Origin of the sequence: Pleurocapsa sp. PCC 7319, from assembly GCF_000332195.1 — a bacterium.
In the GTDB taxonomy this organism is placed as follows: domain Bacteria; phylum Cyanobacteriota; class Cyanobacteriia; order Cyanobacteriales; family Xenococcaceae; genus Waterburya.
This window is the reverse complement of record NZ_KB235922.1, coordinates 1579602-1637272: the sequence shown is the minus strand read 5'-3', so window position 1 is coordinate 1637272 and position 57671 is coordinate 1579602. Positions and strand designations below refer to the sequence as shown.

Annotated in this window: 49 protein-coding genes and 1 pseudogene (2 of these 50 cut by a window edge); 26 read left to right on the top strand and 24 right to left on the bottom strand. The window is 37.7% G+C overall.

From position 1 onward, the window contains the following. From PLEUR7319_RS0111370 to PLEUR7319_RS0111340, 7 genes are all read left to right on the top strand, one after another. Positions 1-347 carry the 3' portion of a response regulator gene (locus PLEUR7319_RS0111370; RefSeq protein WP_019505348.1) on the top strand. It extends 19 nt beyond the left edge of the window, so only the last 347 of its 366 coding nucleotides appear in the window; its start codon lies off the left edge, out of view; the stop codon is at positions 345-347. A gap of 18 nt (positions 348-365) precedes the next feature. Beyond that, positions 366-947 (top strand): chemotaxis protein CheW, encoded by a 582-nt coding sequence (locus PLEUR7319_RS0111365; protein ID WP_019505347.1) that lies wholly within the window; start codon positions 366-368, stop codon positions 945-947. A 79-nt stretch (positions 948-1026) separates the two neighbouring features. Next, the gene (locus tag PLEUR7319_RS34975; protein WP_019505346.1) at positions 1027-5361 is read left to right on the top strand and encodes a GAF domain-containing protein; all 4335 of its coding nucleotides are present in this window, start codon (positions 1027-1029) and stop codon (positions 5359-5361) included. Positions 5362-5466: 105 nt separating this feature from the next. Continuing rightward, positions 5467-8709, top strand: coding sequence for a response regulator (locus PLEUR7319_RS0111355; protein ID WP_019505345.1), 3243 nt, complete (start codon positions 5467-5469; stop codon positions 8707-8709). A 377-nt stretch (positions 8710-9086) separates the two neighbouring features. Beyond that, the gene (locus PLEUR7319_RS34970) at positions 9087-9326 is read left to right on the top strand and encodes a DUF2811 domain-containing protein (RefSeq protein ID WP_019505344.1); all 240 of its coding nucleotides are present in this window, start codon (positions 9087-9089) and stop codon (positions 9324-9326) included. Between the two features lie 843 nt (positions 9327-10169). Next, positions 10170-12041 (top strand): right-handed parallel beta-helix repeat-containing protein, encoded by a 1872-nt coding sequence (locus PLEUR7319_RS0111345; RefSeq protein ID WP_019505343.1) that lies wholly within the window; start codon positions 10170-10172, stop codon positions 12039-12041. A 116-nt stretch (positions 12042-12157) separates the two neighbouring features. Beyond that, complete coding sequence (locus tag PLEUR7319_RS0111340) at positions 12158-13900, top strand: diflavin flavoprotein (RefSeq protein ID WP_019505342.1); 1743 nt, start codon at positions 12158-12160, stop codon at positions 13898-13900. A 36-nt stretch (positions 13901-13936) separates the two neighbouring features. Here the strand turns inward: PLEUR7319_RS0111340 and PLEUR7319_RS0111335 are convergent, their stop codons facing one another. Continuing rightward, complete coding sequence (locus PLEUR7319_RS0111335) at positions 13937-14872, bottom strand: lysylphosphatidylglycerol synthase domain-containing protein (protein ID WP_019505341.1); 936 nt, start codon at positions 14870-14872, stop codon at positions 13937-13939. Positions 14873-14896: 24 nt separating this feature from the next. Further along, complete coding sequence (locus PLEUR7319_RS0111330; protein ID WP_019505340.1) at positions 14897-17470, bottom strand: tetratricopeptide repeat protein; 2574 nt, start codon at positions 17468-17470, stop codon at positions 14897-14899. A gap of 331 nt (positions 17471-17801) precedes the next feature. Between PLEUR7319_RS0111330 and PLEUR7319_RS42610 the strand changes: the two genes are divergently transcribed. The 3 genes from PLEUR7319_RS42610 (at position 17802) to PLEUR7319_RS40650 (ending at position 18690) form a co-directional block, all read left to right on the top strand. Further along, positions 17802-17975: a hypothetical protein gene (locus PLEUR7319_RS42610; RefSeq protein ID WP_237743559.1), complete on the top strand. Its 174-nt coding sequence runs from the start codon at positions 17802-17804 to the stop codon at positions 17973-17975. A 162-nt stretch (positions 17976-18137) separates the two neighbouring features. Beyond that, on the top strand, positions 18138-18518 hold the full coding sequence (locus PLEUR7319_RS0111320; protein ID WP_019505338.1) for a hypothetical protein: 381 nt from the start codon (positions 18138-18140) through the stop codon (positions 18516-18518). Between the two features lie 10 nt (positions 18519-18528). Continuing rightward, positions 18529-18690 carry a tetratricopeptide repeat protein gene (locus PLEUR7319_RS40650; protein WP_019505337.1) on the top strand — a complete coding sequence of 54 codons (162 nt, stop codon included), beginning with the start codon at positions 18529-18531 and terminating at the stop codon, positions 18688-18690. A gap of 55 nt (positions 18691-18745) precedes the next feature. Here PLEUR7319_RS40650 and PLEUR7319_RS0111310 read toward each other — a convergent pair whose 3' ends face one another. Then, the gene (locus tag PLEUR7319_RS0111310; RefSeq protein ID WP_019505336.1) at positions 18746-19435 is read right to left on the bottom strand and encodes a DUF4230 domain-containing protein; all 690 of its coding nucleotides are present in this window, start codon (positions 19433-19435) and stop codon (positions 18746-18748) included. A gap of 355 nt (positions 19436-19790) precedes the next feature. Between PLEUR7319_RS0111310 and PLEUR7319_RS0111305 the strand changes: the two genes are divergently transcribed. Next, a complete protein-coding gene (locus PLEUR7319_RS0111305) occupies positions 19791-20627 on the top strand; it encodes a class I SAM-dependent methyltransferase (protein WP_019505335.1) in 837 nt (278 codons plus the stop codon). 174 nt (positions 20628-20801) lie between these two features. Here the strand turns inward: PLEUR7319_RS0111305 and PLEUR7319_RS34965 are convergent, their stop codons facing one another. After that, positions 20802-22373 (bottom strand): cytochrome P450, encoded by a 1572-nt coding sequence (locus PLEUR7319_RS34965; RefSeq protein WP_019505334.1) that lies wholly within the window; start codon positions 22371-22373, stop codon positions 20802-20804. 73 nt (positions 22374-22446) lie between these two features. Next, entirely contained in the window at positions 22447-24453 is a 2007-nt protein-coding gene (thiO, locus tag PLEUR7319_RS43285; RefSeq protein ID WP_019505333.1) for a glycine oxidase ThiO, read from the bottom strand. Between the two features lie 290 nt (positions 24454-24743). Between thiO and PLEUR7319_RS0111290 the strand changes: the two genes are divergently transcribed. The 3 genes from PLEUR7319_RS0111290 (at position 24744) to PLEUR7319_RS0111280 (ending at position 27163) form a co-directional block, all read left to right on the top strand. Continuing rightward, positions 24744-24998, top strand: a complete 255-nt coding sequence (locus tag PLEUR7319_RS0111290; RefSeq protein ID WP_019505332.1) for a type II toxin-antitoxin system Phd/YefM family antitoxin — start codon at positions 24744-24746, stop codon at positions 24996-24998. Then, positions 24991-25329, top strand: a complete 339-nt coding sequence (locus tag PLEUR7319_RS0111285; protein WP_019505331.1) for a Txe/YoeB family addiction module toxin — start codon at positions 24991-24993, stop codon at positions 25327-25329. The genes PLEUR7319_RS0111290 and PLEUR7319_RS0111285 overlap by 8 nt, the downstream gene beginning before the upstream one ends. A 91-nt stretch (positions 25330-25420) precedes the next feature. Continuing rightward, positions 25421-27163 (top strand): hypothetical protein, encoded by a 1743-nt coding sequence (locus tag PLEUR7319_RS0111280; RefSeq protein ID WP_019505330.1) that lies wholly within the window; start codon positions 25421-25423, stop codon positions 27161-27163. 15 nt (positions 27164-27178) lie between these two features. Here PLEUR7319_RS0111280 and PLEUR7319_RS0111275 read toward each other — a convergent pair whose 3' ends face one another. Next, positions 27179-28015 (bottom strand): carbohydrate ABC transporter permease, encoded by an 837-nt coding sequence (locus tag PLEUR7319_RS0111275; RefSeq protein WP_026102452.1) that lies wholly within the window; start codon positions 28013-28015, stop codon positions 27179-27181. A 45-nt stretch (positions 28016-28060) separates the two neighbouring features. After that, entirely contained in the window at positions 28061-28312 is a 252-nt protein-coding gene (locus tag PLEUR7319_RS0111270; protein ID WP_019505328.1) for a TIGR03643 family protein, read from the bottom strand. A 123-nt stretch (positions 28313-28435) separates the two neighbouring features. Here PLEUR7319_RS0111270 and PLEUR7319_RS0111265 point away from each other — a divergent pair, with 123 nt between their 5' ends. Beyond that, positions 28436-29926 carry a DASS family sodium-coupled anion symporter gene (locus tag PLEUR7319_RS0111265; RefSeq protein ID WP_019505327.1) on the top strand — a complete coding sequence of 497 codons (1491 nt, stop codon included), beginning with the start codon at positions 28436-28438 and terminating at the stop codon, positions 29924-29926. Positions 29927-30121: 195 nt separating this feature from the next. Here PLEUR7319_RS0111265 and PLEUR7319_RS42595 read toward each other — a convergent pair whose 3' ends face one another. Continuing rightward, positions 30122-30271, bottom strand: coding sequence for a hypothetical protein (locus PLEUR7319_RS42595; RefSeq protein ID WP_237743558.1), 150 nt, complete (start codon positions 30269-30271; stop codon positions 30122-30124). A 162-nt stretch (positions 30272-30433) separates the two neighbouring features. Here PLEUR7319_RS42595 and PLEUR7319_RS0111255 point away from each other — a divergent pair, with 162 nt between their 5' ends. Further along, entirely contained in the window at positions 30434-31396 is a 963-nt protein-coding gene (locus PLEUR7319_RS0111255; protein ID WP_019505326.1) for a sodium:calcium antiporter, read from the top strand. Positions 31397-31477: 81 nt separating this feature from the next. Here the strand turns inward: PLEUR7319_RS0111255 and PLEUR7319_RS0111250 are convergent, their stop codons facing one another. Continuing rightward, entirely contained in the window at positions 31478-32119 is a 642-nt protein-coding gene (locus PLEUR7319_RS0111250; RefSeq protein WP_237743557.1) for a hypothetical protein, read from the bottom strand. A gap of 885 nt (positions 32120-33004) precedes the next feature. Between PLEUR7319_RS0111250 and PLEUR7319_RS43100 the strand changes: the two genes are divergently transcribed. From PLEUR7319_RS43100 to PLEUR7319_RS0111230, 4 genes are all read left to right on the top strand, one after another. Continuing rightward, positions 33005-33133, top strand: coding sequence for a hypothetical protein (locus PLEUR7319_RS43100; RefSeq protein ID WP_019505324.1), 129 nt, complete (start codon positions 33005-33007; stop codon positions 33131-33133). 164 nt (positions 33134-33297) lie between these two features. After that, entirely contained in the window at positions 33298-34950 is a 1653-nt protein-coding gene (locus PLEUR7319_RS0111240; RefSeq protein ID WP_019505323.1) for an ABC transporter substrate-binding protein, read from the top strand. Between the two features lie 99 nt (positions 34951-35049). Next, the gene (locus PLEUR7319_RS0111235) at positions 35050-36036 is read left to right on the top strand and encodes a glycosyltransferase family 2 protein (protein WP_019505322.1); all 987 of its coding nucleotides are present in this window, start codon (positions 35050-35052) and stop codon (positions 36034-36036) included. Positions 36037-36172: 136 nt separating this feature from the next. Continuing rightward, positions 36173-37255 (top strand): TAXI family TRAP transporter solute-binding subunit, encoded by a 1083-nt coding sequence (locus PLEUR7319_RS0111230; RefSeq protein ID WP_019505321.1) that lies wholly within the window; start codon positions 36173-36175, stop codon positions 37253-37255. Positions 37256-37469: 214 nt separating this feature from the next. Here the strand turns inward: PLEUR7319_RS0111230 and PLEUR7319_RS0111225 are convergent, their stop codons facing one another. From PLEUR7319_RS0111225 to PLEUR7319_RS0111205, 5 genes are all read right to left on the bottom strand, one after another. Next, positions 37470-38174: a DevA family ABC transporter ATP-binding protein gene (locus PLEUR7319_RS0111225; protein ID WP_019505320.1), complete on the bottom strand. Its 705-nt coding sequence runs from the start codon at positions 38172-38174 to the stop codon at positions 37470-37472. 64 nt (positions 38175-38238) lie between these two features. Next, entirely contained in the window at positions 38239-38970 is a 732-nt protein-coding gene (locus tag PLEUR7319_RS34960) for a GGDEF domain-containing protein (RefSeq protein WP_019505319.1), read from the bottom strand. Between the two features lie 281 nt (positions 38971-39251). Continuing rightward, the gene (gene devC, locus PLEUR7319_RS0111215) at positions 39252-40400 is read right to left on the bottom strand and encodes an ABC transporter permease DevC (protein ID WP_019505318.1); all 1149 of its coding nucleotides are present in this window, start codon (positions 40398-40400) and stop codon (positions 39252-39254) included. Positions 40401-40695: 295 nt separating this feature from the next. After that, on the bottom strand, positions 40696-41979 hold the full coding sequence (locus PLEUR7319_RS0111210; protein WP_019505317.1) for an ABC exporter membrane fusion protein: 1284 nt from the start codon (positions 41977-41979) through the stop codon (positions 40696-40698). A 14-nt stretch (positions 41980-41993) separates the two neighbouring features. Then, entirely contained in the window at positions 41994-42554 is a 561-nt protein-coding gene (locus PLEUR7319_RS0111205; protein WP_026102451.1) for a TetR/AcrR family transcriptional regulator, read from the bottom strand. A 242-nt stretch (positions 42555-42796) separates the two neighbouring features. On the opposite strand from PLEUR7319_RS0111205, the gene PLEUR7319_RS0111200 reads away from it, so the two are divergent. Continuing rightward, complete coding sequence (locus tag PLEUR7319_RS0111200) at positions 42797-43081, top strand: hypothetical protein (protein ID WP_019505315.1); 285 nt, start codon at positions 42797-42799, stop codon at positions 43079-43081. Between the two features lie 468 nt (positions 43082-43549). Here the strand turns inward: PLEUR7319_RS0111200 and PLEUR7319_RS0111190 are convergent, their stop codons facing one another. The 3 genes from PLEUR7319_RS0111190 to PLEUR7319_RS0111180 all read right to left on the bottom strand — a co-directional run bounded on the left by PLEUR7319_RS0111190 (position 43550) and on the right by PLEUR7319_RS0111180 (position 47688). After that, the gene (locus tag PLEUR7319_RS0111190; RefSeq protein WP_144054288.1) at positions 43550-44386 is read right to left on the bottom strand and encodes a sulfotransferase domain-containing protein; all 837 of its coding nucleotides are present in this window, start codon (positions 44384-44386) and stop codon (positions 43550-43552) included. A 450-nt stretch (positions 44387-44836) separates the two neighbouring features. Next, on the bottom strand, positions 44837-46276 hold the full coding sequence (locus PLEUR7319_RS0111185) for a VanZ family protein (protein ID WP_019505312.1): 1440 nt from the start codon (positions 46274-46276) through the stop codon (positions 44837-44839). Continuing rightward, positions 46273-47688, bottom strand: coding sequence for a VanZ family protein (locus PLEUR7319_RS0111180; protein WP_019505311.1), 1416 nt, complete (start codon positions 47686-47688; stop codon positions 46273-46275). The genes PLEUR7319_RS0111185 and PLEUR7319_RS0111180 overlap by 4 nt, the downstream gene beginning before the upstream one ends. Before the next feature lie 323 nt (positions 47689-48011). Here PLEUR7319_RS0111180 and PLEUR7319_RS34955 point away from each other — a divergent pair. Then, positions 48012-49342, top strand: a pseudogene (locus PLEUR7319_RS34955) (IS701 family transposase). A gap of 276 nt (positions 49343-49618) precedes the next feature. Here the strand turns inward: PLEUR7319_RS34955 and PLEUR7319_RS0111170 are convergent. The 4 genes from PLEUR7319_RS0111170 to PLEUR7319_RS0111155 form a co-directional block, all read right to left on the bottom strand. Continuing rightward, on the bottom strand, positions 49619-50494 hold the full coding sequence (locus tag PLEUR7319_RS0111170) for an amino acid ABC transporter substrate-binding protein (RefSeq protein WP_019505310.1): 876 nt from the start codon (positions 50492-50494) through the stop codon (positions 49619-49621). 103 nt (positions 50495-50597) lie between these two features. Next, entirely contained in the window at positions 50598-51656 is a 1059-nt protein-coding gene (gene argC / locus PLEUR7319_RS0111165) for an N-acetyl-gamma-glutamyl-phosphate reductase (RefSeq protein ID WP_019505309.1), read from the bottom strand. Between the two features lie 193 nt (positions 51657-51849). Then, positions 51850-52470 (bottom strand): TetR/AcrR family transcriptional regulator, encoded by a 621-nt coding sequence (locus PLEUR7319_RS0111160; RefSeq protein WP_019505308.1) that lies wholly within the window; start codon positions 52468-52470, stop codon positions 51850-51852. A gap of 11 nt (positions 52471-52481) precedes the next feature. Then, positions 52482-53204 (bottom strand): tyrosine-protein phosphatase, encoded by a 723-nt coding sequence (locus PLEUR7319_RS0111155; protein ID WP_019505307.1) that lies wholly within the window; start codon positions 53202-53204, stop codon positions 52482-52484. Between the two features lie 90 nt (positions 53205-53294). Here PLEUR7319_RS0111155 and PLEUR7319_RS0111150 point away from each other — a divergent pair, with 90 nt between their 5' ends. From PLEUR7319_RS0111150 to PLEUR7319_RS43480, 3 genes are all read left to right on the top strand, one after another. Then, on the top strand, positions 53295-54485 hold the full coding sequence (locus PLEUR7319_RS0111150; RefSeq protein WP_019505306.1) for an ABC exporter membrane fusion protein: 1191 nt from the start codon (positions 53295-53297) through the stop codon (positions 54483-54485). Between the two features lie 216 nt (positions 54486-54701). Beyond that, complete coding sequence (gene devC / locus PLEUR7319_RS0111145) at positions 54702-55868, top strand: ABC transporter permease DevC (RefSeq protein ID WP_019505305.1); 1167 nt, start codon at positions 54702-54704, stop codon at positions 55866-55868. Positions 55869-55916: 48 nt separating this feature from the next. Beyond that, positions 55917-56006 carry a DUF6653 family protein gene (locus tag PLEUR7319_RS43480; protein WP_371265371.1) on the top strand — a complete coding sequence of 30 codons (90 nt, stop codon included), beginning with the start codon at positions 55917-55919 and terminating at the stop codon, positions 56004-56006. 18 nt (positions 56007-56024) lie between these two features. Here the strand turns inward: PLEUR7319_RS43480 and PLEUR7319_RS0111140 are convergent, their stop codons facing one another. Beyond that, positions 56025-56639, bottom strand: coding sequence for a hypothetical protein (locus tag PLEUR7319_RS0111140; RefSeq protein WP_019505304.1), 615 nt, complete (start codon positions 56637-56639; stop codon positions 56025-56027). Between the two features lie 74 nt (positions 56640-56713). Between PLEUR7319_RS0111140 and PLEUR7319_RS34950 the strand changes: the two genes are divergently transcribed. Further along, the gene (locus PLEUR7319_RS34950) at positions 56714-56917 is read left to right on the top strand and encodes a hypothetical protein (RefSeq protein WP_019505303.1); all 204 of its coding nucleotides are present in this window, start codon (positions 56714-56716) and stop codon (positions 56915-56917) included. A 98-nt stretch (positions 56918-57015) separates the two neighbouring features. Here PLEUR7319_RS34950 and PLEUR7319_RS0111130 read toward each other — a convergent pair whose 3' ends face one another. Continuing rightward, positions 57016-57582, bottom strand: a complete 567-nt coding sequence (locus PLEUR7319_RS0111130; protein WP_019505302.1) for a GNAT family N-acetyltransferase — start codon at positions 57580-57582, stop codon at positions 57016-57018. Further along, a protein-coding gene (locus PLEUR7319_RS0111125; protein WP_019505301.1) for a GNAT family N-acetyltransferase crosses the window boundary here: on the bottom strand, positions 57510-57671 show its final stretch. 447 nt of this gene lie beyond the right edge of the window; 162 of the gene's 609 nt are visible here — the last part of the coding sequence; its start codon lies beyond the right edge, outside the window; its stop codon occupies positions 57510-57512. Before PLEUR7319_RS0111125 ends, PLEUR7319_RS0111130 begins: the two co-directional genes overlap by 73 nt.

Genomic DNA, 57671 nt, shown 5'->3' with positions numbered 1-57671 from the left:
TCGATGATAGTCTAACTGACCGTCGAGTCACGACTACCTATCTTGAGCAAGCTGGCTTAAGTGTTCTAGATGTTGAAAGTGCCGAGGAAGCTCTAGAAAAATTATCACAGTATCAACCTAATCTAATTGTTTTAGATGTGGTCATGGGAGGGAAAAGTGGTTTTGAGCTATGTCGTACCTTAAAAGCAGATTTAGAGACGAAAAAAATTCCTGTTATCTTGTGTTCTTCTAAGTCTACCGAAGCGGACAAAATGTGGGGAGATGTGGTGGGTGCTGACGCTTATCTGGCTAAACCAGTAGATCGCGATGAATTAATTAATAAAGTGCAGCAACTTATTGCCAGTTAAAATTACCTACTAAATATAATGTTAAGCACATCTGCTAATTCTTTATCTCTGAATATTGCTACTAATTCTGATATTCAGTCTCACGCCAAACAAGTCCGCAAGTTTTTACAATTTCAGTTAGGGAGAAGTGAAAAAACACATAAGTCTGCGTTACAAGGTGATATCGCACTATTAGATGCAGAAATTGTCACAGAAGTAATTACGATTTCTGCTCGAGATATTTTACCTGTTCCTCAGATGTTTTATTGTGTCTTAGGAATTTATAGTTGGCGGAGTGAAATGCTCTGGATTGTAGACTTAGAAAATCTACTGGGATATCCACCTCCTATGTCCCATGGCGATACCAATCAAGATGTATTGGTGATGGTTATCCAAGTTCAAGGACAATCAATTGGATTAGTTGTTTCTAGTATTGACAATTTAATTGAACTTGATTTGGCTAAATTTAAACCTTCTTCTTCTGAAATATTTTCAGAGGATGTTTTGCCTTTTCTACATGGATATTTTACCAGTTCAGATAATGACATTATTATGCTCATTGATGCCGAAGAAATTTTTAACTTTTTCTCAATTAAGACCGAGTTTAATTATTCTCAGTAATACGTAATTTTATAGTCAAATTCAATAGTCCTCGTGACCAATTATTAGTACCAATAATTAGAAAATCAAGTAAAATATTATGGATTCAGCAAGTACTTATCAAGAACCACAGTTAACCAGTGCAACAGATGGCACAAATGGCTCAAAACCAGATATAGTTCAAAAAATCAAAAAAAGCTTATATAAGCAGGAACGCGATCGCCTGTGGAAAGTTATCAAACAGATTCGTCAATCCACAGAACAACAGGACTTTTTTAATAATGTTGTTAAAGTCGTTCAACAGGAGCTCAAAGCGGATCGTGTTTTAATCTATTCTTTTGCAGGAGAAAATACAGGTGAAATTGTTGCGGAGGCTTTAGTATCAGGTTGGACTCCTGCATTTGGGGAAACTATCGCTTGCAATTGTTTTGGAGCAGATCGAGCAGACGATTTTCTAACTCCAGGCTTTATTGCTATTGAAAATATTAACCAAGCAGAACTTACTCCTTATCAAAAACAGCTCTTGGAGAAATTCCAGGTACAAGCTTCATTGGCGTTCCCAATTGTGCTTGATTCTGTGTCCCCAAGGAGTAGAGGCTATGAACTCAATAAAGTGTGGGGACTGTTAATAGTTCAACAGTGTGACCAACCACGTCAATGGCAAGAAGATGAAATCAATTTGCTTTATCAATTGACACTAGAAATGACTCGTGTGTTGCAATCTCCCGTGCTTAGTTTCAAATCAAATAGAACCAAAGATTTGGTAACTTCAATGGGGCAGGAAATGCACCAGCAGATACAGTCAATGCTGCCAGGAATTCGTCATCATCTTAAAGCAGATCGAGCCTGGGTTTATGGATTTAACCCCGATGGTAGCGGAACCGTGATCGCTGAGTCCGTAGATTCTCAGTGGTCAGCAGCGAGTTCGGCTTTTGATTATGACGGTTTTTTGACCGCAGAAAATTGTCAATCTCAATACGTAGTCAACGATATTTACGCTCAGGATTTTCCTCGTTGTTTAATCGCCGCTTTAGAAGCCATTGAAGCAAAAGCATATATTGCTATTCCCATTAAATCTGGGGAGCGATTATTAGGGATTTTAGCAGTGTTTCAAAACTCTGATAGACGTAACTGGCAAAAGTCTGAAGTTGAGTTGATGCACAAATATAGTGCTCTATTTAACTTGCCCATGCAGCAAATAAGTTTAATCCGTCACTCTCAGTTTCAAAATAGGCAGATTAAGCACTTTGCCCAGGGAGATCTAGTAAATATTTTTTGTTCCCAAGCAGAACAATCAATGGAACAAAAACTAGAACAAATACGCCAGTTTGTGAAAGCCGATCGGACTTTAGTATATGGTTTTAATCCTGATGGTAGTGGAGAAATTTTAGCTGAGTCCGCGGATTCTAAATGGGGGAAAGCGTCTACTTCTTTTGATAGTGACTGTTTTATCACCGCAGAAAACTGTCAACCCAAGTATGTTGTCAATGATATTTATAATCAGGGCTTTGCACCCTGTTTAATTGAGCAAATTGAAGGGCTAGAAGCCAAGGCGTATATTGTAGTTCCCATTAAAATGGGCGATCGCCTGTTAGGAATGTTAGGAGTTTATCAAAATTCTGGCTCTCGTAACTGGCAAGAATCAGAAGTTCAGCTAGTAGTCGAGTATGCACCTAAATTTAACCAACCTTTAGAGCAAACACGCTCCATACGTGAGCTAAAATTCCAAGCCCAGCAAGCAGAACAAATCTCTAACCAGGATTTTCTGACTTCTATCCGCCAGAATGCTCAAGAAACGATGCAAAGCTGGCTAGATAAAATTTGTCAGTCTATGAAACTAGATCGGGCAGCAGTGTTTGCCTTTAATCCAGACTGGAGTGGCAAAATTGTAGCTGAATCTATGAGGGGTAATTGGCAACCCGCAGGGTCGGTATTAGACTATGACTTTCATTTCAAGGGTGGAGAATTTGAGCCTTGTTATATTGCCAATGATGTCCAGTCTAAAGGATTAGCCCAGGCAGTACTGGAAAAATTCGAGGCAATGCAGGCTAGGGCTTATGTTGTTGTACCAATTCATTTCAATAATCAGCTTTTGGGAGTTTTAGGAGTTTACCAAAACACTGGACCCCGTAACTGGCAAGAGTCAGAAGTCGAACAGGTCAAAGAATTTGCCTCTCGTTTTATCATGCCTCTGCAACAAACTGCTTATATGCGTAACTCAGAATTCCAGAGTAAGCAGATGGAGCAGGCATTCAAAAGAGAGAAAAGTCTCTCGAAAATTCTGGAAAAAGTTCGTTTATCCAAAGATGAGCAAGCTGTCTGGCAAATTGCTACTGATGAAGGTCGTCGCATCTTAAATGTTGACCGTGTAGCTATCTATCGCTTTAATCCTGACTGGAGTGGGAATTTTATTGCCGAGTCTGCTGCCCCAGGGTGGTCAGATCTGACTAAAATAATTCCCTTTATTGAAGATACTTTTCTGCAAAATACCAAAGGTGGTCGTTACAAAAACGGTGAAACCTTTGCTGTAGAAGATATCTATTTACAGGGTCACAAGGAATGTCATATTGAACTGTTAGAACAAATGGAAGCTAGAGCCTATGCTCTCGCGCCCATCTTTATTGCGGACAGTGATATGTTTGGCAGCAAAAAGCTTTGGGGTTTAATAGGCTGCTATCAAAATACTGCTGCATATCGTTGGCAAGATTATGAAGTTGATACCTTAAGGCAAATTGGTTTGCAAGTTGGAGTTGCTATGCAGCAGATCAATTATATGACCAGGCTGGAAAAACAATCTGAATTAGAAAAAACCAGCAATAAAATTAGTGAGCAGATTCGTACCGCCAAAAATATTGATGAAGTTTTCAAGGTAACAACTCAAGAAGTTCGTCAAGCTCTAAAAGCTGATCGTACTGTAGTCTATCAGTTTAATCCTGATTGGAGTGGTCAAGTAGTAGCTGAATCAGTAGCTGGTGATTGGGTTTCACTGTTAATAGAACAAACTGAAGATGAAGTTCTTAGTGGCGATCGCACTCAAAGTAATCGCTGTATTCTCCGTAAATGGTCTACTGGGGATATTACTGAAACCGACACCTATTTGGAACGAACTCAAGGTGGCAAATATACCACTGAAGGTAAAAAATATACCGCTATAAATGATATTTACACTCAAAATTTCCCTCCTTGCTATATCAAGTCATTAGAGAAATATCAAGCCAGAGCTTATATCATCGCTCCTATTTTTAGAGAAGACCAATTGTGGGGATTATTAGGAGTCTATCAAAATTCTGGTCCTCGTATGTGGGAAACAATAGAAGCGGATCAAATGGCACAGTTAGCCAATCAATTAGGAATCGCGATTCAGCAGCTTGACTATTATGAGCAATTACGGATTCAGTCAGAAAATCTGAGCCAAACTCTAGACCGAGAAAGAGCAGCTAAAGAAGATCTCCAAAAGCAAGCGGTTGAGATGCTCAGAACTGTTAGACCGGCATTTAGCGGAGACCTGACTGTTAGAGCTAATGTTACCGAAAACGAAATTGGGACAATTGCTGGAGCTTATAATACCACTCTCGATTCTTTAAAAGGAATTGTGGAGCAGGTACAGACAGCCGCTTTACAAGTAACTGAAACTACGGGTTCTAGTAGCAATGCCATCCAAGGTTTGTCTTTACAGTCTGAGAGACAGTTGCAGGAACTTCAGGAAGCATTAGACAGAGTCCAAGCGATGATCGATGCTTCCACCGTAACTACCGAAAACGCCCAAAAAGTGGAAGTTGCTATTGAACAGGCTAATCAAACAGTACAAGCCGGCGATAAGGCAATGAACAATACTGTAGATAGTATCGCTAGTATTCGGGAAACTGTTGCTGATGCCGGGAAACGAGTTAAACGTTTGAGTGATTCTTCCCAGAAAATTTCCAAGGTAGTCAGCCTAATCAGTAGTTTTGCTACTCAAACTAACCTTTTGGCATTAAATGCTGCTCTGGAGGCAACTCGTGCAGGAGAATACGGTAAAGGATTTGCGGTAGTAGCTGATGAAGTTCGCAATCTATCCTTGCAATCTACGGAAGCGACTACGGAGATTGAAAAACTCGTTAGGGAAATTCAAGAAGAAACACAAGAAGTAGCTGCTGCGATGGAAGCTGGTGTCGAGCAAGTTGCTGAAGGAACGAATCTGGTTAATGAAACCCGTGAAAGCTTAAACGAAATTGTTGCTGCCACGGCAGAAATCAAGGACTTGGTTCAAGGTATTACCAGTGCTGCCAATGTACAAACTCAAGAAGCGGCATCCGTAACTCTAGTGATGGGTCAAGTAGCGGAAATTGCTAATGAAACTTCTCAAGATTCGGGCAAAATTTCTGTTTCCTTCCAAGAGCTAGAGAAACTGGCACAAAATCTTCAAGCAAGCGTATCTCAGTTCAAAGTCAAGTAAGAGTCAGAAGTTCTAACCATTGAATTCTGAAGTAGAAATTATCTATTTCAGAATTCAGATTTTTTATTTTTAAACAGCAATTATATTTAAGAGAATTATTCGACGATGATTACCGACCCCAGTATTCGCGACCAAGCCTATCAATACTTTTTGGAAGAAGCTCCCGAATTATTAGAAACTATAGAACAAGAATTATTTGCCATCAATGATGGTGAGATTGAACTAAGCGATCGCCCTCTAAGAGTGAACAAGCTGATGCGAGCGACCCATACTCTTAAGGGAGGAGCAGCTAACGTGGGGTTGGAAACGATCAAAACCGTCGCTCATTCTATGGAGGATGTATTTAAGGCTCTCTATAATCCTGAGTTAGAAATTGATATTCAAACCAAAAAACTTCTCTATGCTAGTTACGATTGTCTCAGGATTCCCCTAACTGCTGAATTTAGTAAAGCTCCGATTGATCGAGAAGAAATTCTTAATCGGGCTGCTGGTATATTTGCCGAATTGACGGAAATCTTTGGCGACTATCTCAGCGATCAAGATGCTTTCCCTACTTCTGAAGAATTAGGCTTAGATGTAGTTGAATCTTTCTTTGAATCTGTAGTTCCCGAAAGAATTGAGGAATTATCAACAGCTTTAGCCGAAGGTGATAATGCCAATATGGCTGAGGTGTTACAGTCTCAAGCCGAAATATTTTTGGGTCTATCACAATCTCTTAATTTATCTGGTTTAGGAGAAATCGCCCAAACCATTTTAACTGCCTTAGAAGTCAATCCCGATCTGGTTAAGGAAATTACCCAAGCAGCGATCGCCAATTTTCAGCAGGCACAACAGCAGGTCATGGCAGGCGATCGTGATCGAGGAGGAGAACCTTCTGTGGAATTGCAGCAATTTACTGGAGCTTTAGGCGTTGGTAATCCTCTAGAGGTCGTAGCAGAAAATAATCAACTGGATTCAGAAGAATCAGCAGCAGTTCTAGATTCTGATTTAGCGGCAGAAGATTCAATATTTTCTATGCCCATGGAAGTCATTGAGGATGCAGAAGAACAAGAAGAAGCTGCTGATATTTTTGCTTCTGAGTCTTTAGCAGAGGAATTTACAGATGCTCCCGAATCTGAGTCTATGGAGTTTGATAATAATCAAGATTCGGGAGAATTAATGACCCAAATTTGGGGCGAAGAACCGGTAGAGTCTCTTGCTGAACAGGAAGTCGAATCAACTCCAGAAACTGATGAACCATCAGAGGTTTCTCTTGTTCCCACAATTCCCTCACAAGCAATCAAACCTAAGGTTACACTTCCCCAAGAGATATCTACTAGAGATGTCAGAAAGTCACGATTTAGCTCCCCATCGAAACAAAGCAACAGTAAAAAAACTGCTCAAACTAACGTTAATCAGACAGTAAGAGTTAATTTAGAATCTCTGGAAAAATTAAACGATTTAGTAGGAGAATTATTAATTAATCAAAATAAAAATATTTTAAAAGATGAGCAAATTGGCGGGTTTGTGCAACAATTACTAGACAAAATTAGCTACAGTGAGCAAATAGTTAATGAACTGATTGAAGTTGTGGATGAAGTTTGTCTTTCGCCTCAACAACAGCAACTATTACAAGATTTACCAGCCAAACTGCAAAATATCACCCAAACTCAACCTAAAATTTACAAATCTGTCTTACCTTCTTCAGCTTTACAAAGTCCCGAAGCCAGACTAAATCAGCTTTTGGAGTTAGCCTCTACTAGTAATTCTGAACTGGTAAACATTGCCGATAGAATTAAAAATCAAAATAAACAGGCACAACGAGATACACAAAAACAACAGCGAATGTTGTTAAACATGAGGGATGAACTGATTGACACCAGAATGTCTCCAATTGGCAGACTGTTCAATCGTTTTCCTCGTTTACTTAAACAGCTTTCTGTAACTCACGATAAAAAAGCTGAACTCAATATTACTGGTAGTCATATTCTGATTGATAAAACGATTGAAGAGAAACTATACGATCCCTTATTGCATTTAGTACGAAATTCCTTTGACCACGGTTTAGAAAAGCCTGAAGAAAGACTTCAGACGGGTAAACCAGAAACAGGAACAGTTTTTCTGCGGGCGTATTATCAGGGCAGCCAAACTGTAATTGAAGTGGGAGATGATGGTAAAGGAATTAATATTGAAAAAATTAAACAAAGTGGGATTGAAAAAAAATTAATTACACCTCAACAAGCAGAGCGTATTCCCCCATCCCAACTGCTAGAACTTTTATTTGAACCAGGATTTTCTACTGCTGATAAAATCAGCGACTTGTCTGGTAGAGGAGTGGGAATGGACGTAGTGCGATCGCAAATCGAAGAAATGAATGGCACAATTTCGATTGAATCTACTCCAGGCAAAGGGACAACTTTTGCTCTGCAAATTCCTCTTACTTTGACCATTGCTAAGCTAATGCTCACCAAAGCGGCAGGAATGACTTACGCCATTTTAATTGATGCGATCGAAAGAATAATCATGCCAACTTCTAAAGAGGTGCAAATTTTTGAGGGGCAAAAGGTTTTACATTGGCAAACTCAAGATGATGTGGACATGATTCCTGTCAGACAGCTATCTAGCATGATTGAATACCCTCGCACTATACCTCAATTAAAGACCTCAGAATCTAGCCTGAACAATCCCATTTTGCTGTTGCGTCGTCAAGACAGTTTTGTAGGTTTAGAGGTAGATCAAGTTTTGGGAGAGCAAGAACTAGTTATTAGACCTCTTGGAAGCGCAATTATCCCCCCGAGATATGTTTATGGTAGTAGCGTTCTTAAAGATAGTAGTCTGACTTTGGTCATCGATGGCGCAGTCTTACTTAAAGATGCTCAATATCGTAGCAATACTATGAGTCAACGTGCCTTTTTAGGCGGTACTAGCCTCCAAGCTTTACCTAGCTCTGATACTTTAGATTTACAACAATTACCTCCTGCAACATCTCTAATCCCTCAAACTCTGCTAGTGGTTGATGATTCCAATAGTCTGAGAAGAACGATTGCCATGTCGTTAGAAAAAGTTAGTCAAAACGTACTTCAAGCCGACAATGGAATTAATGCTCTGACTGAACTTAAAAAATCTGGAACAGTTGAATTAGTAGTTTGTGATCTGGAAATGCCATTAATGAATGGTTTTCAGTTTTTAAAAGCAGTAAAAAATGATCCTGAATATAGTAATTTGCCGATTCTTATTCTGACCTCTCGTGATAGTGATAAACATCGTAAATTAGCCCTAGAACTTGGTGCAGCTGCCTACCTAGTAAAACCTTGTCCCGAACAAGAACTAATTAGCACTATCAATCAAGTTATGAATTCTATGAGATAAACCGGAGTTCGATCAAGCTAAAAACATAGTTAGAGGAAGAAATCATAACTCCGAATTCCGAATTCCAAATTCTGAACTCATGTAGATAACTACGTCTCCAAAGAGTTTAATCAGAAATATATAAAATTTACTTATGTATCTTTTTGAACAGTATTCCCAAGCTTTTCCACAATTTAGAGTTAGTTTTCCCCAGAAATATATTATTTATTTATAATTGCCCATTGAAATCTCGTTTTACCTGCGTAATACTACGGAGTTCAAAATAACTATCAAAAAAAAATTATCCACAGTGAGAACCGATTGGAAAATCAAAACTTCATTTAGAAAAAACCTTGGTACAGTTAATTATTAAGTTAACAAATTATTCTTAATTTAATATGGAATCTGAGAAAAAGAGAGTTGTACTGAGCGTTGAAGTAAATGAAAAAATTTATAGCTGTATGCAGCACTTCTTGAATTCTAATCCTCAATGGAATAGAAAAATGTTAATTGATGCCAGTATGTCCTTGTTTCTAATGCAAAACCATAAAGAAATTAAACCAACTGATTACCAAGCTTGTTCTCAGAATTATCTACATTCGGTATGTGCTATTCCTGTTAAATATTCTCAAAATTAGCTTTAATCATATTGAGTAAACTAGGTAAATTTTAAAAGGACAAGAAGAGAAGTTATCTATCTTGATCTCTAAAAAACATTCTCTTGATGCAAGATAAAATTTAAGATCAATTAATCTTGTGTTTGAATAAAGAACTGCTATTAGTTATAAGAATAAACCTTCGGAAACAAATATCTTCTCAAGGTTTATTTTTGGTTCTTGCTTTTCTTATATTCGCTCGATTTTCAGCAAAACAATTCAAATATTTGACATACGATATATAGCCGTACAAAGTTGTATTAGGACAAGTTCATTTGATTGCTCGTAAGTAATGAGTAACGAGTAACGAGTAATGAGTGTCCTAATAAAAGTTCGTATTGCTATATATGAAATGCTACTAGATAAAAGATAAATAGAAGATACATTGATGTAGTTATACTCTACCACTCTAAAGGAATCGTAAAATTGGCACTCTTCTCAAGGCGATCGCTACACAAATTAAGGATTTTACACCTAAATAGCCAAATATATTTTATTTATGAATCAGATTTTGTGACCATTGACCACCTTCACCAATGGCTTATAAATGTCTAATTCTAAATATTGATTCTATTTATTCCTTAAATTTCTTGCTTTCTTTACAGGCAACTATTCTATTGAATTTCAGATTAATAGCAATAGTTGTCTTTGTGATTATGGTCACAACTTTATAACGACTTAACTCACAGATGCATTTATGAAGCAGAGATAAAGTAGATTTCTTGGAAGATAAAGAATATGTAAAGCAATTCAAATTTTTAGATATTTATTTTTCTCCAAATAAACTACTTAATTTTTCAACTAGTAAGAATATCTACAAACAATATGTTAGTTAACTCAGATACATTTAATCTTGAGCCAGTTATTACTGATGATTGGGGTGGTAGTCATCGATTTTTACTAAATGTAGAAGCACTTTCTGATATTTCCAATTGGAGTTTAGAAGTCTCAGTTCCTAATGATTACATATTAGACCAAATTTATGGAGCTGAATCGTTTCAAGAAAATGGTAAAACTTTTATTTCAGGAGTTGAATGGAATCAAGATTTAAATCAAGGAGAACAAACTGAAATTGTTTTTATTGTTGATGAAGGCGACAGTAGCAATCTGGAGCCAATTCCACTCCAATTTAATTTTGCTGATTCAGTTAATAATTCTGTTAGTCCAGAAGTAGACAACGACGATCTTACTCCTACTCCACAGCAATCTGATTCTAATGATTCAGATAATAATTCTAATAGTCTAGAAGTAGGAGATGAAGCTAACTCCGAGACCCTTAGTCTGACATCGATAATTACTGATGATTGGGGCGGTAGCCACCGAGTTGCCTTAACTGTAGAAGCACTTTCTGATGTTTCCAATTGGAGTGTTGAAGTCTCAGTTCCTGATGATTATGTACTAGACCAAATTTATCGAGCCGAATTATTTCAAGAAAATGGTAAAACTTTTATCTCTGGAGAGGATTGGAATCAGGATTTAGATCAAGGAGAACAAACCGAAATTATTTTTATTGTTCTTGAAGGCGACAGCAGTGATTTAGCTCCTATCCCGCTAGAGTTTAATTTACCTGGTAATATGAGTGAGTCTGATAGTCCAGGAACTGACAGCAATGATTTGGCTCCTACACCTCCAGTTAGTTCTCCTGAAGTAGTTAATAATTCTGGTAGTCAAGATGTCAACAACGATAATAACGGTTATGTTGCCCAGCCTGATAGTGATGATAATAGAATTATCAATGTAGACAGTGACTATGGTGGTGATTTAGAAAGTGCGATCGCCGCCGCCGCCAGTGGTGATGTAATTTTATTGGGTGCAAATATATACTTTACTGATGGAATTACAATCAGTGAAGATATTACCATTGATGGTCAAGAAGGTTCTGTAATCAACGGAAACGGAACTTCTGAATCAATTATATATTTGAATTCAGGAGCATCAGGAACAACGATCCAAGATGTAGAAATAACCAATGGTAATAACGGCATCTATGGTAGTAGGGCAGCTAATTTAACTTTACGTAATTTATTCGTTAATAATATTGGAATTACGGAAACAATTAGAGACGGAATCAACAACTCTGGAATAGCCTTAGATCATGCAGATGGACTGCAATTATCTGATTCGGTGATTCGTAATGTGGGCAGAAAGGGTGTAGGTGTTGGAGATACAGACGGCGCAGTAATTGATAATGTTGAAATTCAAAATGTAAATCTGGCAGCAGAACATTCCCTAATCCATGATGCTGCTGGCATTAAATTTTTTAACACTAACGATATCGTGCTAAAAAATAGCTACTTCTCTGATATCAATGCCATCAATATCTGGCCCGATACTGCTAATGCCACCACAATTGATAATAATGTTCTTGTGGGTGTAGGAGAAGACTTTTTACTACCTGATTTTAATCAAAGTTCCAATAGATCGGGAATCTATAATGAAAAAAGCTCTAACTCCTTAGTTCAGAACAATACAGCTAATACAGCTAATGATGATTTTGTAGCGTTTAGATCGACAGAATTTAGTACTGAAACTTTGACTCTTGGTGAAAACGACTTCTCCAGTATCGAATTAGGTACTACAGATTATTGGGTAGATGAATCAGCAGAGAAGCTGATTGCACTGACTGAAGATCCAGATGAAGCAAACTTTGATCTAATTGCTGATGCATATTTAGCTCAAGCTAATATTGGTGTTTAGTATTTAATATCTAAGCAACTGGGAGTAACTATTAATCTATATGACTGCGTTTGTTATCTTGAGACGACTAGGAAGTAAACTAAAATTAAGAATAGTAAAGTTACTCAACAAAAACTATGTCTCCTACAAACAAAGCTAAGGATGTTCAAGTATTCCCCGTTGCTGCTGACACTCGTGTATTGCGATCGCGTACTTGGGATAGACTAAAGTTTGAAATTGAATATGCTCTGCAAAAAGGAACTACCGCTAATTCTTATTTAATTGAAGGAGATAAGACCGCTCTACTAGATCCACCTGGAGAATCTTTTACCACTATTTTTCTCGATGCTCTTCAAGAACGCATCGAACCCAACAAAATAGATTACATAATTTTGGGTCATATTAACCCTAATCGAGCCAGTACCCTCAAAGCTTTGTTAGCAATAGCACCTCAAATTACCATAGTTTGTTCTAATCCTGGAGCAATATCTCTGCGTAAAATTTTGTCGGAAACAGACTTGGAAATTAAGATTAAGGTGATTAAGAGCGAAGAAACCTTGGATTTAGGTCAAGGTCATATTTTAGAATTTATCCCCACCCAAAATCCTCGCTACCCCGATCATCTTTGCACCTATGATCGCCAGACAGAGGTTCTCTTTACTGATAAGCTATTCGGTTCTCATGTATGTGGCGATCGCGTTTTTGATGAGGGTTGGACAACTGATATTGAAGATCGTCGCTACTATTTTGATTGTTTGATGGCTCCCCATGCCCGTCAAATAATCGCTAGCTTAGATAAATTCGCAAATAAGCCGGTCAAAATCTACGCTACAGGACATGGTTCACTGGTAAAATACAGCATTCGAGAATTAACTGCTGATTATCGTACCTGGGCTCAAAACCAAAGCGATCGCGATTTGAGTGTAGCTTTAATATATGCGTCTGCATATGGTAACACTGCTACTGTTGCCCAGGCGATCGCTAGGGGAATTACCAAATCTGGAGTAGCCGTAGAGTCAATTAATGCTGAGTCGGCGAAATCTGAAGATATTAAATCTGCCGTCACAAAATCTGCAGGCTTTATTATGGGCTCACCGACCCTAGGAGGACATGCTCCCACTCAAATTCAAGCAGCTTTGGGTACTGTGTTAGCTAATGCTGAAAAAACTCAGTTAGCAGGAGCATTTGGTTCTTATGGCTGGAGTGGAGAAGCAGTTGACTTACTGGAAAACAAATTCCGCAACGCGGGCTATAAATTTGGCTTTGACCCTATTAGAGTTAAATTTACTCCTACCGACGCAGTGCTAAAAACCTGTGAGGAAGCAGGAACAGATTTTGCTCAAGCATTGAAAAAAGCTAAGCGTCAGCGCAAAAAAGTCAGACAAGCTCAAGGAATTGCTTCTGACCTTGATCGCACAGAACAGGCTGTAGGTAGACTTGTAGGCTCATTATGTATAGTTACCACCAAAAAAGACGAATTATCAGGAGCAATGTTAGCTTCTTGGGTATCTCAAGCGACCTTCAACCCTCCTGGTTTAACTGTAGCTGTAGCTAAAGAAAGAGCGATCGAATCTTTACTCTATACAGGAAATAGCTTTGTTCTCAATGTTCTTCCAGAAGGCAAACATATCCCTTTAATGAAGCATTTTCTCAAACCCTTTGCCCCAGGAGAAGATCGCTTTGAAGGAGTCGCTACAGAAGAGGCAACCAATGGCTGTCCAATTCTTACAGATGCTTTAGCCTATGTAGAATGTACCGTTAATAATCGCATGGAATGTGGCGATCACTGGTTACTATATGCAGTTGCTGAACAAGGACAAGTCTTCCAGTCTGAGGGGGTTACTGCAATTCATCACCGTAAGTCGGGAACACATTATTAGAAGGCAGAATTTTAAAAGTGTATTTTAGATAATGTTCTAGCTTTTATCTTTCATTCTTCCTCTCTGAAAACATATTCCTGCTGCGATCGCTTCAGCTAAAACACTAATCAACCGATAACAACCTACAGCGACGATCTGGGCAGGAAATTGAGCATTATCCAACAGACTATAAGCTGTAACTTCAAACACGCCTAGACCTCCAGGTGCGCCAGGTACAACCAAACCAAACAGCCAAGCAAAACTAAAAGCACTGATTAACTGAGGTATTTGTGACCAAGTCACTGATTGTAATGCCATGAAAGTGAAGATAAAACCCATACCTCGGAAGAACACAAATCCGATTTCACCCAGAAAAGGAAAAATTGGATATTTTTGTAACTCAATGGCTTGAGCCGCAGTACTATCAGCTTTGTTCTTGCTAAGGCTCAAACGGTGTAGTAAGGGATTAAGGATGCGGGGCTGTATGCCAAATAAAACTATAGTTAAGCTGATGATCTGCAACAAGACAATTCGATAATCAAAATCAGTTTCTAACCAACCTAATCCACTACTAACCAAGGCAATGAGTAATGCTGCTGCTGCCATTAATAATGGTTCTAATAAAACACTGAGTGTGGCTGCTCCCCTCGACCCTCCTTTGCGAGCTACCGCCGCTATTCTGCCATAAAAATGCCAGATATTGCCTGGAGAATACTTGGCGATGTTAGTTACTAAATATACTCTGATACCTTCTTTTACTCCCAAGGGTTGCTTAAAAATTGCTACAATCCATGTCCATACCCAGCCAGACCAGACATGAGCGGCAATTGTGACTATTAATGCCACTAATAGAAGTAAGCAACCTTGAGCATTGACTCTAATTGCTGCTACCTCTGCAAAGCGGTCCTTGATCGTTTTAATTAGAAAGAATAACGTTCCTCCCAAGATAAACCATCGTAGATAAGGTTTAATCTGAGCCAGAATTTGTTTCATTCAACCTAATACGTATTACTTAAATTAAATACCTAATTTGCGATCTACTCTCTCTAATGCCTTAATCACAGCTTCCCAATCTGGTTTTAGTTCAAAAGCTTTTTGATAATACTCTTTAGCTGTTGGATATTGCCTTAAATATTCAGCAACAGAGCCTTTTCCATACCAAGCATCATGATAATTCGGATTGATGGCCAAAGCACGATCATAAGATTCTTCAGCCTGAGAATATAATTGAATAGCTTTTTGGGCGTTACCTAACCCAATCAGTGCCGGAAGATAATCTTTTTTTACAGCTAATGCTTGCTCATAAGCTTCAATCGACTTTTGATATTCTTTCTGCTCATAATGAAGCTTACCAAGATTGTTCCAAGGAACAAAACTTCTACTAGAATCGAGCTCAATTGCTTTTTGAAAATCGACTTCTGCTAGCTCTGTTTTTCCGAGGCGGTTATAAGCTTCTCCGCGATTGTTCCATACCCATAGGTATTCAGGAGCAATCTCGATCGCTTGATCGTAAGCGGCGATCGCGGGTTCATATCTCTTCAAACTATATAATGTTAACGCCTTACAATTCCATAATTGATAACTCTGATAAAATCGTAAAGCAGTGGTACAGGTATCTAAAGCTGCTGCATAATTCCCCAATTGTCTTTGAGCTTTAGCTTTTTTCAACCAAACCTGTTCAAAATTTCTAACTTGTCCCTTAGTATTGGGTAATTTACTGAGTCCATTATTGTAATAATCAATTGCTTGTTGATATTGATTAGCCTCTAATTTAAGATCTCCTTTATAAAATTCCAAGATAGCAACTCTCTGCGCCCATTGAGTGAATCCAATCACAACACCACCAATCAAAATAGGTGGAATAATGAGATATTTATACCAGCCCCTAAATCGAGACTTATGTTTAGTTTTTTTGAGGTCTTTGATTACTTTATTAAGAGACTGATATCTCTGACTTTGATCCAAACAGATCATTTTATCTAAGATTTTGGCAAAGCCAGGACTAATCCTTGCTTTACGATGCCAGATAACTTCCCCTGTGCGAGTATTCTTTTCGAGATTTTGTGGCGAAGTACCAGTTAATACGTGAATTGCCGTCATTCCCAGAGCGTAAATATCGCTGGCATAAGTAGCTCTGCCCGCAATCTGTTCTGGGGGAATATAACCGATTTTGCTATCAACATGAAAGTTAATCGCTTCATTAATCAAACCAAAATTAATTAAGGTGATTTTGTGATCGCGACAACGTCTGACTAAACTAGATGGTTGAATATTTTTATGAATAATTTTCTGTTTATGAATTGGGTTTAAAGCTTCAGCAGTATCTATCAAAAGATCAATCACTTCTGCTTCAGACAGAATAAATTGGTCTTCAATGATCTGTAATAAATTTTTACCTGAAATATACTCTTGGACAATGTAGATCTTGGATTCATCAATAAAATATTCAATAACATCAGGAATTCTCTGACCATTATCAATCATTAATAGCCTGTTTAATCCTGTCATTATGTCATTGGCAGCGTCAGATAAAGATAAGGATTCTTCGCTTTGAGGTTCTAATATTTCTAAATAATACTTTTGTTTACTTTCTCCTTCGAGACTATTAATAACATAAGAAATAATTTCCTTGGTACCACCTAGATACTGCACTATATGATATTTATCAGCAATAGTTTTGCCAATCATCTCTAAAGGTCTTAAATCGCAAAGTACATCTTCCGCACTTCGATATCGTTCTGCTGTGTTCTTAGCAGTCATGCGATTAATAATATTCAGGAAAGCTTCACTGATTGCGATTTTTTTATTCCAAGCAATCATTTCACCAGATTCACTTTCTTCCCATTCCATTGGCGACCTGTTAGTCATGCCAAAAATAACAGTTTTTCCCAGAGCATAAATATCGCTGCTATAGACTGGTTTACCATTGTTTTGCTCAGGAGCCATATATCCTGGAGTACCAATGATTTGGGTTCGAACCTGTTGCTTACTGGCATCAAAAGCCATAGTGCCAATTTCTTTAACAGCACCAAAATCAATCAAAATCATTTTGCCGTCTTTCTGACGTCGAATTAAGTTAGACGGTTTAATGTCGCGGTGAATAATGCCCTGGGAATGAACTGATTTGAGCAATTCTAAAATATCAAATAGAAAATCAATTGCCTGGGCTTCATTTAAGACTTGTTGATGAACTTCTTGCTCAAATTCTTCTCCTTCAACAAATTCTAGAACCAAGTAAAACTGTTGATTCTCTTCAAAATGACCAATGAAGTTGGGAATTTGATCGTGTTTTCCCAACCATTGAAGTACCATGGCTTCTGTTGCCAAGCGTTCTTTGGCGCTGGCCCAAACTGACGAGCTGTTAAATCTTGGCTGAAGTTGCTTTACTGCGTACTTATCTTGGCTAATTGATTGCTGATCCAAGGCTAAATAAGTAGTGGCAAATCCTCCACTACCCAATTCTTTAACAATATAATATCTGTGATTAAGTATGTCTCCTGGTTTAAGAGCTTTGTAGCCATACTCAGTAGTACTTTCAGAGCAAGAATTTTCGGATTGAGAAATGGGAATGGTAAAGTCTGAGTCTGACATAACATATCTGGACACAAGATTTTTAAATTGTAGCGAACATTGATAAGGTATCGAGGTGACATTTAAAGTTACTTATATCGAGCTAGCATTTAAAGTTACTTAATATAGATGCTCTTAACCCGTAGATTGTAAACCTTATCTAGTCAGCACTCTAGTTATTTCGCCCCTATTGCATCTAACCCCGTAATAGTAGTATTGTTTGTTAATCAGACCAAGCAAAGCTTTGGGCTTAAAATAGGTTCCTAATTTATAATTTGAACTTTGCTTGTTTTTTACTTTAATCACAGTATTAATATTTTATTTAATAATATTGTTTAAATTTTGATAAATTATGAACTTTTTTCGCCAGTATATAGCTCCGCTGCTCGTAGTCACAATTTTTCTACTAGCTTTGTTAGCAGTAAGCGCACGTATCTTCTTGCCTTCAGATATGGCAGCTCCTGCTCCAGTCTCTCTTGATGATTTGGGTACAATCATACCTCAGATCACTACATTTATAACTTAGAAAATAGGGTGAATATAGTATTTTCGCTTCTTTGAGCTTATTTTTTCGTTTCTTGATAATTGAGCTAAGTGCATAAATTAGACATCATTAACATACTAGGTTAGTGAAGAGTTAAATATTTTCTGTAAAAATCTAGTTGATTATAAATGAGGTCTAAAAACTATGTTTAATCTTAAGCCAATTATCTGCCCCCTAAGTCTTGTTTCTGTAGTTGCTGTATTACCATTTTCACCAGGACTAACTTATTCAGCAAATGCCTGTGCAATTGTTGATGCTACAACTCAAGTGGCTCTTCATCAATCACCAACACCTGCCGATCAGCAAAATACTGTGAATACAGCTAGTGATGACAATTGTTTGGGTAATGCAGTGGTTGGTACAACTACTCAAGTGGGAGTTGGCCATGAATCTCAACAACAAATTAATCAAGGCGATTATTTTGTTGGCGGAGGAGATATTAATCAGTATGGTGTTACCAGCCCTTTGATTGAGGTTACTCCTGAAACTCAGATTGACATGCAAATTCCTGGCTATCAATATTAATAGAAATTTGATGATGGTTACTTGGTACAACCGTGGTCTTGCCCTGGGTAACTTAGGCAAACACGAAGAAGCGATCGCCTCCTACGATAAAGAATATCAAGAAATGGCAATAACTGACTCTGATTTCGATAATATTAGGAAAGATTCAAGATTTCAGGCTTTAATCGAGTAGATATGGTGCTTTGACAATTAAAAAGCGTATCCAGTTTATGATGGCTACTTATTTTCTAATTAACTACTACACAAGCTTCTGGGGTAGTTGTGTTTATTTTTACTTGTTGAAAGCTAGTACTAGTTAAAAGTTGGGTAATAGCATTTTCAGCCTTGGTGTTAGCAGCATTTAAAATACCTTCATTACAGGCAGTCTTAACAATTTCCGTTAGAGTTTTCCTTTGTGCCAAAGTTTGTAGCTGGGGGGCAACATCGGGACCAAGATTTAAAAAACCACGATCATAATCGTAGACGCGGGAACGATTTACATCTATTTTGCTATCGAGTATTTTGGCCGGGGGTAAATTGATTTCAATCTTATTATTACTAACTTTTATATCTTTAGCTTCTAGCTCGCTAAGATCGACTCCTGCTCTAATTTCTCCTCTAGCAATGTAGAGTAATCGGGTGGTAGCTAAAGAAATATCTCCTAATTTGCGATCGGCAGAGGTAGGAACAATAGTTTCCATCGTTTGGACAGTAGTAGTCAACTCCTGCATACTTTTAATACGCTGCACAATTAGAGTTTGATTCTCAATTTGGGGATTAATCGGCTGGGATTTAAATAAATTTTCTACAAAATCTATAGCGCGATCGCTTGTCCGCCAGATACCCAAAAAGATTAAGAGGATAATGATGCTAATACTTCCCGTACCCCAAAGAATAATTTGTTGCCAGATTGGCAGTAATGATTTTGATGTTTTCACGGCATAATTTAATTGTGAAAAGGCAAATAATTAATAAGAATAAAGAGAACACTTTTCTCTTTTCGTAGCATTCTTTAATCATATCGGCAATATTGTAGATATTCTCCATAAAAACCATCCGATTATTTATGGGACAGGGCATATTCCGTCGTTCAAGTTCACCTGACAAACCACATAAGGCTCATTATTACTCCAGTGGTAGCTCTTCATTCTACTGTCTCTTTTTAATGCCTTGCAAGAAATATAAGTATATTAAGTATTCAGGACTTAATTCAGATTATCTTAGAAAGAAGCAATATCGGATGATATCGAGAACATTGTTAGATATCACCTTAATTAATAGAGATTAATCTACATGAATGAACCGAACAGTGATGCAAGATATACGATGGGACGCAGTCAAGAGGAGACGGAGCGTTTGATTCAGCAGTCGCATCTATATGGAGACCTGACGCAGCGTTTTCTCAAGGAGGCTGGCATTATTAAAGGGATGAGGATCCTCGATGTTGGTAGTGGTGCTGGAGACGTAGCGCTAGCTGCGGCCGAATTAGTCGGTTCAGAAGGAGAAGTCGTAGGAGTGGATGTAAACGAAGAGATTTTCAATACTGGTCGAGAACGGGCAAAGCAATCTGGGTTTGAAAACATCACTTTCATTGAGGGGGACGCTCGAACTCTTGCCTTGGAGGGACAATTCGATGCTGTAGTTGGTCGACTTGTGCTTATGTATATGTCAGATCCTGCAGAAGCCCTCAGACAGCTCTCAACTCATCTACGCCCAGGAGGGATAGTGGCATTCCAGGAGCTAGACTTTACAGCATTGGCTCAGAATGTTCATCCGAATACGCCACTGATAAACACCCTGAACAAATGGTGTATCGATGTGTTTCAGCGTTCAGGAGCCCATATAGGAATGGGTCTCGATCTCTACAGTACTTTTGGGGATGCTGGTTTACCTGAGCCTTCCATATACCTGTCGGCACCAGCTGGCGGTCCCGAAATGTGGCTGGGTTATGAGTATATTACCAATAGTTTCCGAAGCATGCTACCTCTCATAGAAGATTATGGGATCGCCACGCCTGAAGAAGTTGATATTGAAACATTGACAGAACGACTTCGCAGAGAAGTGATTTTGTCAAAACGTCCGATAGTATTGCCACTACATGTAACAGCCTGGGCACAGCTTACAAACTAAGGACAGGCAATAGTCGAGGACAAGAGAATCCGACTACCAGCTAAAGGATGCAAGCTTACATACGATTAAACAAAGGACATCATATTTGAGTTCTAGAAGCTGCTCTTTTAGTAGCTAGAGAGATTAGATGGGTTAGATTGAGTCGATGCTCATAAGTTTGATCCTGCTTCTTCTTCAACTCTCTTGCGATATAGGATGTAAGGTGTTATCTCCCAGCTCCCGAACTTTGAATCTAACAGGCATCCGATCTTGGGGAAAAACTGTGAGATTCTGCCCTAGCTGTTCGAGTGACCTGCGCCCGTTGACAATTTCCCAATCAAAATAGCGAAGCAATAGTGCTAACATCACCGTTGCTTCTAGCATAGCTAGAGACTCTCCCAGGCAACGATGAGTCCCCGAACCAAAAACCAACATTGTTAAAGGTTGAGCATCTCTTTGCTGCTTTTTGAACCAGCGTTCTGGCAAAAAATCATCGGGCTGAGGATATTCTTGAGGATCTCGCCCCGCAGCTAATATTGACCAGTTAATAGATGTACCTTTAGGAATATTCACTCCTGCGATAACTGTATCTCGCGTAGTAATACATCCAGTTGAACCATTAGTTACTGGATAAAGGCGCATTGATTCTTTAATAATTCCTTGAAGATAAGTTAACTTCTTCAAGCTTTTAGAATTGATGCCGTCATCAAGTTGCCAAACTCGATCAACTTCCTGCTGCGCTAGTTGAAAAACTCTAGAATTAAGTCCTAATGCTCCTACCGTAAATGAAAGAGTATGGGCTGTGGTGTCAGTTCCAGCAAAAATCATCCCGATTGTTTCTGCGCACAACATCTGGTGATTATATTTCGGTTGCTTAGCCAATTGTACTAGAATTGATTTTTCAAACAGAGGGTTAACCTCTACTGAACTAAGCTGTTTGCGTCCAGTTATCTGTAAGGCTAAATCTACTCGTGGAGATACAAATTCTTGAAGAAAACGTTTTGCAGCCCAGTAACTTTGCTTAGACTTAGTTGGTATGTACTTTAACCATTTGTTTTCACCTGCTGCTTCAGCAGTAAACTGTCTGGTCAAAACAGACAAAGCCTCATATAATTTCTGTGGTTCAAGAGGGGGACCTTCATGAGTTAGACTCTTTTTATCTAGAGGAATACCCAGCATTAAACGGCAAATGAGCCTCATAGTAAGCTCAGCAAACAAAGGATCTACTTGGATTACTTTCTGCTCCTGAGTTGCACCTTGAAGTATCTCTATTACTTGCATACAGCTTTGGTAAACAAGCTCAAAGTAAGCAGAAAGATGACTAGAAGTAAAACTTTGGTTAAATGTTTGCCGTCTCCATTGCCACTCAGAACCTTCTTGTTGAATCAGTATAGGACCCCCAAATAGACTTCCCCAAAGTTCTCGTAGTTCAGGATCCCTAGCAAAGGCACCATCTTTCTGCCCATGAACAATAAGTTCCTCAATAATTCTGGGTTTGTTTAAGATCACAATGGGCTTGTTAAAAGCCCAGATAACATAGGTTGAGCCTAATTGCTTTGCCCAATTAAATAGCAATAAGAAATATTTGCTTGTCTTCGCTGCATCCATTAATTGTAGTGCATTACCTAATAACCAATGTCTCGGAGGAGAAGGAAGCACTCGCAAAGAGCTATATTTTTTCTGTTGCCACCATTGCCAACTAAATAATCCTATTACTGCTGCACTAGAAGTAATTATTGTTAAAGGTGTATCGCTAAAAATTGGCATAAAATCAAATCGGCTAGTTAAAAAAGTTTTTCAAAGATACTTTGATAATAAATGACTTTATGTCGAATTTTCTTTAACTAATGGTGCCAGTGAGAGGAGAACTAGCACTAGCATATTGTTTTACAGGAATTCTACCCGCCAGATAAGCTAATCTTCCCGCCTCCGCAGCTAACCCCATTGCCCGCGCCATTGCTACAGGGTTTTGGGCTAAGGCGATCGCACTATTAACCAGTAAGGCATCGGCTCCCATTTCCATTGCTAAAGCTGCTTCGCTAGGGGTACCAATACCGGCATCTACTACTACGGGAACATTGGCTTCCTCGATGATAATGGCGATATTAGCTGCGTTATTAATTCCTTGCCCCGAACCGATAGGTGAACCTAGAGGCATTACTGTAGAGCAGCCAACCTCTTCCAAACGTTTGGCTAACAAAGGATCGGCATTAATATAGGGTAAAACAGCAAATCCTTCTTTGACTAGCTGTTCTGCTGCTTCTAAGGTACCGATAGGATCGGGCAAAAGATATTTGGCATCGGGAATGACTTCCAACTTGATAAAGTTATTATCTTCTTGTCCCAACAGCTTCGCCATTTCCCTACCCAAGCGAGCAACCCTTACTGCTTCTTCAGCAGTTTTACAGCCTGCGGTGTTGGGTAACATCCAGATTCTATCCCAGGCGATCGCTTCTGCTAATCCTTCATGTCCTGGAGCTTTAGTTTGGACTCTTCTCACTGCTACCGTAATGATTTCGCAACCACTAGCAGCTACACTTTGCTGCATTGCCTGCATACTAGGATACTTGCCAGTACCAGTCATCAGACGGGAATTGAATGTACGTCCAGCGATGGTTAGTTTATCAGTATCTTCAATAATTGTTTGATTAGGTAGTAACGAGGTAGTAGAAGGAGGTAAAGGAGCTTGAGGATTTGATTCTATCTGTAGTGGCAGTTTTTGTGCCTTATTGTCCAAATTACTAATGGAAGTCATATTGCTGGATTGATGATAAAAACGTTGGTAACTGAATTCAGCTAGTAGAGGGTCAGATTTTTCTTCTAGGATCAACTCGGCGCTCAAGGATGCAGTAATGGGAGCGAGAAGAATACCATTGCGATAATGTCCCGTAGCTAAAAATAGATTTTTACAGGCACTGCGACCAAGAATGGGTAATTCATCAGGAGTACCAGGGCGAAACCCCCACCAGAATTCTTCAATTTGCCAGTCGGCAACCGCAGGATATAATTCAGTAGCTTTATTAAGTAGACTTTGCATTCCTTTGGGAGTATTGAAAGGAGTCCAGTTCACCTCTTCCACTGTCGCACCAACAATTAATCTGCCATCTTGTCGGGGTACGAGATAAATATTTTCGCCGTACAGAACTCTTTGTAGAGGAAAAGGTTGATGCAGTTTTTGGGGCATCTTCAAAGACATCATTTGTCCTTTTACGGGGCGCACGGGTAAGGGTAATAATTGGCTGGACCAAGAACCCGCAGCGAGGACATACTGTTCCGCTTCGATTTGTCCCAGATCGGTTAAAACCTCGTTAACTCTGCCCTGTTTTTGTTGAATTGCTTTAACGCTAACACCCTCTTGGATTTCAACCCCTAAAGTTTGTGCCGCTTGCAAAAGCGATCGCATTAAACAACGGTTATCAACCTGTCCATCTTCGGGATACCACCAGCCACCAACGACGCGATCGCCTAATCCTGGTTGATAAAGTTGAATTGCCTGTTTATCTAACCAAACTGCATTATTATCTGTTTCGGAGATAGATTCTGGTTCGCTATATACAGGGGCGAGAATACCGCAGGGCAAATAGCCTGTCTCAACTCCTGTTAATTCCTCTAGTTTTTGTGTCCACCCAGGATATAGCCAACGAGATCTCAGACACAAATCCAGCATGGGGGGAGATGTAATTTTTTCTGCCATAGGAGCTAACATCCCCGCAGCAGCGTTACCAGCAGCTTGCACAAAATCCTTACTGATTACGGTAACTTTAGCCCCTTGGCGTTTTAACTCAATGGCGATCGCCAAGCCGATGATGCCACCACCAATTATAAGAATATCTCTAGATGCTTTCATACTTCCTAAACCCCCATCTTTATAACTTTAACGTCTTAAGCCGCGATTATCATCCAAGCAACATCAGTTAATAAATTTACCAATCGCCGAATTACCTATTTGTTAGCCAAATAATCCTTTTTGCCAGCACCTAAAATCCATATTTGCCACGAAAATTTATCCTACTACGACCAGGGTGTGCAAGACGCTCCCTTTATTCCTGATAGATTCTCACAAATCGATACTGTTTTCATTGCCACAGTCGCAAATATCTTAATATACTTGTACAAGTAATAAGGCAGGTTCAAACAATGAAAGTAATAACCTTTACTGAAGCGAGAAATAAGCTAAAAAACGTTTTAGATCGGGTAGTTGATGATGCTGACTATACTGTAATTACTCGACGTGATGCTGATGATGCGGTAGTTATGTCCCTTGATTATTTTAATAGCTTACTAGAAACCGTTCATTTGCTAAAATCTCCTGCTAATGCTGCTCACTTAGAACGTTCGATTACCCAATACAGACAGGGAAAAGTAACAGAAAAAGATTTATTGGATGACTAGTCGCATATTAGCCTGGACTGATGAGGCTTGGGATAGTTATGTTTATTGGCAGCGTTGCGACCCCGCGTTATGCGGAGCGGTATCCTTTAGGACGGCGAAAGACGCAAGGGAACGCGCAACAAGACAGACTCAGGATAAAAAAACACTAAAAAGAATCAACAAGCTTATTAAGGCAACTAAAAATACCCCGTTTGAAGGGATTGGCAAGCCTGAACCTTTGAAAGAAAATTTATCCGGTTTTTGGTCCCGTCGTATTGATGATACTAATCGCCTTGTCTACGCCGTAGATGACAATTATCTAACGATTATTTCTTGTCACTTTCATTATTAAAGCGAGATCTTGCTTCTCCTCCACAATCAACCTTGATATTATGGCTACTACAATTGAGAGCAAAATAATTTGAGTAATTTTTCCTAACGATTTGAAGATTAATCAAGATAATTCTCAACGTCTTAATCCTATTGACATTTTTTGGTTATTAATCTGGCTCATTTTGGGGCTAATACTTCGATTTAGTAATCTAAATTTCAAACCCGCTTCTTCGATCGAGATTGCAACTATTGGTTATAGTTTGGGTCATGGTTTTTCTGCTATTCCTCTAGATCAAATAATTTCCCTGGATACTTTACTCTCTCCACTGCGGTTCGATTCAGGGATTAATTATACTAATGTCCTGGAACGGTTAATACAGGAAAGTACTCATCCTCCTCTTTATTTTTGGCTGACTCATTGGTGGGTTAAATTATGGGTGCATGATGGGAATATAGTCTCATTGCAAGTTGCGCGATCGCTGAGTGCTATTTTGGGAGCTTTAGCTGTTCCGGCGATCTTCAGTTTGGGTTGGATGACATTTCGCTCTCGTTTGGTGGCGCATTTGGCAGCCGTATTAATGGCGATATCTCCCTACGGTATTTATCTAGCTCAAGAAGCCCGTCACTATACCCTGACTATTTTATGGGTCATTGCTTCGCTAACTTGTTTGGTCAAGACGATGCAATTAATTCAGCAGAGAATTGCTGTACGAGGATGGTTGATAGGTATTTGGATTGTAGTTAATGCTTTGGGAATTGCCACTCATTATTTTTTTGTTCTCGCTTTAGGGGCAGAAGCGATCGCCATTATAGTTTTTTGGCTATCTAATCCCCGTGAGCAAACTTTCAAGCAATGGCGTAGTATATATCTAGTTGGCTGGGGTACTTTAGTCAGTGGTTTAGTTTGGTTGCCGATAGTTAGAGGAATTTCTGACAATGAATTGACAAGTTGGATTACAACCAGTTTTGAACCCGAGGAAATTTTAGAGCCAATTCCTCGTATATTGGCATGGCTAATTACGATGGTCATGATGTTACCTGTCGAAGGTATATCTACCTGGGGAATTATAATTTCCGCATTAATAATTTTGGCGGTTTTAATCTGGGTAATACCTACTTTGATTCAGGGATGGCGATCGCTATTAATTAAGCCCCAGACTCGTATGCCAGCGATTCTTCTGGGAAGTTACTTCGTCAGTTCTATAGTTATTTTTTTCCTGATTATTTATGGCATGCGTAAAGATATTTCTCTAGCTGCCCGTTATCATTTTGTTTATTTTCCAGCATTTATTTTATTAGTTGCTGCTGCTATGGCTGCTTATTGGGGACGGGAAAGATTTACTTTCTCTAAAGATGCATCATGGTGGAGCAAATTCTCTGCTCAAGCCATCAAAAATAAAGTTGTTGTGGTGTTGTTGATCGTGGGATTTTTAGGCTCTCTTACCGTTGTCAATAACTTGGGATTTCAAAAATCAAGACATTCAGATTGCCTAGCGATTCATATTCAAGCGAATTCTAATTTTCCAGCTCTAGTTGCCATGACTCATCAAACTCATTCTGAGCTGCGTGAATTAATTGGATTAGCCTTCTCTTTTCAACGTCTAAATTCTCAAGATGAATTCTTGACTTCTCAATCCCCCCAATTTCTGCTAGTTCAGCAATACAAAAGTGATATAGATATAACCTTGCCTACCCTGAGCAGGATTTTAACTGTACAATCAAAACCCCTAAATTTATTCGGGGTTAATCTGCAAGTCGATGAAGAGCGACTTCCTGAACTCGGTTGCACTCTTGATAGTTCAATAGATTTATCTAATAGCGGCTATCGCGATCGTTTTTATCATTGTGAGTAATAGATTTTCAGCCAACTATCCCTTAACTCCACTACCAACATCAGTGGGAATAATATATCGTTGCAAAAACAAAAACAATAATAGAATCGGGGCGATCGAAATTACTGAACCGGCTGCTACTAATCTCCAGTCAAGAGAGAAAGACCCAGCTAAGTTAGCGACTGCTAGAGGAAGGGTGTAATAATCGGGGTCATCTAAAACAATTAAAGGCCACAGAAAATCACTCCACGAGCCAATGAACACAAAAATAGCTAAAGTCAACAAAGCAGGACGGATAGCTGGAATCATCACATTCCACCAAATACCGAGTTCGGAACAACCATCAATGCGAGCTGCTTCTTCTAGTTCTAAAGGAACTGCTTTGAGTGCCTGCCTTAACAAAAAAATGCCAAATGCCGAGGCGAGATTGGGAAAAATAATTCCCAAATAAGTATTTCTGAGACCTAGGTTTACTGCTAAGACATACAAAGGAATCATTACTATCTGAAAGGGAATCATGATAGTTGCTAAAACTAAGGCAAAAATAAACTCCCTGCCGTTAAAAGAAAGACGAGCTAAAGGATAAGCAGCTAAGGCACAAAATAATAAATTTAAACCAACGGTGAGAACAGCAACGATCGCACTATTCATCAAATACTGTCCAAAAGGCTCAGTTTGCCAAACTGTCACAAAGTTCTCGAAAGTAGGTTGGGTAGGAAATAGTTGTGGAGGAAAAGTAAAAATATCTTCTGTAGGAGATTTAAAAGAAGTGCCAATCAACCATAACAGCGGAAACAACATCAAAAAAGCGATCGCACCTAAAACAAAATACGTTCCCACAGTTTTAGTTATCGAGTTTTGATTCCTTGTCATCCCATCAACCTAAAAATCTAATATCCAAAATCTAGCACTCAATCCCTATTTTTGTTCTTTACACCGAAACCTCCCTTCCAGAAAATCTCTTTTGGCTAAATGTTTAGTATTACGCCCAGTAACTCGTTTACGCCACATTCTAAAGCTAGATGCTTTCATTTCTCGCCGCATCAAGGCTATTACTTGTTTTTCTTTTAATCCGAACTGAGTTTCAATGGCACTAAAGGGAGTTCGATCTTCCCAAGCCATCTCTACTACGCGATCAATTGTCTGAATATCTAAATCTGGTAATTTCATATTAAATTTTTAAGTCCCATTATGAACGATCAAGTATTGCTTGACACTGATTGATTGAATAGCTATTGATAACATCTTACTGACTGTCGATCATATTCTCTTCGATTCAAGACATTAAATTCAATGAAAAAAAGCTTTTATCTAGGAGTTGGACTTTTTGCCATCTGCTTCTTTCTGTCATTTTTTCCGGAGTTGCTACCCGAAAATTTGCCCCCGACAGCGATCAGGATGTTAGGAGTAACTTTTCTGATCGCTGTTTTTTGGCTGGCGGAAACAATTCCGATCCCTGCCACTTCCATTATTCCTCTGTTTCTGTTGCCTCTTCTGGGAATTCTTGCCTCTGGGGACGTAGCATCTGCCTATGGTTCTGATATTATTTTGCTGTTTATGACCGGTTTTTTTATTGCCACAGCTATTGAAAAATGGAATCTACATCGGCGGATTGCTTTGCACATCATTAAATTGGTGGGAACTCAACCAACACGATTAATTCTCGGTTTTATGATAGCCACCGCCGCACTGTCTATGTGGATATCCAATGCAGCTACAACTTTGATGATGTTACCGATAGCTACAGCCGCAATTGAACAAACTGAAGTAGTTAATCCCAAAAGCGGTATCAGTAAAACTCTAGGAACGGGACTGATGCTAGGAATTGCTTACGGAGCTAATATTGGAGGGATGGGAACTCCGATCGGAACTCCACCCAATCTTGTATTTTTAGCACAAATAGAAGAGGCTTTTCCGACTCTTCCAAGCATCGCATTTCTGCAATGGATGATTGTAGGAGTTCCATTGGTAATCATTTTTATACTTCTAACTTGGCTGTATTTGACTAAAGTCGGTGTTAAGTTGCCTAGGGAATTTTCAGCATCCACAGATGGTGGTTATATAGACGAAGAATTAAAAAAAATAGGGAAGATGTCGCAAGCAGAGAAATATGTGGCTATTTTATTTGCTCTTACGGCATTTTTATGGATTTTTCGGAGTGATATAACTATTGGTTCTTTCACCCTGACTGGTTGGGCTACATATCTGGGGGTGTCAGACTTCGTTAAAGACACAACCGTTGGTGCCATGATATCTGTAATTATGTTTTTGCTACCTGTAAAAACTGAAAAGGGCAAGCAAACAAAATTAATCGACTGGTCAACGGCTGTTAAAATTCCTTGGGGAATTTTACTCTTATTTGGAGGGGGAATTGCGATTTCTAAGGGGTTTGAAGCTTCTGGTTTATCTCAATTCTTTGCCGACAATTTACAAACTGGATTGCAGGGACTATCGATAATTGTAAGTGTGGTTATTGTCTGTATTTTTATGACTTTCTTGACAGAATTTACCTCGAATACAGCAGTCACCACCCTAATGATGCCCATCTTCGCAACTATAGCGCCGATTATGCAGGTAAATCCCCACTTATTAATGTGGCCTGCTGCTCTTTCGGCTTCTTGCGCCTTCATGATGCCTGTAGCAACTGCCCCCAACGCCATTGTTTACTCTCAGAATTATTTCACAATTGCCACAATGGCCAAGACAGGATTGATCTTGAATCTTATTGGCGTAATTTTGGTTAGCTTGCTAATAAATTTTGTAGCTATTCCGATGCTAAATTAAACCGAATCTAGTTTGAGCATGGGGGATGCTGAATTTAGTTCAGCATATCCAACCACGCTGTTGAAACCTGTAGTTTTAAATGTAACTGTTCGAGAAAGTAACAAGTAACGAGTAGCAAGTAAAAAGTTGTTCTTGATTCTATTCACTCAAACTTTATTTAACCAGCAAAACTCTAGTTTTCAATGTGGACAGGGTTTAATTCTCAAATACTAATTCCATTCTGTTCCCACGAAGTCTGATCACACCATAATTGATCCTTTCAATTAATAATACTCTTGAACCTAGGTCTAATTTTAAAGCTTTGGCGATCGCCTCATAAACAGAAATAGCGATCGCTTTTAACAATCTTTTAACTACATTTAATTGTAAATTTACTAGTCTTTAATCATAAACTTTTTTTAATTGATATTTTATAGCTGGGGCGTAGCCCCTTTATTAATTTGGTCTATCGGCGATCGCTTTGGCTTTTTACCTGGGTTATCCTCTGTATTGAGAATTTGAATTGAAATGCAAATATTACTTTGGTCTTTAGTACTTCTAGCATCTGTATGGGCTGCTCATTGGGGTTCAGATCAGTTAGCTGAACCTCTAGAAAAGCTGCGTCGTCAATGGGGACTAAGCGAAGCTGCGGGGGCTGCCTTTGTGGCATTAGCTACTGCTAGTCCTGAAGTTGGTACCAATACTGCTGCGGCAGTGCGGGGACTTTCTGATATTGGTTTAGGTAACTTACTCGGTAGCAATATTATTTCCGTTCCCGCGATCGTGTTGGTCTCTTACTTGGCTTCTCGCAGTAGCGACAAGAAAGTTAATCATCTTGAAGTTAAAACTGAAGCACTAAACGTCCAGGCAATTCCCTACATCTTGATAATTATTTTAGCTGCAATACTTACTGTTCCTGCACCCTGGCGTGGTCTACAACCTATTGATGGCTGGATAATGTTAGCAGCTTATTTTCTATATCTGGCTCAAGCAATTTTTCGGGAAAGGCAGTCAAGTAAAGAGGTACGTTGGCGTAAAGGAGAAGTTATAGTGGCACTTGCCGGAGCATTAGGATTGGCGATCGCAGCTTATTTTATTGTCACCGCTACCGAGCGTCTTGTATCCTTACTAAACATTTCTCAGATTATTGGTGGTTTGTTTATCACCTCTACCTTAAGCATTGCCCCAGAAGTCTTTGCTACTTGGAATGTGGCTAAAAGCGGACAAGTTACCGCAGCCACTACTAGCGTAATTGCTGATAATACCGCAACGATGACCTTGGCTTTATTTCCATTAGCGTTAGTAGGTCTACAAATTCAAGATCTTCGTCTGTTTGTGGTTAATTTGGTTTTTGTATCATTATTGGCGATAGCTTATGCAGCTTTTATACGTTGGGGTAAACAAAAAAATAGTTTTGAACTCTGGGAAGTACTGACTCTGATAGCAATTTATTTAATTTATTTAGCATTAATGATTTTTGCAATTCTCTAACACTATTTGTAAAAACATGAGGAAAATTGCCTAAATATACATTCTGGCGATCGCCAATTATGATTAGATACGGAATTAATTTTAATTATAAAAATTTCTAACAGTAATAAATGTGCATAATAAAAGAAAAAATGGAGAAAAAGACAAGATCCAAATACCTAAGTATTCTACAAATAAAAATAATAAGATTCCTATTATTAGCCAGTACAATTGGCAAAAAATCGGTAAGGTAGTAAATCCTATGAATATATCTAAAAGATAAGATTTAATTGCTCTTCCTCGATTGACAGAAAGTGATTTGGAAGTATTTGTTGTTTTTTTTAGTTTTTTTACTATCCAATCTATTAGCCCATTTTCTTTTCGGATAAAACCTCTGTTAATCTTGCGAGTAATTAGTGAAATACGATCAAGAAAATAAGTTATTTTTATCATCAAGTTAATTTCTTTTTCAAATAAATTTATCATAAATGATAATGGTACATACAATAACCAAATTCCTGCAAATGAATTTACCTCAGAAAGTAAAGGATCGAAAAAATAAAAATCTTCCAAAAAAATCATCAATCTAATCCAAAAAATCAAAATTATAATATAGGATATAATTATCTTAAAGCAACATCCAAGTATTGTAAAAATAAATGCTCCTATAATCAGCAATACAATACTTTTGTAATTTTCTAATTCAGGTAAAAATAAACTACTTAATTCTATATTTGGTCTCAAAAAACCAAACAATGACCAAATATAGATACTAATAAGTATCTTGCAGTATGTCTTGACAAAATTTGGTATAAAATTAGAGAAAGAATTCATGATCGCTTGAGTTGTCCAAATTATCTTTAATATAGTGGCGATCAATTTAGTAAACAATATACAAAATATGGAAAATTTTATTGAATTTTAAATAATAACTAGAAAAAAACTAGAATTAGAAGTTACCTTTGACTATCTAAAAAAATAAATATAAGAGATTATATTGTGAATAAAGATAATGAATAATATAAAAATTTATCCAGGAAAAACTAAATATTGTAATGTAGATATCGAAGTAAATAAATAGGTATTTGGAAGAGGGAATAAAGCTGAATTAGTAGAGAAAGTTAGAAAGAGCGATCACTATATTCCTGAACTATCTCTAGTAGCCAAACTAGATAATAAAATCGTCGGTCATATTATGTTTAGCTATTTAGATATAGTAGATAAAGAAACTACTCAAGTTTTAGCTTTAGAGGATGTCTGAAAAGTTATCAACTATGCTAATCGTCGAAGCATAATCCGAATCATAGCAACCTGAATCATGGCTTCGGAAGTTGCTGGTAGAACTTCATAATCTAAGTTCTCAAAATGCTTTGTCCATTCTTTCTACACCTGCTCACAATCAATATTCGCCTTGATTGACGAGGATTCGCGAATTTTCTTGTTGTCGAGGGATGCTTCTCCAAACCTTTTGCCATGACGAATCCTGATTATTAAATGGATTCCTTTAGCATATTACAGCTTCATTTTTCTTACGCTTATCCTGCATAGAGCTGTTTAAATTGACTTAACTCTGTCTTTTGACTCATCCCACAGATTTTTGTTTCACTACCCGTAAAAACACGAGGAAAATTGCCCGAATATACATTCTGGCGATCGCCAATTATAATTAGGCACGGAAGCAAAGAAGACTTAATTCCAATTGCTGATTTTGATGAATTTGAAGGCGATCGCAAAATTCAAAAAGCTTATAGCTATTAAGATTAGCTCTGAATTTTTTAATTCACATTAGACGTCTCTAAAATTTTTTTAAGTAGCAATCATAATAGCAAGATTAAGTTTTACGGTTTTAATACCCACAAAAGTGAGGTAATGAATTACTCTTTCATCATGCAATATAGACTTTTGAACCCGCGTAATTGGTAATGAACAGTAATCGATTTTCATACCTGTGGCAACAACTACAAAAAATTAGTAAATACCTAGTATTATTTTCCATCTGCTTTGCTTTGACTGTGGGATGTAGTAACAATCAAACACAAAACAATGCAAGCAACAATCTCGATAGTAATCGAATTTCTGTCGGAACAACTCTTAAGCCCCGTACTCTCGACCCAGCAGATAACTATGAGTTAGCTGGATTAAATATTATCTACAATGTTGGAGAAAGTCTTTATACATACCAAGTAGGTACAACAGAGATTAAACCGTTGTTGGCTAAAGCAATGCCCCAAATCAGCGACGATAATTTGACCTACACCATTCCCTTACGTCAAGGAGTAACCTTCCATGATGGAGCAGCTTTTAACGCTGAAGCAATGGCATTTTCTCTACAACGCTTTATTCAGAATGGGGGAAAACCTGCCTTCTTGCTGGGAGATGTAATCGATGAAGTGGAAGCGACAGGGGAATATGAACTAACAATTCGTATCAAACAACCCTTTGCCGCTCTGACTGCCTTGCTAGCTTTTCCTGGTGCTTGTGCAGTATCGCCTCAGGCTTACAAAATTGGAGAAGGAGAATTTAATCCCAATATTCTCGTAGGTACAGGGAAATATAAACTAGCTCAGTTTAAGAGTGATTCTATTAGTTTAGATGTCAATGAAAGTTACTGGGGGGATAAACCAGCAAACCAGGGAATAAATATTCAGATCTATGCCGGAAACTCAGCCAATTTATTTAATAGTTTTAAGACTGGGGCCATAGATGTGGCTTATCAGTCTCTTGACCCACAACAAATCGAAAATTTAATCGATCATGCGGGAAATAAATGGCAAGTAATTGAGGGTTCAGGCACGGTAGTTAATTATTTAGTTCTCAATCTGCAACAAGAACCCCTGAATATGCCAGAAGTGCGTCAGGCGATCGCTTCAATCATCAATCGCACTTTAATTAATGACAGAGTATTAAAAGGACAAGCAGAACCAATTTATAGTCTGATTCCCACTGCTTTTGATTCTTATCATCCTAGCTTAGAAAAATATTACGGTGATGTTCATACTGATAATGCCAAAAAATTACTAACTACAGCGGGTTATTCCACCGAAAATCCGGCTATTATTGAAATTTGGCATCCCTCTGGTTCAATTACTCGTGGTATCGTTGCTGAAACAATTAAAGCTTCTACTGAACAAGAGTTAGGTGGTATGGTTCAGTTTATTCCCAATAGTGTCGAGTCAGCTTCATTTTTTGGCAACTTAAGCCAAGGTATATACCCCTCAGCTTTGGTGGATTGGTATCCCGATTTTCTAGACCCCGATAATTACATTCAGCCTTTTCTTAGCTGTAGCAAAGGCTCACCTAATATCGGTTGTGAAGAGGGAGCAGCTCAAAGTAGAGGCTCATTTTATTATAGCCATCGCGCTAATTTATTAATTGACCAATCTCGACATGAGCAAGATCCTAATAAACGACAAGCTCTCTTTATCGAATTACAACAATTGCTAGCTCAAGATGTTCCCTATATTCCTCTTTGGCAAACTAAAGACTATGTCTTTGCACAAAATGTGGTTAACGGTGTAAAAATTAACCCCAGCCAGAATTTTCCTTTCTGGACAATCAGGAAAATGAACCATTAATATTAATGAGTATTTCTGATTTATCTGTAATTAATCAGGCTAATGGCTAAGAGCATATATAACCAAACAATTTACAGTTTTTGTTTGGCATAACAATCTATGAAACTGATTATTCAAATTCCCTGTTATAACGAGGAAGCAACTTTAGGGTTAACTCTATCGGAACTTCCTCGTAAACTACCAGGTATAGACCAAGTGGAATGGTTGATTATTAATGATGGTAGTCGCGATCGCACCCTCGAAGTTGCTCAAGCTTGTGGAGTAGACCATATTGTAAATTTTCAATCTAATCAAGGCTTGGCAAAAGTTTTTATAGCAGGAATTGAGGCTTCTCTTAAAGCTGGTGCTGATATTATTGTGAATACCGATGCCGATAATCAATATTGTGCGGCAGATATCCAGAAATTAATTGCACCAATAATTGAAGGTAAAGCCGAAATAGTGATTGGTGCTAGACCAATTCAGGAAATTCAACATTTTTCACCATTTAAAAAGTTTTTGCAACGACTAGGTAGTTTAGTGGTACGTCTTGCTAGCCAAACTAGTATTCCCGATGCACCTAGTGGTTTTCGGGCAATTAGTCGTGAGGCTGCCTTAAGATTAAATGTTTTTAATGAATATACCTACACTCTGGAAACTATTATCCAAGCTGGTCAAAAGGGATTGGTAATTACTTCTGTTCCGATCCGTACCAATGGCTATTTGCGTCCTTCTAGGTTGGTTAAAAGCATTACCGCTTATGTGCAGCACTCTATACTGACAATTGTGCGCATTTTTATGACCTATCGTCCTCTCCAGTTTTTTATGATGTTGGGGAGTCTGCCTTTTAGCCTGGGAACTTTATTATGTTGTCGCTGGTTATTATTATTTTGGGGCATAATTGGCGATGATCCTGCTAAACCTCGGGTTCCCAGTTTAATTTTGGCTGCTATGTTGATTTTAATCGGAGTACAGCTCTGGATATTTGGTTTAATTGCTGACTTGATGGGAGTTAATCGTCAATTACTCGAAGATATTCAACTTCGATTACGACGAAATGAATTGGAACCAAAAGGAGATCGCCAAAAAGAGGGTATTTGCAAATAATTAGGGCTTATAGAACTTACTGCGCTTTTCAGTTAAAAGTAAATTTTGTCATCTAAATATCAGATTTCAACTAATTTTTAATGCTCTAATGTCTTCGAATATAATCTGCCAATTTTGAAATTAAAGAGGTTTTGAAATGAAACGCAAATCTTTTATTCAAATGCTTGTCGCTAGTGCTTTATTTTCCCCGATAATTAGCTCTGGATGTAGTAATAATCAATCACAAACAAGCGATAGCGATACAGAACTAGATACCTCTGACCCTGAATTATCAGCCCCAGATGCTGCGTCAGAAAATCAATCTTTGATTCTGACTACAGCTACTACTGGAGGGACATACTATCCAGTAGGGGTAGCGATCGCTACTTTAATTAGCCAAGAAACACCCCTAAAGATGAACGCGATTGATTCGGCAGGTTCGGCAGAAAACATTCAGTTACTCAAAAACCAGGAAGCAGATCTAGCGATCTTACAGGCTCTATTCAGTGAGATGGCGTGGTCGGGTAAAGGTCAATATGAGGGTCAACCCGAACAACAATTTCGTTCGATAACTATGCTCTGGCCTAATGTAGAACATTTTATTGTTAAGAGTAAAGCAGTTGAGACTGGTAATATTCAAGATCTTGAAAATTATAAAGGTAAGGCTTTCTCAATTGGTAAGCGAGGTTCAGGAACAGAAACTTCTGGTAAAACTATTCTTCAAGGTTTAGGGTTTGATGTTGAATCAGATTTTCGTCCCGAGCATATGGGATATTCTGAATCAGCAGAAGCAATGCAAAACGGTCGAATTGAAGCGATGAATATTCCTGCCGGACCTCCAGCCTCCGCGGTATCTCAGACCTATGCCTCTATGGGAGCAGATCAAATTACGGTTTTAGAGTTTACCCCCGAACAATTGAACAAGATCAATGGGGTTTTTCCAGTATGGCAGCCATACACTATAGAAGCGGGGGTTTATCCTAATCAGCAACAGCCAATTCAAACTATTGCTCAACCTAATTTATTGGCGGTTCATCCGGATATAGATAGCGGTACAGTTTATCAAATTACTAAAACAATTTACGAGAATTTGCCCAAATTGAAGCAATTTCATCAAGCAACTCAAGAAATGGACTTAAATGCCGCGATTTCTGGTTTGACTACACCGCTACATCCGGGAGCGATTCAATATTATCAAGAAAAAGGATTAACAATACCCGAGCACCTGAGCATAGCATAGAGACAAAAAAAGACAGTTAACCTGCCTGAGCAGGGTAGAAAGCTCAATTACGCTCAGGCATTGTAGAAAAGAATGGATGAGGTCTATCTGGTAGCGGGATTTAAAGGTCAACCTCTCAAGGTCTCCCAAAAGAGAAGCGAAAGCGGTCGCCAACGAAGGCTCAAGGAGAAACTAGGCAGCTTGGATTGTACCCAAAGGAGAAATTGAAACCTGTTCACTGTTGAGTATCGAGGGTAATTCTGCCGTCTTCTAGTTCAACAATGCGATCAGCAACATCGAGAATACGATTATCGTGAGTCACAATCAAAATAGTACAGCCTTGTTCTCTGGCTAATTGCTGCATTAATTCCACTACATCTCGTCCAGATTTACTATCCAATGCTGCTGTAGGTTCATCAGCTAAGACTATTTTGGGATGGGAAACTAAGGCACGAGCGATCGCAACCCGTTGTTTTTGACCTCCTGAGAGATTCTGGGGATGATAATCGATATGTTCCTCTAAACCAACAGACGATAGCAAAGCGATCGCTCTTTGTTCCACTTCCGAACTTTTAATTTCGTCATGTAATTCCAAGGACATCTGCACATTTTGTTTCGCCGTTAAAGAAGCTAGTAAATTATGCGCTTGGAAAATATAGCCAATATTTTTTCTAGTTTGTACTAGCTTGTTTTTCTTGGCTCCCACTAACTCCTCTCCAAATACCTTGAGACTACCTGATTGCGCCGATCGTAATCCACCCATGAGAGTTAATAAAGTAGTTTTTCCCGAACCAGAAGGTCCTTTTAAGATAATTACTTCTCCCGAATTAAGTACTAAATCAATATCAAATAATATTTGCTTTTTTAACTTGCCTTCACCAAAAAAATGATTTAAGTTTTGAATATTTACGACTTTTGCTGTTGATTTGTAGGTACTCATAATTTACTTAGCAAAATTCTTTCAATAATACATTATTTATTTTTTCAAAAACATTAGATTTATTTTACTTTGTATATTGATAAACCACACTACAGTTTCTGCCATTGTTTTTAGCTTCATACAATGCTTGATCGGCGAATTTAATTAGCATACTCAAATTCTCTTGTGGATCATCAGCAAAAATCTGAGAGCTAGATATACCAAAACTTGCTGTAAATATTATATTATGATTTTCATGTTCAACTTGCGCATTACTAATTGACATCCGAATTCTTTCAATAACTTTAATCGCTTCTTTTTGATCACAATCTTTGAGAATCAAGATAAATTCTTCACCCCCATACCTGCCAAAATAATCTGCTTTTCTTAGATGTTTTCTACATAATTCACCAGCCTTTTGTAGAACCAGATCTCCTGCTTGATGTCCATATCTATCATTGATATTTTTAAATTTATCTAAGTCCATCATAATGACATAGATCCATTTATTTTCATGCTTAGCAGTAGAAATAATATCTTTGGCTCTTTCAAGAAAAAAACTTCTATTAAATGCTCCAGTTAATTGATCGTAAATGACAAGCTTACGTACTTGTTTTTCAAGAGAATCAATTTCAAATATTAACTTTACTTGAAAATAAGACATGACAGGAGCAACAATAGCAGGAATAATAATAGTTATAATCCAATTGTATAAATATAGTTGCTTTCCACAAATTATAACAATGATTTCTGCAACAATAAGAGATGATAATATAGATAATATTGTAACTACTAAAACAGTTTTTTTTAAACCCATATTAATTATGGTCTGTCTCATTTCCACTATTGTCAGTTAAGCCAAGTATACTTATATTTTATATTAGTACTATCAATCTAAACCAACAAAGATAATTTACATTTTGCATAGTAACAATAGTTCAAATCACAATTTTTATAAATATTAGCAATAAGTAATAAGTAATCTAATAGTTTTAGATTAGATAAAAACTTAAATGATTGAAAAATCAAATATAGATATTTGCATTTAATTCATCTCGTTAATTTCCCGCGAAAACACTGCTATATACTTGGTAAATGTTAAAAAATGTCAGCAGGATCTGCTGCGCTTAATTTTCTGACAGCAACACTACCAGAAGCACAGCACATAATAACGGTAAGAATTAAGACAGTTGTTGCTCGATTAACCGTCATGGCTAGAGGTAAAGCCGTTGCTCCTGCTGCCAGACTATATAATCCAGTTGCGATCGCATAGCCTGGTAAAAAACCTAATACGGCCAAAATTACCGCTTCTTGAAATACTAAAATTACAAAATAACTATCTCTGTATCCCATTGCTTTGAGAGTGGCATACTCTGATAAGTGATTTGCCACATCAGTATAGAGAATTTGGTAAACAATAACTGTACCAACCACAAAACCAATTGCTGTACCTAAAGTAAAAATAAAGCCAATGGCAGTAGCATTTTGCCAGTAAGATATTTCTTCCTGAATAAATTCCTCGCGATCAAATATTTCGACATCTTGGGGTAATTTAGCCTTGAGGTTAGCTTTCGCTAATTCTATATCCGTTCCTGGTTTGAGGTTGATAATCCCGACATCAATCAATCCCTTTTGGCGATCGTCAAATAAACGTAAAAAGTTAGTATCACTGGTAATAATATTGCCATCAGCAGCAAAAGAAGCACCCATGGAAAATAATCCCCGCACTGTCACTTTACGAGAAGAGACTTCCGCTTTTACTGTTCCATTTTGTTGTAGTAATTCGGCAATTGCGCCAAATTCTGCCCGCGATTGCTTATCGAATAAAACTACATCAGGAAGTTTGATCTGGTCAATATTTTCTTTGATTCCTGGAAAGTTGACCGGATTTTGAGCCGGATTAAAACCAATAGTTAAAATAGTGCGAGTATTGCGCTCTATAGGATTTTTCCAAGAGCCATAATTAAGATAAATAGGAACTACTGATTCTACCTGGTCAACTGCCGCTGATTGATACAAGCGTCTTTCAGAAAAAGGTTCAGTAAAGCCTAAAGCATCAGACTGAGGACTCATCAGAAATATATCACCCTGCAACGCTTTATGAAAAGTAACGCTACTATCAAACAAAGCTGCCTGAAAACCTAGCTGAATAAACATCAGCATATCAGCAAAACCAATCCCCGCTAAAGCAATTAATAAACGGGCTTTTTCATGGCTTAACTGTAACCAAGAAAGAGGAGTTTTCATTTTTGTTGCTTGTTAATTGTTAATTGTTGATTTTTAATAGCTAAGAGCCGTTATATAGCAATACGAACTTTTATTAGGAGACTCATTACTCGTTACTCGTTACTCGTTACTCACCCTTCGGGAGGTGCGCATTCCCTTGCCCAGATAACGCTCCTAGGTAAACGCCTTACGTCGACGCGGTGAGACAGTCCGTTGGCGGGGTTCCCCCGCTTGAAGGAACTGTCGAACCCTTTAGGGGGTCGCACCTTTACTTACGAGCAATCAAATAAACTGGTTCTAACGTAACTTTGTAAGGCTATAAATTAATCTTGACCATCGCTTTGGAATTAGTTAGATGAGAAATTCGACTACTAGTTTCAGCATCGAGGTGTATGTTGACCTCTACTACTCTGCTATCGACATCAGCAGCAGGATCGGTATTTAAGACATCTTGTTTGCCAATTTTTAAACCAATTTGACTAACTTTACCTGTAACTTCTCCCTTAAACGCTCCTGTTTCACTCTTGATGTAGGCGGTTTGTCCCAGTTTGACTTTGCGAATATCACTTTCATAGACTTCAGCAACCACCATCATCCTGCTGGTTTGAGCAAATTCTACTACTCCATCGTCGCCAACTATTTCTCCAGGATAAGTAGTAATTTTGATGATTTGTCCATCTGTAGGTGCTTTGACGCTAGTAAGTTCTAAGTCTTCTTCAGCTTGTTGTAGAGCGGCGATCGCTCTGTCTACTTCGGACTGGGCTTTAATTACATCTACTTCCCTGACTTCACCAATGCTATCTAGAGTAGCTTCTGCTTCTAGAATTTGTTCTTGAAGAGTGCTTTTATTTTGAAGCGCGATCGCTTGAGCTTGATTGATTTGTTGTTGCAGAGTATCGAGGGTCCGATTATAACTAGCCTGGGCTTCAGCAACCGCTTTTTGGGCTGTATCTACTGCTAAACGGCGAGAATCTAATTCTGATTCTGAGATTACACCTTCTTGGGCTAATTTTTGGTAACGTTTGAACTCACTTGCTGCGTTCTGTAATTCTGCCTTGAGGCGATCTCTTGTTGCCTGTTTTTCTGAGATTTCTGTACGGAGTTGTGCTTGTAACCGAGCTATTTCTGCTCGATCTGCTGCAATCTCTCCTTCTAGCCGTGCCTTAACTTGTTTGAGATTGGCTGCTTGAGCGTCGATATCTCCTTGTTTGGCTCCTGCTTGAATGATGGCTAAGTCGGCTTTAGCTATTTTCAGTTCTTGACGTGCTAACTCTACCGCTGCACTGGCACGCCTATAATTATCTACTAAAGCAATAGTTTGTCCTGATTTAACGCGATCGCCCTCTTCTACTAGTAGCTTAGCTATTTTTGCTCCTCCTAGATCTGGTGAGGGAGAAAGCTGTATCATCTTTCCCTGAGGTTCAATTCTCCCCAATGCTGTTACGGCATTAATTGGCTGAAGCTGAACCGTTTCAGTTTCTTCTTGAGTAGCAGTTTGACTTAAGGTATATATAGTTGTCGCGCTGACAAGTGCTAATCCAGCCAAACAAGAGATAATAATTAATTGGTTATTTAGTGGTAATTTTTTAAGTCTATCCATAAGTCTTATAGCAATTATTTATTCATCTTTTTCACTGGAGATAACAGCAAGCTGATTAAAAATTCACCAAACTCTTTAAAGCTGAGATCGAATTCCTGATCTCTTTCAGTACGCTCCCAAAAACCTATAAAAGCGAAGTAGCCGATCTCTGCTTTATGTCTTGCTTCTACTGCATCAAAACCATAGTCTTGCAGCAATTGATTCAGATAGTTAACCCGCATAGTTTCGACAATGCGTACTCGATCTTGTACTGCTGGCTCTTGATTTGCCCAAATAACAATAGCTGTTTCGGGATCGGGCTGGTTGCACAATTCCTCTGCCAAAGTAAATAGTTTGACGATCTGCTCTTTAGGAGTAGGCTCTTGTTGTGATTCTTCAATTAGCCACAAAGTTTCATTTTCCCAACGCTGCAAAATTCCTTCGAGTAATTCTTGGCGGTTTTTAAAATGCCAATAAAAACTACCTTTACTTACCTCCAATTGACGAGCTAATACTTCCACTTTGACGGCGGCGACTCCTTGATTTGCCATAAGTAGCCATCCGGCATTAATCCAGTCTGTTTTTGTTAAAGCCAATTCTCTTTCCATACGGCAACGTATGTTTTTATTTTAGACAATAAAAAACACACTGTCAATACGGTAGCGTATGTTTTTATTTAAGCGAATTTTTAGGAAGAGATAGTTAGTATTTAGAATAAATATGCCTTATAATCTCTCAAAAGCAGCTAAACATACGTAAAAAAGCTAAGTAAACCAAATTACTTCATTTATTTGTAAATTGTGAGAATATACGAAGAATCTTACTTGGCTTATTTAAAGTGACTGAGCTAGAACACAAATTACATTTTCTACTGCACCAAAACTGGTACGGTGCATTGCTTTACTTGCAGGAGCAGTGCCAATCAAAAACTATTGAGAGGGCAATCAGAGTAACCAGACCAGATATCGACTTTAGCCAATATTCAGAGCAGGAAATCTTACAAGCGATCGCCACCTTGATTGATCAAAAGGAAAACCGCAGGAGTTTTACGATCAATCAGATACAGAGTATAAAATTTTTATTAGCTACAAGCGTAGTGTTAGGCGGTAAATTTGATGAATAAAGTTAGCAGCGATCAATATAGGTACTCATTCCATCCACATGATTATGGTGCAGAGAAACAAACGAAAGAGCTTTGATATCATTAAATCGCGAAAAAGAGATGGCAAATTAGGAGCGAGAGTATTTGCATCTAAATTTAGATTAGCGATCGCGAAGCGTACCCTGCGGGTAATCGCCTTTGGCGCTGGGCAGAGCCCAATCGCGAAGCCCAATCGCATGATTGCGGTGACGGAACCAATCGCGGTTGCGAAGCAAGTCCGTAGGACTCAGCGTACACCCATTCGAGTGCAAGCCCTGCGGGTAATCTAGTTTTTCAAATTGTCTAAAAACTATTAATTGTTACTTTGAGCTTGCAGATCGTTTAGGAGTGGATGAAATTATCATTGCAGCAACCAGCAACATTCGTGAAGCACACATATGAAATCCCACGTCATTTATGCGTGGGATGAGCTTAACTCAATCTTTACTTCTATTTATTCCAACCAAAATCAACTCCTAACAGCTCATATAATTTTTCGTTATGTGGTTGGAAATATTCAATCAAATGTTTTCTAGTATTAGAATCCATTTTTTGAGGATAGGCGTTATAGTTATATTTTTTAAATCGTTTAGGAGACCAATTAGGTAATTCTAGAAAATCAAGTACCTGTTGGAAGATTATCTCAGGATGACTAAAATAATCTTCGCTTTTTAAAATCAAGAATTGTTTTTCATCAAAATGAGCAAACCAGTTTTCTAGCTGTTCTGCATATAATCCTGAAGATAAATAGGTATAATTATAAGCCCCGTGATGATTACTAATAAAATTAAAACTATTGTTTTCAATTTGTTCGATTTGTTTAACTCTAAAATCTTCTTGCTTGAGAGCTTCTTCAAAAGAAAGGTCTTCTCTACCAATTCTTTTAGTGTGGTGATAATGCGAGTAAGCTCGATCAACTGGATTTCTGAGTAATGCTATTAGCTTAACTTGGGGTAAAATCTTGGCAATTCTTTGAGGGGCTTGGGGATGACAAATATAATTAGCGGTTGCTTCTCCTGTAATTAAATATGGCGATTCATTTCCAGGTAATGATATGGGGAAAAAACTTTTATACCATTGGTTCCCTTTGGCAAAGTTTATATCAAAATAAGAAATTTCTTTCTTAATTGGTGCTCCTATATTAGGATGTTCACTCAAATAATGAAATAGAGAAGTTGTACCACATTTCTTAGCACCAGTAATGATAAAACTGGGCATAATTCTAATCGGATTAGTGGCGATTCTCACTGACTTATTAATTACCCGTTCGACTAATGTAGTGTTCATGGAGAATTGGAGTAGTGTGCGAGGGAAGATTATCAATGACTATTAGAACCAATTTACATACTCTCACCAAATTCAATGAAAGCAACATGAAGGTTATATGAGAAATTTCTCACACATAATTTTCTTGAGACATCTATTAGGACTTCTGAGACTCATAGGTGAAGCTAGGAGTTTGCTCCCTACGAATTATCCGGTCAGGTAAGTATAGCAATACGGACTTTTATTAGGACACTCATTACTCATTACTCATTACTCATTACTCATTACTCATTACTTATTACTCAGATCTTGCACCTAATCTGTAACTGATTTGTTTTATCAGGGAAAGGGGTAAAGGTTAAAGGAAAAAGGGTAATAAATTGATTACCAACAGCTAATTATTTAGTTTTTTTGTACTGGTGCAAGATCTGAGTATTACTTATTACTTACGAGCAATCAAATAAACTTGTCCTAATGTAACTTTGTACGGCTATATGGTGAATTGGAACTGATTAATAACAATATTGATGCATTAATCAAGATTGCTAAAGGCAACAAAATAATTCCATAAAAAGTAAACTGCGATTGTAAAAGGTTAAAGTCCCGCAGATTAACTCGCCATCCATTAATTGTCCAAGGAAGATAAAACACATAGGTAGTCGATGGTCTAAATTCATAGTTGTATTGATGGCTTGGTTGATCGATGTAAAAAGTCAACTTCCCTTGGGTATAAGTAATTAATATTTGGTGTAAATTGTAATCATCGAAGATATTAGGAATGATAAATTCTGGTTGAGCAGCAGTATCTCCTGTAGTGGGTGTTCGTACACGAAAAGTTAAATTTCTTTTTTCTTGTCCTATCATCAAATTACGCTCAGATATACTTTCTGCTAAAGAAATAATCCTTGCAGGACCGACCTGTTTTAAGCGGTTACTCGCTGCAGTTAAACTCAAACTAAATTCATTAGATTGTTTTAGCTTTTTGTTCAGTGAAAAGGCAGGAAACTCAGTTTTCAAGCTTTTTTCTCGCTTAAATGAAACAGTTTTATTGTGATGTATCTGATAGTCAAGATCATCACTATTAGCCAAGCTATTTGATACATAATTTGTTTGAGGTAAAGTCAATTCGCTTTGCCAAACCAAGTCAGGTAATTGCTGAGTATTGTCACTGTATTTTTCTTGCTCATCAAGAAATACTAATGAGGTTACTAAACTAGGTAATTGAGAAAAAAATGTATGAGTCTGTTCAAATGCCTGAATTACTTCTTGATTATCTAAACTGCGATCGCAAATATATAAACTGGTCATATATCCTTTCCATGCAGTCTTACCTGTAACTTCACTGCCAATTGCCAGATAGTAATCATCATCCCAGTTACTCAGATTGATATTGATTTTTAAAAACCAGATAGACAATGTAATTACTAAACAATAGCTTGCTATGACAATGGCTAATTGCTTTAAATTTATTTGTGTAGTATCTCCTCTCAAGATGGCATAAATAAAATGAATAATATCGCTACGCCAACAATATAGAATTCCTCCTAAAGCTCCACCAAGACTATTACAAATAATATCAGACATACTAGAAAATCGACTGGGCAACAAAATCTGAATTAGTTCAATATTGGTAGATAAAATTGCACTAATAAATAAAGTAATAATAATAATTTGATAATAGTTGAATTTTTTGATAGATATAGTTCCAGCCAAACCAATTCCCAAAGGAATAAACAATAAAATATTTCTGATATAATCTTTGATATTAGTAGCCCAATAAAACTGTTTAAATACGCTTTGCCAGGATAAAGATTCTGGGACAGTAAAATTAAAGGGAAAAATTGTTGCAAAACATATACTAGCAAAGCTAGAAATAAGCAACCAATAAATTAAACTGCGGTATTTTATCATTTAAATAGTAAATATTTAATCAGCAAATAATATATCAGTATAATAATTAAAATCGCTAAGGGAATGATGATTATTGTATAGAATAATTGCTGGTATTTTAAAAGGTCAAAGTCTTGTAAATTAATTATCCAGGGTCGTTTCTCCCAAGGAAAATATATTAAAAAACTAGTTGCCGGAGTAAATTCAAAAAAATATTGATTTTCAGGTTGATCGATATAAAATCTTAATTTTTTCTTGGAAAAAGTAATTAAAATATGATGAAAACTTTGATCGCTAAATATATTCGGGATAATAAATTCTGGTTGAGTAGCATTACTCCCTGTGATCGGGGTTCGGATACGAAAATTAAAATCACTTCTCTGTTGTCCAATAATCATATTTTGGGCATAGATGCCATCAGATAGAGAGATGATTCTAGCTGGTCCAAATTGATTAATTTTATTAGTAGCAAGAATTAAGCTGATACTAAATTCGTCAGTGTCTTTTAATTTGCTATTTAATGAAACTGCTGGTTCCTCAGTTTTTAGCCATCGTTCTTGACTGAATAATACTGTTTGATTGAGATGTTTTTTATTACCTATATTTTTTGCCAAATTATCAGAACTATTATCTATCGCCGATAAAGATAATGTCTTTTGCCATGTTAAATCGGGAAGCTGCTGACTTTGATCTTGATCAAGATTCCGATAATCGTGAAATTCTAAAGATGTTACTAAACTTGGTAACTGAGAAAAAAAAGAATCTGGATAGTCAAAAACTTTGGTTACTTCTTGCTGATTTAAACTGCGATCGCAAATATAAAGACTCTGAATATATCCATTCCAAGGGCGATCGCCTGTTACCTCATTACCAATTGCTAGATAATAATCTTCATCCCAATTGGATAAATTAACACTAATCAATAACACCCAAATCCCTAGAATAACTAGGGAACAATAGCTTACTATAGCAATTAGCAAAGATTTTAAGCTCAGTTTATGAGGATTCCCAGTCAAGATTCCACTAAAAAACTGAATAATATGGATGCGCCAATAGTATAAAACTCCTCCTAAAGTTCCACCCAGACTGTTATAAATAATATCTGTTAGGTTAGAAACACGAGTTGGTAGCAAAAACTGAGTCAGCTCGATAGTAGTAGATAAAATAGCACTAGTGAATAAACTGCCTAATATTATCCAAACTTTTGGTTGTTTGGGAGTAAGAACTATTCCTAAACTAATCCCCAAAGGAATAAACAAGAGAATATTCTGCAAATAATCTTTAACACTACTACCAAAATTAAACTCCTCAATAACAAATTGCCAAGATAATCCTTCTGGAATGGAAAATTCAAAGGGAAATATTGTTGCGATACAGATACAGGATAAACTAGCAACAAGTAATAACCAACCCCAGCGCCGATAGCCTATCATTTTAGATACTTGATACGAATAGCAATTTATTATCAGAATATTATGTTCGTAGCTTTTGAGCAAACGAGAATTCAGAATTTCAATCTCCCAACTCTGACAGCGATTGCAGTAGTGTTCCAGTTGATAATATCAATCCAAATAGCTGATCGAGGGGCGCGCTTTGGTTAGAAGCGCTTTTCCGCTAGTTGAGAGCCGTCTTGACTAACAACAATGCCTAGAATAGTAATAAGCCAGCGGGAGAGGAATTATCCCTCTTCTGTCAGACTCCGAAAAAAGAATTATAATTAAATCAATCAGAAGACAAGTAAAAGGTAACCAGAGCAATGGATGTGGAGCTACAGATTCTCAAACATTTGAAACGAGATGCTCGCCCGACAATATCAATCATTGACCAATATTGCTTTGCTTATCATGACCTATTTCCTGAAGTTAGAAGTTACGAATGTTTCAAATATTTACATCAAGGTATTATCTCACCAATTAAAAGGAAGTCATTGCCAGAAATAGCAAAGGTAGTGGGAATATCATCACCCCAATCGTTACATCATTTTATAGCTAACTCGCCTTGGTCAGTAGAAGATTTAAAGCAGAAAAGATTGGAATTGACGATTAAAGCTTTAAAAGAGAAAAAAATTACAGTGATAATTGATGAAACAGGAGATAGAAAGAAAGGAAAAAAACTGATTATGTTGCCAAACAGTATTTAGGAAGTGTAGGTAAAATAGATAGCGGTATTGTCTCAGTAAACGCTTATGGAGTCTATGAAAATGTTACTTTTCCCTTAATATTTAAAATATTCAAGCCAAAAGGAACACTAAAACCAGAAGATAAGTATAAAACGAAGATTGAACTAGCATCAATAATTATTACAGAATTAGTAGAATTTGGATTCAATATCGAATTAGTATTGGCAGATAGTCTATATGGCGAAGCCAGTAATTTTCTCTCAACTTTGAATAAATACAAATTACCGTGGATTGTCTCCATTAGAAGTAATCACGGAGTCTGGATGCCTAACAATCAAAGAGTAAGAGCTAATAAATGGTGTAAATTTACCAGAACTTTTAGCAATCAAAAATCTGAAAATAGATATATTCGCGAAATCATTTATGGTAAAAGACATCACATAACTTATTGGCAATTAACCACTGATACAGAAACCATGCCAGAGAATTCTACTTCTTTTGTTATGACCAATATTCAAGACACTAAAAGTAAGATGAAAAAGACTCTTGGTAACTTATATGGATTAAGAACATGGGTGGAATATGCTTTTCGACAATGCAAACAAGAACTTGGTTGGACTGATTATCGATTTACTAATTTTGCTGAAATTAATAGATGGTGGGAAATTGTCATGAGTACCTATTTGATGATTAGTTTAAATACCCAAGTTTTCTTATCTTTGAATACATCTGATAGTCAAAATCATCAAACAGAAATCTCAGCTAGTTTTACTACTCATCCACAATGGAATTATCAAACTGGATGGAAGAATGTTTTGAATAATTTTCGTCTTCTGATTCAACCAAGCCTTCTTTTGTGGTTAATTTTTCCTTGGCTAGAGATATTTCCTAATTCTTCTTTATTGCTAGGATTACATAACTTAATTGATAGCATCAATCAATTAACAACACTGCCTCTTTCTGGATAAATCTTCTTATTTCCTACTCTTAAATCTCGGAGTCTGACAGAAGAGGGTTATATCAAGTTCGGTTGAATACTTAAACTAAGAATGAGGTCAAGTAACAAGTAACAAGTAACAAGTAACAAGTAACAAGTAATAAGTTTTTTAGGTCTGCAATAAGCCTGTTTATTTCAATTAATTATCCGTACTTGATATTACTGGCAAAATTAACTTCAGATCCCTTACTAGCGATCGCCATTAGAGCTTAAAGCTTAAGACTTAGAGCTTTTTTTGGTGAATTGTTTATGGTAATTTTTCCAAATCACAGAAATCTTCAGCAGCTTGAGTATAGCTAAATAGCCGACCAAACCAAGAGTTATACAATTCTGTTGCTGCTGAACTATTGATTACAGAATTAATAAAATCTTGCCACTGAGAGTCCTGACCTTTAATGATCATTCCATAGCGATCGCATGTCAAAGGGGTCTCGGGTATTAAGGGATATTCAGTAGCAGATAATCCTAATTGTTGCGCTTCAGCTCTCAACAAAATGCCATCGCTCACCATAGCATCAATTCTACCCTGCCTTACAGCTTGTATCCCTCTAACTCTCCCTGTAACTCCACTAAGTTTGAGTAGCGTTGCCGAAGGATAACGGTCTTTGATAAATTCTTCTGTGGTAGTATTACCAATGACACCAATTCTTAAATCTGCTAAATCTGGCTGAATTTTAGCTAAATTTTGCTGTATTTTAAGATTAACGCGATTATTTTTCTTGATTAAAAATTGAGTTCCCGTAACAAAAAAAACATCGGAAAAACTAGTCTGTTCAGGAATATCGGAGCGAATAGTATTAGGACCACATTCTAAATCCACAATATTATTCCTAACCAGAGTGAAGCGGTTTCTAGAGTTAGACTTTAGTAGTTTAATACTTAAGGTATTACGCTCTAAATTGCTAATTAACCGCTGTCGCAACAGAGCAAAGAAGTCTAAGCAATATCCTTGTAATTTACCATTATCATCTAAATACCCAAATGGAGCAGCATCTTCTCTGATGGCAATTCTTAAAATTCCAGTACGTTGAATTTGCTCTAGTACAGTTTCAGCATTAACGGGTGATGATAAGCCAAATATTAATAAACTATTGATTAAAAACAACCTAATTTGGCGATTCATGCTCAACGACTAGTGAAAAATAGGTAATAGTCAGAGCTTTACTCTAACTGACATTTCCTAGTTTGACACCAATAGTCAATAACTTAAAGGAGCGAAGAAAATTTTAGGGATAAAAACTAAGTTGTGGTAAACCAAGAGCTTCATCCCATCCCATCATCAAGTTCAAACACTGAACTGCCTGACCAGCTTGACCTTTGATTAAATTATCAATAGCCGACATGACGATCACTCTCCCTGTACGATCATCAACCTGAATACCGATGTAAGCTAAATTTGTTCCACAAGCCCATTTAGTTTGAGGATAAACACCATTCGGTAAAATTTTGACAAATTGGGAGGAACGATAAAAAGCCGTGTAAATAGTAATCAAGTCCTCTCTAACTAGACCGGGATCCCGCAGAGTGGCATAAACTGTCGATAGTATACCTCTCACCATTGGGATTAAGTGTGGAGTAAATTGTACTCTAACTTCTTGACGAGCTAAAGAGCTGCAAATTTGTTCAATTTCTGGAGTGTGACGATGGTTGGCTACCCCATAAGCACCTAGAGAATTATCAGCTTCAGCTAACAGCATATTGATTTTAGCTTGACGACCTCCCCCAGATGTACCTGATTTAGCATCAATAATTGCCGTTGACGGTTCGATCAAACCTTGTTTGAATAGTGGTGCCAGGGCTAATAAGCTGGCGGTAGGGTAACAGCCAGGACAACCGATTAACTCTGATTGTTCTATCTGCTGGCGATGTAGCTCAGGTAAACCATAAACTGCCGTAGCCGCGATCGCCTGATCTTCTCGTTCTTTTTTATACCAGGCGGTATATGTATCTAAATTGTCAAAACGATAGTCCGCCGAAAGGTCTAATACTTTGCAGCCTTTGTCTATGAGAGTAGGAGCAATGTCGCAAGCTAAACCATTTGGCAAACCAAGGAAAACAGCCTCACAACTAGCAGCAACTCGATCTAAATCAATTTTCTCAATACTCAGATCGACGCAATGAGCTAGATGAGGATAAATAGAACCATATCGCTTCCCAGCAGTGCTATCTCCTCCAAGATAAACAATTTCGACCCCAGGATGTTCTAATAAAAGTCTGACTAATTGAACTCCACCATATCCAGAAGCTCCGATAATTCCGATTGGTTTCTTGGCTATATCACTCATGATGCTGCACTCTCGGCTAATCTTAATTTTAAGCTGCTTCTTTTAACAATCTATAGTTTAAGCACAATTAGGATACTTTAGATAAAAAATTATTATTAACTAATTAATGGGTTATTCTAACCATAGTTTACGTGGATTGATCTATTCCCTATTCCCCAGGAATTCCCCTGTTTCAGTTGGAAGAGAGTCCTTCTCAATTTTGAGTGATTAATTCCGTCAAAGTATTGACCAGGCGCTCATCTGGTAGGGGCAAAATATCTTTACCGTGAAGCATTTCTTGTAACATGACAAAATAAACTAGGCTACCGATCATTACCCTGACAGTGGCTTCTGGATCGTCTAGATTTAGTTTCGGATGGGATTCAAAGTATTTAGTTAAGGTTTTTATGGCTGGTTTAGCCAGGTTATTAACATATGCCTTAGCCAGTTCGGGAAAACGTCCCGATTCGCCGATAATAATGCGAATAAAATCATGAAAAGCGCGATCGCTTTTAGCATTCTCTAACATCCTGGTTGCCATTGCGGATAGAACAATTTTGGGGTCTTGGGCTAGGGATTGAGGTTCCTGTAAACCCATGACTTTCTGAAATTTATCCTTGACTAAATCTTGCATTACCGCATTAAATAAGCTTTCCTTATCACCAAAGTGACTATAAACAGTAGCTTTAGAAACCCCTGCGGTTTTGGCTATTTTGTCCATGCTAGTAGCAGCGTAACCATTAGCCAGAAACTCTTGCATGGCACCTTGAAGAATTGCCCGAGCTTTAGCTTCTGATTTAGAACTTTCAAAATTTTTGATTGTTGTTTTATTCATTTTTTCCTAATTTATAGCACCAGCATGGTTTTAAGCTGAATACGTTTTGCTGAATCTATCCCAATACAGGCTAAATAGCTATTAACTCCACCATGGTTGCGATCGAGATAAGCAAATGTATCAATTATGGTTTGCGGTGAAGATTCTAACAAATGAGCAAATCCCTCTTTAATTGCTTGCTGGCGTATCTTGTCATACATAAAAGCTAAATAGCGATCGCTCAATTGATAATCTTCGGCTATGGTTTCTACGGAAACATTGGCTAATGCTAACAATAAAGCAATTATGATTCCTGTTCGATCTTTTCCTGCTGCACAGTGAATAACCACTGCGGTTTTTTGACAAGCAATAGTCTCCAGAATGTTTTTAATTACTGGCGATCGCTTTTCTAAAAAGAAACGATTATGTTCAAACAGTCTTTTGTTTTTAATGAATTCAACCTGACTTCTATCATCTATCAGAGGTAAATTGAAATATTTAATCTCTGGGATTTGGCTCAGAGCATATTTCCTACTACTAACTTCAGACGGACTCCGCAGATCGATAATTGTTCTTATTCCGTAATCGAGCAAATGTTGCTGACTAGAGGAAGGTAAACGATGCAAGCTATCGCTACGCAACAAGGTACGCCATCTAATTTGTTTTTCTTCAGAAGTAGTGTAACCTCCTAATTCTCTTAGATTAAGACAACCTGGTAATTTCAAGTGCCGTTGAAATATTTCTGGCTGGTTCATTTTAATTAAACTGTTGCTAAACTACTCGGTTTAGTTTTATTATAATAGTAATTGAACTAAACAGTTTAGTTGCCAGCAAAATTAATTGCCATGAACTACATCGCAGACAATAAAACTAAATCATTGAAACCTCCGATCAAAAATTTACCTGCTATCGCGATCGGTTTGGCTTTAATTCTTGGTAGTGTAACAGTCTACAGATTGCGTCAAACTACTATTTCTCAACCGGAAGTGTCACCCCCAGTAGTGCCAGAAATTAAAACTGTTACAGCATTAGGTAGGTTGGAACCAAGTGGAGAAATAATTCAAGTATCAGTTTCCTCCTCCTCGGAAGGGGATCGCTTGGAAGAGTTGTTAGTCAAGCAGGGAGACAAAATCCAAAAAGGAGATGTGATTGCAGTATTAGATAGTCGCGATCGCTTAGTAGCAGCATTGAATCAAGCTCAAGAACAAGTAAGAGTGGCAGAGGCAAATTTAGCTCAGGTCAGAGCGGGGGCGAAAACAGGAGAAATCAGGGCTCAACAAGCAGCGATCGCTCGTATCGAGGCTGAAAGCCGTAACGATATCATGGCGCAAACAGCAACAGTTTCGAGAATAAAAGCCGAATTAAACAATGCCGAAGTCGAATATCAACGCTACCAAAATCTCTATCAAGATGGCGCAATTTCAGCCTCGGAAAAAGATAGTAAATATCTAACCTTAGCAACTGCCAAAGAACAACTTGCAGAAGCTCAGGCCAATCTAAATCGGATTAAATCTTCTCAACAAGAGCAGATTGCCGAAGCCAAAGCGACATTAGACAAAATCGCTGAAGTTCGCCCAGTAGATATTGCAGTAGCCGAAGCCGAAGTGAGACATACCCAAGCAGCAGTCAAAACTGCTCAGGCAGAATTAGAGCGAGCATATATCAAGTCTCCCCAACCAGGGACAGTAATAAAAATTCTCACCCGTCCAGGGGAAGTCGTTTCCAGCAATGAAGGTATTGTGAGAATTGGACAAACCGATTGGATGTATGCCATAGCTGAAGTTTACGAAAGTGACATTGGAAAAGTCAAGCTAGGACAAAAGGTAACAGTATCTAGCAGCGCGATCGCCGAAAAACTTACCGGCACAGTAGAACGTATTGGTTTAGAAGTCGAACGACAAGAAGTAGTTAATACCGATCCTACAGCCAACATCGATGCCAAAGTCGTCGAAGTGAAAGTCAAATTAGATCCAGAATCCAGTGAAAAAGTAGCAGGACTCACTAATTTGTTAGTGAACGTCAGAATTGATTTGTAGCCATTAGCCATTAGCCATTAGCCATTAGCCATTAGCCATTAGCCATTAGCCATTAGCCATTAGCCATTAGCCATTAGCCATTAGCCATTAGCCATTAGCCATTAGCCATTAGCCATTAGCCATTAGCCATTAGCCATTAGCCATTAGCCATTAGCCATTAGCCATTAGCCATTAGCCATTAGCCATTAGCCATTAGCCATTAGCCATTAACAAACCATGTTCAAATCAATATTTAACCGTACTCCCTTGGGTTGGTTGCAACTCAAACACGACAAATTACGATTATTGACTGCAATATCGGGAATCGCCTTTGCAGACATACTCATCTTTATGCAGTTGGGTTTTATGAATGCCCTCTATTCAGCCAATACTCAGTATCCGCGAAAAATTAACGGCGATATCGTTTTAACCAGTACTCAGGCAACTAACTTTAATAAGCCTTATACTTTCCCCCGTCGAAGACTGTATCAAGCGATGGATGTACCAGGGGTAGAATCCGCTGAACCAGTTTACATTGGTTCTCTGGACTGGCGTAATCCTCAAAATCGAGCCAAAACTTCGATGTTGACGATCGGCTTCGATCCAGAAAAACCAGTTTTTGCTTTACCCGAGGTAAACAGTCAATTAGATAAAGTCAAGATCCCTGATACAGTACTATTTGATCAGGCATCTAGGGGAGAATATGACCAAATAGTCAACCAAATCCAACAGGGAAAAACAGTTACCACGGAAAAAGATCGCACCACTATAACTATTGGTGGTTTATTTACAGTTGGAGCTTCTTTTGCCGATGACGGGGCATTAATTACCAGCGATCAAAATTTTATGCGTCTTTTTCCCAGAAAAAAACCAGGAATGGTCAGTTTAGGCATAATTAATTTAGAAGAAGGACGCGATCCAGAAAAGATTGCAATGTCTCTAAATGCCTATTTTCCTGAAGATGTTAAAGCCTATACCCATCAAGAATACGTCGATGCCGAGCTAGCTTATATTAAAAGCCAAACTGCTATTGGTTTTGTGTTCACTCTGGGAACAATAATGGGCTTTATTGTTGGTATTGTAATTGTCTATCAAGTTCTTTCTACCGATGTCAACGACCATATGGCAGAATACGCTACCTTTAAAGCAATGGGTTACAAAAACTCCTATTTACTTGGCGTGGTGTTTGAGGAAGCTATCATCCTATCCATTATTGGCTTTATTCCTAGTGTGGCGATCGCCGCAGGGCTATATCAATTAACCGCAGCAGCAACCGCATTGCCCATCGTATTACCTGCATCTAGGGCTGTTACCGTATTAATCATGACTTTTCTCATGTGTAGCATTTCTGGCGCGATCACAACTCGTAAACTTCAGTCAGCCGATCCAGCCGACATTTTTTAGTTTATAAATTGTTAATTACTCAGTTTCTGTATAAAGAGGTGTGAAATCATGACTCTCGAACAAAAAATTGCTAATTCATTTCAGATGGATGATCGAACATGGTCGCGTCATGCAAATCCTGGGAGTGTGTTGTATTGAGAAGTTCATCGATTATTGTTAAATATTCTTTTCAGTTTCAGGTCTATATGGTTCTTCTTTAACAGTATGACCGTAAACAATTTTGAGAAATAAAACAGGAATAAGCCACTCAAAGCCAGTAGGGTATCTTAAAAAATAGCTATTTATTAATAATGCCGTAACGATAATGAGCATTGAAACTGGACGTTGTAGATAAATAGGTGTCTTAGTCACAGTTAAAACTGAAATCTGCAAAATTAAATACCAAAAAAATCCATAAATCCAACTAGCAGAGGAAAATACCAAACTAACTATTAAAGGATGAATATGAATAAGAGAAAAGAATAAATGGTTTTTAGCTATATTTACATAGTTAGGTTCAAATTTTTGGAGAGAAGAATGATAAAAACGCTTACAAGAATTAAGAGAATTTGCTACTGCACCACCAACAACATCATAAGCAATAACTCCTGCCAAAATATATTGCCAAGTTTTCCAATCAAAGTCATTTTTCCAATAAAAGAAACCAATAATGATTACTCCTATAAACCCCGCAGTCCAACCAATATTTTTTTCGATAGTTGTTGCTTGAGTGCCTACAACTAGATTGGTTTTTCCACTGTAAGACCAAATGATATTCGGTGATTTTTCCATAAGTGATTTATATCTTCGATAAATTAAAGAAGTCTAGTCAACTATTTTTATGAAATCTAATTTAATTATTTACTATGTCTAATTCCTTTTCCAACAAGACGAATATAAATATTAACTGGCAACAGAATAATTTTAATGACCTCATAGCGCAATTAGGAAAAGCTAATGCAGAAGAAATTGAAAGGGTGTTATCTAAAAGAGAAATTATTGAACCTGAACCAGAATTAACTCCAAATATAATTAATCGTCTCAAAGAAAAAATCAAAAATCAAAAATAATATGGTGCACAAGCGATCGCAACTCGTAAACTTCAATCAGCCGATCCTGCTGATATATTTTAGAACTATTTTAGGCGATCAAAACTAAAAAATACAATTTATAAAGGTAGTTTTCTGGGTGAACTGAATTGACGATAGCCAACTTCTTGAAATGCATTAATCATTGGTTTATTATGGACATCGGTATCGCAGAAAACACGCCAAACTCCGACTTCTTGAAGAATGCGTGTAGCTTGGCAGAGTAAATCGTAGATATAATGCTTTCCCCTATATTCAGGAACAACACCAATGTAATAAATAGTACCTTCCTCTAGACTGTTTTTACTGCATCCGCGATAAATAACTGGCTGAAGAAATCCGACCAATTTGCCCTCGTTGTTAAAACCTAATTGCCACCACTTAGGTTGATAATCAAAGTCATTACTTACTTCTGTAATATATTTATTTGCTGCTCGATCAATGCCTAATTCTTTTACCTCTTTTCGATCTCTACGATCTAATGAACTTGCTATAACTTGACTTACTGTATTAGTAAAGGCTGCTATTCCAACGCTATTTAAAGAGCGAAATTCAAGTCGTCGTGAAACTTTAATCAGTGGTTTTGGTTGTTCCCAAACAAAAGGGATTTTTTCGTAGTAGTTTTCTGATTTTTTAATTTGTTCCATTCTTCTTTAGTAATGCCTAATTTATTTTGTTCTACCCATTTACCATTTTTCATAAATCCTTGAGGTATGTACTCGATAAATTTCATTCC

Coding starts and splice junctions, on each gene's coding strand:
- PLEUR7319_RS0111365 (WP_019505347.1), top strand. CDS start 366: ATGTTAAGCACATCTGCTAATTCTTTATCTCTGAATATTGCTACTAAT.
- PLEUR7319_RS34975 (WP_019505346.1), top strand. CDS start 1,027: ATGGATTCAGCAAGTACTTATCAAGAACCACAGTTAACCAGTGCAACA.
- PLEUR7319_RS0111355 (WP_019505345.1), top strand. CDS start 5,467: ATGATTACCGACCCCAGTATTCGCGACCAAGCCTATCAATACTTTTTG.
- PLEUR7319_RS34970 (WP_019505344.1), top strand. CDS start 9,087: ATGGAATCTGAGAAAAAGAGAGTTGTACTGAGCGTTGAAGTAAATGAA.
- PLEUR7319_RS0111345 (WP_019505343.1), top strand. CDS start 10,170: ATGTTAGTTAACTCAGATACATTTAATCTTGAGCCAGTTATTACTGAT.
- PLEUR7319_RS0111340 (WP_019505342.1), top strand. CDS start 12,158: ATGTCTCCTACAAACAAAGCTAAGGATGTTCAAGTATTCCCCGTTGCT.
- PLEUR7319_RS0111335 (WP_019505341.1), bottom strand. CDS start 14,872: ATGAAACAAATTCTGGCTCAGATTAAACCTTATCTACGATGGTTTATC.
- PLEUR7319_RS0111330 (WP_019505340.1), bottom strand. CDS start 17,470: ATGTCAGACTCAGACTTTACCATTCCCATTTCTCAATCCGAAAATTCT.
- PLEUR7319_RS42610 (WP_237743559.1), top strand. CDS start 17,802: ATGAACTTTTTTCGCCAGTATATAGCTCCGCTGCTCGTAGTCACAATT.
- PLEUR7319_RS0111320 (WP_019505338.1), top strand. CDS start 18,138: ATGTTTAATCTTAAGCCAATTATCTGCCCCCTAAGTCTTGTTTCTGTA.
- PLEUR7319_RS40650 (WP_019505337.1), top strand. CDS start 18,529: ATGATGGTTACTTGGTACAACCGTGGTCTTGCCCTGGGTAACTTAGGC.
- PLEUR7319_RS0111305 (WP_019505335.1), top strand. CDS start 19,791: ATGAATGAACCGAACAGTGATGCAAGATATACGATGGGACGCAGTCAA.
- PLEUR7319_RS34965 (WP_019505334.1), bottom strand. CDS start 22,373: ATGCCAATTTTTAGCGATACACCTTTAACAATAATTACTTCTAGTGCA.
- thiO (WP_019505333.1), bottom strand. CDS start 24,453: ATGAAAGCATCTAGAGATATTCTTATAATTGGTGGTGGCATCATCGGC.
- PLEUR7319_RS0111290 (WP_019505332.1), top strand. CDS start 24,744: ATGAAAGTAATAACCTTTACTGAAGCGAGAAATAAGCTAAAAAACGTT.
- PLEUR7319_RS0111285 (WP_019505331.1), top strand. CDS start 24,991: ATGACTAGTCGCATATTAGCCTGGACTGATGAGGCTTGGGATAGTTAT.
- PLEUR7319_RS0111275 (WP_026102452.1), bottom strand. CDS start 28,015: ATGACAAGGAATCAAAACTCGATAACTAAAACTGTGGGAACGTATTTT.
- PLEUR7319_RS0111270 (WP_019505328.1), bottom strand. CDS start 28,312: ATGAAATTACCAGATTTAGATATTCAGACAATTGATCGCGTAGTAGAG.
- PLEUR7319_RS0111265 (WP_019505327.1), top strand. CDS start 28,436: ATGAAAAAAAGCTTTTATCTAGGAGTTGGACTTTTTGCCATCTGCTTC.
- PLEUR7319_RS0111255 (WP_019505326.1), top strand. CDS start 30,434: ATGCAAATATTACTTTGGTCTTTAGTACTTCTAGCATCTGTATGGGCT.
- PLEUR7319_RS0111240 (WP_019505323.1), top strand. CDS start 33,298: ATGAACAGTAATCGATTTTCATACCTGTGGCAACAACTACAAAAAATT.
- PLEUR7319_RS0111235 (WP_019505322.1), top strand. CDS start 35,050: ATGAAACTGATTATTCAAATTCCCTGTTATAACGAGGAAGCAACTTTA.
- PLEUR7319_RS0111230 (WP_019505321.1), top strand. CDS start 36,173: ATGAAACGCAAATCTTTTATTCAAATGCTTGTCGCTAGTGCTTTATTT.
- PLEUR7319_RS0111225 (WP_019505320.1), bottom strand. CDS start 38,174: ATGAGTACCTACAAATCAACAGCAAAAGTCGTAAATATTCAAAACTTA.
- PLEUR7319_RS34960 (WP_019505319.1), bottom strand. CDS start 38,970: ATGGGTTTAAAAAAAACTGTTTTAGTAGTTACAATATTATCTATATTA.
- devC (WP_019505318.1), bottom strand. CDS start 40,400: ATGAAAACTCCTCTTTCTTGGTTACAGTTAAGCCATGAAAAAGCCCGT.
- PLEUR7319_RS0111210 (WP_019505317.1), bottom strand. CDS start 41,979: ATGGATAGACTTAAAAAATTACCACTAAATAACCAATTAATTATTATC.
- PLEUR7319_RS0111190 (WP_144054288.1), bottom strand. CDS start 44,386: ATGAACACTACATTAGTCGAACGGGTAATTAATAAGTCAGTGAGAATC.
- PLEUR7319_RS0111185 (WP_019505312.1), bottom strand. CDS start 46,276: ATGATAAAATACCGCAGTTTAATTTATTGGTTGCTTATTTCTAGCTTT.
- PLEUR7319_RS0111180 (WP_019505311.1), bottom strand. CDS start 47,688: ATGATAGGCTATCGGCGCTGGGGTTGGTTATTACTTGTTGCTAGTTTA.
- PLEUR7319_RS0111170 (WP_019505310.1), bottom strand. CDS start 50,494: ATGAATCGCCAAATTAGGTTGTTTTTAATCAATAGTTTATTAATATTT.
- argC (WP_019505309.1), bottom strand. CDS start 51,656: ATGAGTGATATAGCCAAGAAACCAATCGGAATTATCGGAGCTTCTGGA.
- PLEUR7319_RS0111160 (WP_019505308.1), bottom strand. CDS start 52,470: ATGAATAAAACAACAATCAAAAATTTTGAAAGTTCTAAATCAGAAGCT.
- PLEUR7319_RS0111155 (WP_019505307.1), bottom strand. CDS start 53,204: ATGAACCAGCCAGAAATATTTCAACGGCACTTGAAATTACCAGGTTGT.
- PLEUR7319_RS0111150 (WP_019505306.1), top strand. CDS start 53,295: ATGAACTACATCGCAGACAATAAAACTAAATCATTGAAACCTCCGATC.
- devC (WP_019505305.1), top strand. CDS start 54,702: ATGTTCAAATCAATATTTAACCGTACTCCCTTGGGTTGGTTGCAACTC.
- PLEUR7319_RS43480 (WP_371265371.1), top strand. CDS start 55,917: ATGACTCTCGAACAAAAAATTGCTAATTCATTTCAGATGGATGATCGA.
- PLEUR7319_RS0111140 (WP_019505304.1), bottom strand. CDS start 56,639: ATGGAAAAATCACCGAATATCATTTGGTCTTACAGTGGAAAAACCAAT.
- PLEUR7319_RS34950 (WP_019505303.1), top strand. CDS start 56,714: ATGTCTAATTCCTTTTCCAACAAGACGAATATAAATATTAACTGGCAA.
- PLEUR7319_RS0111130 (WP_019505302.1), bottom strand. CDS start 57,582: ATGGAACAAATTAAAAAATCAGAAAACTACTACGAAAAAATCCCTTTT.